Annotated in this window: 51 protein-coding genes and 2 pseudogenes (1 of these 53 only partly in view); 21 read left to right on the top strand and 32 right to left on the bottom strand. The window is 67.7% G+C overall.

All coding sequences use genetic code 11. The annotated features are described in order from the left end of the window. Positions 1 to 1,344, top strand: a 1,344-nt coding sequence (proP, locus tag ACTJKF_RS20895) for a glycine betaine/L-proline transporter ProP (RefSeq protein ID WP_440625700.1), incomplete at its 5' end; no start/stop codon positions are given. 81 nt (positions 1,345 to 1,425) lie between these two features. Here proP and ACTJKF_RS20900 read toward each other — a convergent pair. The 6 genes from ACTJKF_RS20900 to ACTJKF_RS20925 all read right to left on the bottom strand — a co-directional run bounded on the left by ACTJKF_RS20900 (position 1,426) and on the right by ACTJKF_RS20925 (position 8,243). Beyond that, positions 1,426 to 2,250, bottom strand: a complete 825-nt coding sequence (locus ACTJKF_RS20900) for an alpha/beta fold hydrolase (protein ID WP_440625702.1) — start codon at positions 2,248 to 2,250, stop codon at positions 1,426 to 1,428. A 213-nt stretch (positions 2,251 to 2,463) separates the two neighbouring features. After that, on the bottom strand, positions 2,464 to 4,023 hold the full coding sequence (locus ACTJKF_RS20905; RefSeq protein ID WP_440625704.1) for a methyl-accepting chemotaxis protein: 1,560 nt from the start codon (positions 4,021 to 4,023) through the stop codon (positions 2,464 to 2,466). A 117-nt stretch (positions 4,024 to 4,140) separates the two neighbouring features. Then, positions 4,141 to 5,232 carry a lactonase family protein gene (locus tag ACTJKF_RS20910; protein WP_440625706.1) on the bottom strand — a complete coding sequence of 364 codons (1,092 nt, stop codon included), beginning with the start codon at positions 5,230 to 5,232 and terminating at the stop codon, positions 4,141 to 4,143. Positions 5,233 to 5,324: 92 nt separating this feature from the next. Beyond that, positions 5,325 to 6,677, bottom strand: a complete 1,353-nt coding sequence (locus tag ACTJKF_RS20915) for a TRAP transporter large permease (protein WP_440625708.1) — start codon at positions 6,675 to 6,677, stop codon at positions 5,325 to 5,327. Positions 6,678 to 6,681: 4 nt separating this feature from the next. Further along, positions 6,682 to 7,260, bottom strand: a complete 579-nt coding sequence (locus tag ACTJKF_RS20920; protein ID WP_440625710.1) for a TRAP transporter small permease — start codon at positions 7,258 to 7,260, stop codon at positions 6,682 to 6,684. After that, positions 7,257 to 8,243 (bottom strand): TRAP transporter substrate-binding protein, encoded by a 987-nt coding sequence (locus ACTJKF_RS20925; protein ID WP_440625711.1) that lies wholly within the window; start codon positions 8,241 to 8,243, stop codon positions 7,257 to 7,259. The genes ACTJKF_RS20920 and ACTJKF_RS20925 overlap by 4 nt, the downstream gene beginning before the upstream one ends. 485 nt (positions 8,244 to 8,728) lie before the next feature. On the opposite strand from ACTJKF_RS20925, the gene ACTJKF_RS20930 reads away from it, so the two are divergent. Then, entirely contained in the window at positions 8,729 to 8,923 is a 195-nt protein-coding gene (locus ACTJKF_RS20930) for a hypothetical protein (RefSeq protein WP_440625713.1), read from the top strand. Between the two features lie 117 nt (positions 8,924 to 9,040). Here the strand turns inward: ACTJKF_RS20930 and ACTJKF_RS20935 are convergent, their stop codons facing one another. Then, positions 9,041 to 9,721, bottom strand: a complete 681-nt coding sequence (locus ACTJKF_RS20935) for a GntR family transcriptional regulator (RefSeq protein WP_440625715.1) — start codon at positions 9,719 to 9,721, stop codon at positions 9,041 to 9,043. A gap of 327 nt (positions 9,722 to 10,048) precedes the next feature. After that, positions 10,049 to 10,948, bottom strand: a complete 900-nt coding sequence (rarD, locus tag ACTJKF_RS20940; RefSeq protein WP_440625717.1) for an EamA family transporter RarD — start codon at positions 10,946 to 10,948, stop codon at positions 10,049 to 10,051. A 555-nt stretch (positions 10,949 to 11,503) separates the two neighbouring features. Between rarD and ACTJKF_RS20945 the strand changes: the two genes are divergently transcribed. Beyond that, positions 11,504 to 12,445: a dihydrodipicolinate synthase family protein gene (locus tag ACTJKF_RS20945; RefSeq protein WP_440625719.1), complete on the top strand. Its 942-nt coding sequence runs from the start codon at positions 11,504 to 11,506 to the stop codon at positions 12,443 to 12,445. A gap of 126 nt (positions 12,446 to 12,571) precedes the next feature. Here ACTJKF_RS20945 and ACTJKF_RS20950 read toward each other — a convergent pair whose 3' ends face one another. Further along, positions 12,572 to 12,823, bottom strand: a complete 252-nt coding sequence (locus ACTJKF_RS20950; RefSeq protein ID WP_440625720.1) for a hypothetical protein — start codon at positions 12,821 to 12,823, stop codon at positions 12,572 to 12,574. 349 nt (positions 12,824 to 13,172) lie between these two features. Between ACTJKF_RS20950 and ACTJKF_RS20955 the strand changes: the two genes are divergently transcribed. Then, positions 13,173 to 13,766, top strand: a complete 594-nt coding sequence (locus ACTJKF_RS20955) for a helix-turn-helix transcriptional regulator (protein ID WP_440625722.1) — start codon at positions 13,173 to 13,175, stop codon at positions 13,764 to 13,766. Positions 13,767 to 13,772: 6 nt separating this feature from the next. Here ACTJKF_RS20955 and ACTJKF_RS20960 read toward each other — a convergent pair whose 3' ends face one another. Further along, positions 13,773 to 14,495: a TetR/AcrR family transcriptional regulator gene (locus ACTJKF_RS20960; RefSeq protein ID WP_440625724.1), complete on the bottom strand. Its 723-nt coding sequence runs from the start codon at positions 14,493 to 14,495 to the stop codon at positions 13,773 to 13,775. A 52-nt stretch (positions 14,496 to 14,547) separates the two neighbouring features. Between ACTJKF_RS20960 and shc the strand changes: the two genes are divergently transcribed. Next, the gene (gene shc / locus ACTJKF_RS20965) at positions 14,548 to 16,602 is read left to right on the top strand and encodes a squalene--hopene cyclase (protein WP_440625852.1); all 2,055 of its coding nucleotides are present in this window, start codon (positions 14,548 to 14,550) and stop codon (positions 16,600 to 16,602) included. A 38-nt stretch (positions 16,603 to 16,640) separates the two neighbouring features. Here shc and ampC read toward each other — a convergent pair whose 3' ends face one another. Together ampC and ACTJKF_RS20975 are read right to left on the bottom strand one after the other, a co-directional pair. Then, entirely contained in the window at positions 16,641 to 17,810 is a 1,170-nt protein-coding gene (gene ampC, locus ACTJKF_RS20970) for a class C beta-lactamase (RefSeq protein ID WP_440625726.1), read from the bottom strand. Positions 17,811 to 18,103: 293 nt separating this feature from the next. Beyond that, positions 18,104 to 18,571, bottom strand: a complete 468-nt coding sequence (locus ACTJKF_RS20975) for a hypothetical protein (RefSeq protein WP_440625728.1) — start codon at positions 18,569 to 18,571, stop codon at positions 18,104 to 18,106. A 407-nt stretch (positions 18,572 to 18,978) separates the two neighbouring features. On the opposite strand from ACTJKF_RS20975, the gene ACTJKF_RS20980 reads away from it, so the two are divergent. After that, positions 18,979 to 19,113, top strand: a complete 135-nt coding sequence (locus ACTJKF_RS20980) for a hypothetical protein (protein WP_006750603.1) — start codon at positions 18,979 to 18,981, stop codon at positions 19,111 to 19,113. A 4-nt stretch (positions 19,114 to 19,117) separates the two neighbouring features. Here the strand turns inward: ACTJKF_RS20980 and ACTJKF_RS20985 are convergent. From ACTJKF_RS20985 to ACTJKF_RS20995, 3 genes and pseudogenes are all read right to left on the bottom strand, one after another. Next, positions 19,118 to 19,360, bottom strand: a pseudogene (locus ACTJKF_RS20985) (YncE family protein); the annotation flags it as partial. Between the two features lie 64 nt (positions 19,361 to 19,424). Continuing rightward, positions 19,425 to 20,327: a LysR substrate-binding domain-containing protein gene (locus tag ACTJKF_RS20990; protein ID WP_440625731.1), complete on the bottom strand. Its 903-nt coding sequence runs from the start codon at positions 20,325 to 20,327 to the stop codon at positions 19,425 to 19,427. 139 nt (positions 20,328 to 20,466) lie between these two features. After that, a complete protein-coding gene (locus tag ACTJKF_RS20995) occupies positions 20,467 to 21,912 on the bottom strand; it encodes a purine-cytosine permease family protein (RefSeq protein ID WP_440625732.1) in 1,446 nt (481 codons plus the stop codon). A 384-nt stretch (positions 21,913 to 22,296) separates the two neighbouring features. On the opposite strand from ACTJKF_RS20995, the gene ACTJKF_RS21000 reads away from it, so the two are divergent. The 4 genes from ACTJKF_RS21000 (at position 22,297) to ACTJKF_RS21015 (ending at position 27,256) form a co-directional block, all read left to right on the top strand. Then, positions 22,297 to 23,445, top strand: a complete 1,149-nt coding sequence (locus ACTJKF_RS21000) for an aromatic ring-hydroxylating oxygenase subunit alpha (protein WP_440625734.1) — start codon at positions 22,297 to 22,299, stop codon at positions 23,443 to 23,445. Between the two features lie 26 nt (positions 23,446 to 23,471). Continuing rightward, positions 23,472 to 24,932 carry an NAD-dependent succinate-semialdehyde dehydrogenase gene (locus ACTJKF_RS21005; RefSeq protein ID WP_440625736.1) on the top strand — a complete coding sequence of 487 codons (1,461 nt, stop codon included), beginning with the start codon at positions 23,472 to 23,474 and terminating at the stop codon, positions 24,930 to 24,932. Positions 24,933 to 25,057: 125 nt separating this feature from the next. Continuing rightward, entirely contained in the window at positions 25,058 to 26,023 is a 966-nt protein-coding gene (locus tag ACTJKF_RS21010) for a PDR/VanB family oxidoreductase (protein WP_440625738.1), read from the top strand. Between the two features lie 162 nt (positions 26,024 to 26,185). Further along, a complete protein-coding gene (locus ACTJKF_RS21015; protein ID WP_440625740.1) occupies positions 26,186 to 27,256 on the top strand; it encodes a PAS domain-containing protein in 1,071 nt (356 codons plus the stop codon). Positions 27,257 to 27,347: 91 nt separating this feature from the next. Here the strand turns inward: ACTJKF_RS21015 and ACTJKF_RS21020 are convergent, their stop codons facing one another. From ACTJKF_RS21020 to ACTJKF_RS21055, 8 genes are all read right to left on the bottom strand, one after another. After that, entirely contained in the window at positions 27,348 to 28,427 is a 1,080-nt protein-coding gene (locus ACTJKF_RS21020) for a tartrate dehydrogenase (protein ID WP_440625742.1), read from the bottom strand. 374 nt (positions 28,428 to 28,801) lie between these two features. Next, positions 28,802 to 30,049, bottom strand: coding sequence for an MFS transporter (locus ACTJKF_RS21025; protein ID WP_440625744.1), 1,248 nt, complete (start codon positions 30,047 to 30,049; stop codon positions 28,802 to 28,804). A 251-nt stretch (positions 30,050 to 30,300) separates the two neighbouring features. Further along, on the bottom strand, positions 30,301 to 30,630 hold the full coding sequence (locus ACTJKF_RS21030) for an H-NS histone family protein (RefSeq protein ID WP_440625745.1): 330 nt from the start codon (positions 30,628 to 30,630) through the stop codon (positions 30,301 to 30,303). A gap of 4 nt (positions 30,631 to 30,634) precedes the next feature. Further along, complete coding sequence (locus tag ACTJKF_RS21035; protein WP_440625747.1) at positions 30,635 to 31,102, bottom strand: hypothetical protein; 468 nt, start codon at positions 31,100 to 31,102, stop codon at positions 30,635 to 30,637. A gap of 2 nt (positions 31,103 to 31,104) precedes the next feature. Continuing rightward, positions 31,105 to 32,049, bottom strand: a complete 945-nt coding sequence (locus ACTJKF_RS21040; RefSeq protein ID WP_440625749.1) for a dTDP-4-dehydrorhamnose reductase family protein — start codon at positions 32,047 to 32,049, stop codon at positions 31,105 to 31,107. Between the two features lie 163 nt (positions 32,050 to 32,212). Beyond that, positions 32,213 to 32,626: a DoxX family protein gene (locus tag ACTJKF_RS21045; RefSeq protein WP_440625751.1), complete on the bottom strand. Its 414-nt coding sequence runs from the start codon at positions 32,624 to 32,626 to the stop codon at positions 32,213 to 32,215. A gap of 317 nt (positions 32,627 to 32,943) precedes the next feature. After that, positions 32,944 to 34,023: a lysozyme inhibitor LprI family protein gene (locus ACTJKF_RS21050; protein WP_440625753.1), complete on the bottom strand. Its 1,080-nt coding sequence runs from the start codon at positions 34,021 to 34,023 to the stop codon at positions 32,944 to 32,946. Between the two features lie 356 nt (positions 34,024 to 34,379). Continuing rightward, the gene (locus ACTJKF_RS21055; RefSeq protein ID WP_440625755.1) at positions 34,380 to 35,297 is read right to left on the bottom strand and encodes a LysR substrate-binding domain-containing protein; all 918 of its coding nucleotides are present in this window, start codon (positions 35,295 to 35,297) and stop codon (positions 34,380 to 34,382) included. 127 nt (positions 35,298 to 35,424) lie between these two features. On the opposite strand from ACTJKF_RS21055, the gene ACTJKF_RS21060 reads away from it, so the two are divergent. Then, positions 35,425 to 36,150 (top strand): pirin family protein, encoded by a 726-nt coding sequence (locus ACTJKF_RS21060; protein ID WP_440625757.1) that lies wholly within the window; start codon positions 35,425 to 35,427, stop codon positions 36,148 to 36,150. A gap of 61 nt (positions 36,151 to 36,211) precedes the next feature. Next, on the top strand, positions 36,212 to 36,814 hold the full coding sequence (gene wrbA, locus ACTJKF_RS21065) for an NAD(P)H:quinone oxidoreductase (protein ID WP_440625759.1): 603 nt from the start codon (positions 36,212 to 36,214) through the stop codon (positions 36,812 to 36,814). 120 nt (positions 36,815 to 36,934) lie between these two features. Here wrbA and ACTJKF_RS21070 read toward each other — a convergent pair whose 3' ends face one another. From ACTJKF_RS21070 to ACTJKF_RS21080, 3 genes are all read right to left on the bottom strand, one after another. Then, entirely contained in the window at positions 36,935 to 37,252 is a 318-nt protein-coding gene (locus ACTJKF_RS21070; RefSeq protein WP_440625761.1) for a hypothetical protein, read from the bottom strand. Positions 37,253 to 37,516: 264 nt separating this feature from the next. Continuing rightward, on the bottom strand, positions 37,517 to 38,251 hold the full coding sequence (locus ACTJKF_RS21075; RefSeq protein ID WP_166721718.1) for an LrgB family protein: 735 nt from the start codon (positions 38,249 to 38,251) through the stop codon (positions 37,517 to 37,519). Beyond that, positions 38,248 to 38,619, bottom strand: a complete 372-nt coding sequence (locus ACTJKF_RS21080; protein WP_440625763.1) for a CidA/LrgA family protein — start codon at positions 38,617 to 38,619, stop codon at positions 38,248 to 38,250. Before ACTJKF_RS21080 ends, ACTJKF_RS21075 begins: the two co-directional genes overlap by 4 nt. Between ACTJKF_RS21080 and ACTJKF_RS21085 the strand changes: the two genes are divergently transcribed. Both ACTJKF_RS21085 and ACTJKF_RS21090 read left to right on the top strand, forming a co-directional pair. After that, the gene (locus ACTJKF_RS21085) at positions 38,618 to 39,019 is read left to right on the top strand and encodes a DUF4262 domain-containing protein (protein WP_440625764.1); all 402 of its coding nucleotides are present in this window, start codon (positions 38,618 to 38,620) and stop codon (positions 39,017 to 39,019) included. The genes ACTJKF_RS21080 and ACTJKF_RS21085 overlap by 2 nt on opposite strands. A gap of 196 nt (positions 39,020 to 39,215) precedes the next feature. Continuing rightward, a complete protein-coding gene (locus ACTJKF_RS21090) occupies positions 39,216 to 40,388 on the top strand; it encodes a porin (protein ID WP_440625766.1) in 1,173 nt (390 codons plus the stop codon). An 82-nt stretch (positions 40,389 to 40,470) separates the two neighbouring features. Here the strand turns inward: ACTJKF_RS21090 and ACTJKF_RS21095 are convergent, their stop codons facing one another. The 4 genes and pseudogenes from ACTJKF_RS21095 to ACTJKF_RS21110 form a co-directional block, all read right to left on the bottom strand. Beyond that, positions 40,471 to 40,947, bottom strand: coding sequence for a hypothetical protein (locus ACTJKF_RS21095; RefSeq protein WP_440625768.1), 477 nt, complete (start codon positions 40,945 to 40,947; stop codon positions 40,471 to 40,473). A gap of 154 nt (positions 40,948 to 41,101) precedes the next feature. Then, on the bottom strand, positions 41,102 to 41,569 hold the full coding sequence (locus tag ACTJKF_RS21100) for a sodium:proline symporter (RefSeq protein WP_440625770.1): 468 nt from the start codon (positions 41,567 to 41,569) through the stop codon (positions 41,102 to 41,104). 36 nt (positions 41,570 to 41,605) lie between these two features. Then, positions 41,606 to 42,265, bottom strand: a complete 660-nt coding sequence (locus ACTJKF_RS21105; protein ID WP_440625771.1) for a nitroreductase — start codon at positions 42,263 to 42,265, stop codon at positions 41,606 to 41,608. 117 nt (positions 42,266 to 42,382) lie between these two features. After that, positions 42,383 to 42,612 (bottom strand): annotated as a pseudogene (locus ACTJKF_RS21110) (LysR substrate-binding domain-containing protein); the annotation flags it as partial. A gap of 250 nt (positions 42,613 to 42,862) precedes the next feature. On the opposite strand from ACTJKF_RS21110, the gene ACTJKF_RS21115 reads away from it, so the two are divergent. The 6 genes from ACTJKF_RS21115 to ACTJKF_RS21140 all read left to right on the top strand — a co-directional run bounded on the left by ACTJKF_RS21115 (position 42,863) and on the right by ACTJKF_RS21140 (position 51,454). Beyond that, positions 42,863 to 44,020, top strand: coding sequence for an efflux RND transporter periplasmic adaptor subunit (locus ACTJKF_RS21115; RefSeq protein WP_440625773.1), 1,158 nt, complete (start codon positions 42,863 to 42,865; stop codon positions 44,018 to 44,020). Positions 44,021 to 44,039: 19 nt separating this feature from the next. Further along, positions 44,040 to 47,183, top strand: a complete 3,144-nt coding sequence (locus ACTJKF_RS21120; RefSeq protein ID WP_440625775.1) for a multidrug efflux RND transporter permease subunit — start codon at positions 44,040 to 44,042, stop codon at positions 47,181 to 47,183. Positions 47,184 to 47,187: 4 nt separating this feature from the next. Beyond that, entirely contained in the window at positions 47,188 to 48,630 is a 1,443-nt protein-coding gene (locus ACTJKF_RS21125) for an efflux transporter outer membrane subunit (RefSeq protein WP_440625777.1), read from the top strand. A 116-nt stretch (positions 48,631 to 48,746) separates the two neighbouring features. After that, complete coding sequence (locus ACTJKF_RS21130; protein ID WP_440625854.1) at positions 48,747 to 49,436, top strand: response regulator; 690 nt, start codon at positions 48,747 to 48,749, stop codon at positions 49,434 to 49,436. Between the two features lie 463 nt (positions 49,437 to 49,899). After that, positions 49,900 to 51,054, top strand: coding sequence for a branched-chain amino acid ABC transporter substrate-binding protein (locus ACTJKF_RS21135; RefSeq protein ID WP_440625778.1), 1,155 nt, complete (start codon positions 49,900 to 49,902; stop codon positions 51,052 to 51,054). Positions 51,055 to 51,142: 88 nt separating this feature from the next. Then, positions 51,143 to 51,454, top strand: coding sequence for an XRE family transcriptional regulator (locus tag ACTJKF_RS21140; RefSeq protein ID WP_440625780.1), 312 nt, complete (start codon positions 51,143 to 51,145; stop codon positions 51,452 to 51,454). Positions 51,455 to 51,587: 133 nt separating this feature from the next. On the opposite strand, the gene ACTJKF_RS21145 is transcribed toward ACTJKF_RS21140, so the two are convergent. Beyond that, entirely contained in the window at positions 51,588 to 55,184 is a 3,597-nt protein-coding gene (locus ACTJKF_RS21145; RefSeq protein ID WP_440625782.1) for an indolepyruvate ferredoxin oxidoreductase family protein, read from the bottom strand. Between the two features lie 104 nt (positions 55,185 to 55,288). On the opposite strand from ACTJKF_RS21145, the gene ACTJKF_RS21150 reads away from it, so the two are divergent. Further along, positions 55,289 to 56,194 carry a LysR family transcriptional regulator gene (locus tag ACTJKF_RS21150; protein ID WP_440625783.1) on the top strand — a complete coding sequence of 302 codons (906 nt, stop codon included), beginning with the start codon at positions 55,289 to 55,291 and terminating at the stop codon, positions 56,192 to 56,194. Positions 56,195 to 56,281: 87 nt separating this feature from the next. Here ACTJKF_RS21150 and ydiJ read toward each other — a convergent pair whose 3' ends face one another. Beyond that, positions 56,282 to 56,733: the final stretch of a D-2-hydroxyglutarate dehydrogenase YdiJ gene (gene ydiJ, locus ACTJKF_RS21155; protein ID WP_440625786.1), read on the bottom strand. 2,596 nt of this gene lie beyond the right edge of the window; only the last 452 of its 3,048 coding nucleotides appear in the window; its start codon lies beyond the right edge, outside the window; its stop codon occupies positions 56,282 to 56,284.

A 56,733-nucleotide genomic window follows, 5' to 3' on the forward strand; every position in this document is an offset into this window, starting at 1 on the left:
GCGATGGAATGGTTCGACTTCGGCGTCTACAGCTATATCGCCGTCACGCTCGGCAAGGTGTTCTTCCCGTCCAGCAGCCCGTCCGCGCAGCTGCTCGCGACCTTCGGCACGTTCGCGGCCGCGTTCCTCGTGCGCCCGCTCGGCGGCATGGTGTTCGGCCCGCTCGGCGACCGCATCGGCCGCCAGCGCGTGCTCGCCGCCACGATGATCATGATGGCCGTCGGCACCTTCGCGATCGGCCTGATCCCCAGCTACGCGTCGATCGGCATCCTGGCGCCCGTGCTGCTGCTCGTCGCCCGCCTCGTGCAGGGCTTCTCGACCGGCGGCGAATACGGCGGCGCCGCCACCTTCATCGCCGAGTTCTCCACCGACAAGCGCCGCGGCTTCATGGGCAGCTTCCTCGAGTTCGGCACGCTGATCGGCTACACGCTCGGCGCGGCCACCGTAGCGATACTGACGGCGACGCTGTCGCAGGACGCGCTGTTGTCATGGGGCTGGCGCGTGCCGTTCTTCATCGCCGGCCCGCTCGGCCTCGTCGGCCTGTACGTGCGGCTCAAGCTCGAGGAAACGCCCGCGTTCAAGAAGGAGGCCGAGGCGCGCGAAGCGGACGAACGGTCGCGCCCGAAGCAGTCGTTCGGCACGCTGCTCGTCGAACAGTGGCAGCCGCTGCTGCAGTGCGTCGGTCTCGTGCTGATCTTCAACGTGACCGACTACATGGCGCTGTCGTACCTGCCGAACTACCTGTCGGCGACGCTGCACTTCAACGAAACGCACGGCCTCTTCATGGTGCTGCTCGTGATGGTGCTGATGATGCCGATGACGGTTTATGCGGGCCATCTGTCGGACCGGCTCGGCCGCAAGCCGGTGATGATGTTCGGCTGCGTCGGCCTGCTCGTGCTGTCGGTGCCGGCGCTGCTGCTGATCCGCACCGGCGGGATGGCGGCCGTGTTCGGCGGGATGCTGATCTACGGCACGCTGCTGTCGACCTTCACCGGCGTGATGCCGTCCGCGCTGCCCGCGCTGTTCCCGACGCGGATCCGCTACGGCGCGCTCGCGATCGGCTTCAACGTGTCGGTGTCGCTGTTCGGCGGCACGACGCCACTCGTCACCGCGTGGCTCGTCGATCGTACCGGCGACCTGATGATGCCGGCCTACTACCTGATGGGCGCGTCGTTCATCGGCATCGTGTCGGTGCTCGCGCTGCGCGAATCGGCACGGCGGCCGCTGCCCGGCTCCGCGCCGTGCGTGGCAAGCCGCGCGGAAGCGCAGGACCTGATTCGCCGCGGCGCCGACGAGGGCCGCGTGCGCGACCGCAAGTTCACGCCGATCGGCGAACGCGCGTAACGCCAGGCGTTGCGTCGTCATGCATCGTCACGCGATGTCGCGCGGCACACGCCGCCGGCATCGCGCACGTGACTGTCAGTGTCAGCCCGCCGCGAGCGCCTGTTCGTCGAACCAGTCGAGCAGCATCCGCGTGACGAACGCCGGGTTCTCCAGGTTCGAGATATGGCCGGCCTCCGGCACCAGCGCGTGGCGGCAACCGATCACGCTCGCCATCTTCACCGTCTCCGACGGCGGGCGCGCCATGTCGCCCGCGCCGCACATCAGCAGCGTGCGTGCCGCATCCAGTTCGGCAAGCGCCGGGAGCGTATCCGGCCGCCCGAAGATCAGCCGGCCGAGCGGCACGATCGATTCCCGCAGCCGGTCGGCCGGCAGGTTCGCGAGCGCGGCACGAAACGCGCTCGGCACCGGGTCGGCCAGGTTCACGTCCGGCCGGAAGAACAGCGGCACGATCGCATCGAGCAGCGGCGGCACGATGCAGCCGGCGGCCGCGATCGCGTCGAGCATCCCGAAGTAGCGCAGCCGCGTCGCGTCGGGCTCGGCCTCGAGCGACGCATCCATCAGCACCAGCGAGCGCACGCGCTGCGGTTCGCGCAACGCGAGCCGCGCGCCCCACATCCCGCCGACGCTGAGCCCGACGACCGCGCACTGCTCGATCTCCAGCGCGTCGAGCAACGCGCTCGCGTGCGCGGCGAGATCGTCGAGCGTTTGCGTGCCGTCCGGCAGCGGACCCGACGCGCCATGCCCCCACAGATCCGGCACGATCACGCGATAGCGGCTCGACAACGCATCGATCTGCGGCGCCCACATCGCCGCATCCCACAGATAGCTGTGCCCGAGCAGCACCGGAAACCCGGTGCCGTGATCCTGGTAATGCAGCGTATTGCCTTGAACGATTCGAGTGGGCATCGGGCCTCCGGGTATGACGACGAACGGCAGCGGCCCGCAAGCGGGCGCCGGGTCAGCACGCGTTGCGAACAACGCGGCGCCGCGCATCATCGCACAGGTCGGTGACAGCGCGAACGACAAATCGCGGCCGCTTCGCTCCGCAACGCATCCGTTCGCCAGGTCGCCGCCCGGATACCGGCCGATTGCATCGACAAGCCCGGTGTGTCGCCCCGTTCACGCCACCCGCGCGATCCGGAACACCGACATCGCCGTCTGCATCGCGCTCGCCTGCTGCTCGAGCGCCGACGCGGCGGCACTCGCCTGTTCGACGAGCGCCGCGTTCTGCTGCGTCATCCGGTCCATCTGCGTGACCGTCTGGCCAACCTGGTCGATGCCCGCGCTCTGCTCGACGGTGGCCGTCGTGATCTCGGTCATGATCGTCGCCACGCGCCGCACCGACGACACGATTTCGCCCATCGCCTGCCCCGCCTGCGTCACGAGCGCATTGCCGTCGCGCACGTCGTCGATCGACGCGCCGATCAGTTGCCGGATCTCGCGCGCGGCGCTCGCGCTGCGCTGGGCCAGCGTGCGCACCTCGCCCGCGACGACCGCGAAGCCGCGCCCGTGTTCGCCCGCACGCGCCGATTCGACCGCCGCGTTCAGCGCCAGGATATTGGTCTGAAACGCGATGCCGTCGATCATCCCGGTGATTTCCGCGATCTTCTGCGAGCTCGTGTTGATCACGCCCATCATGTCGACCGCGCGGCCGACCAGTTCGCCGCCATGCTGCGCGCGGTCCGCCGCGCTCGCCGCGAGCGAGCTGGCCTGCTGCGCGTTGTCGGCGTTCTGGCGCACCGTCGAGGTCAGCTGCTCCATGCTCGCGGCCGTTTCCTCGAGCGACGCGGATTGCTGCTCCGTGCGGCTCGACAGGTCGAGGTTGCCCGCGGCAATCTCGCGCGCGGCCGTGTGGATCGCGTCGCTGCTGTCGCGCATGCCGGTGACCGTCGTCGCGAGACCCGCCTGCATCCGCTTCATCGCGGCGAACAGCTGACCGATTTCATTGCGGCCGGCATCGGGCACCGTCACGGTCAGGTCGTTCGATGCGATCCGGTCGAGCAGCGCGGCCGCGTTCGCGAGCGGCCGCGCTACGATCGCGCGCAGCGCGACGTGCGTCGCGGCGATCAACGCCAGCGCGAGCGCAACGCCGATCCCGACCATCGCGATGATCCGCGTGTAGGCGGTGTTGTCTGCATCGATCGTGTCTTCCGCCAGCTGGTTCGCCGTGCGCTGGAATGTCTCGACGTTCGCCGAATACACCTGGCCGGCGCGCGTGATCTCCTTGTCGTTGATCTCCGCATACGCGGCGGTGTCGCCGTTGCGCAGCGCATCGGTCGCGCGGGCGAGCACGCTCGCGAGATGCATCGACGATTCGACCAGCGCCTGCTTCAGGCCGGCGCCGAGGCTGCCGATCGGCGCGCCATCCTTGAACGCCTGCGTTTCCTTCGCGGACAAGTCGAACGTCCGCTGCGCGCTTTGCAGCGCTGAATCGCGCTGCGCCGGGTCGTTGTGTTCCTTCAGCGCCGAATACGCGCGCACGAGCGCCGAGCGGGTACGCGTGCTGTCCTTGTATGCGTCGTTGACGAGCGACGTCTGCGCCGCGATGTCGTGCAGGCGCTTCGCGTTCGTGTTCGCGCTGCCGAGCGCAACGATCCCGACGATGCCGCCGACGACGATCATCGCGGCAAACATGGCCAGCACGGCGAGCAAGCTGGTTCCGACCTTCATATCGCGCATGGTGAATCGACTCTCGAAGTTGTCCCTTGTCGGTTAACGACAGCCGCTTCTCCAACTTGAGCCGATCCACCGGGATTTCACTGCGCGATCGTGCAGCCCGTCGCGCAGCAGGCCGAATCAGTTCGTCCCGTCGTACGTGACGATCTCGACCCAGTTCGCGCCCTTGCCGACCGGATACTTGCCGATCGCGTCGAGGCGCCCGGTGCGTGCGTCGATGCGGTACACGGCAAGCGTCGGCGACAACTGCCCCGCCGCGAGCAGAACCTTGCCCGACGGATCGATCGCGAAGCCGCGTGGCTGCCGCTCGGTCGCGAACGTGCCGACTCGCGCGAGCTTGCCCGACGCCGCATCGACACGGTAGGCGGCCAGCGTGCTCGACGTGCGCTCCGACGCATAGAGGAATTTGCCGTCCGGCGTCAGATGCAGGTCCGCGCCCCATGGCTTGTCGCCATGGAAATCCGCCGGCAGGATCGACACCGTCTGGATCGGCCGCGCATCGGCGCCGCCGTGCGACAGCGCAATGACATGCAGCTTGCCGTCGAGTTCGTCGATCAGGTACGCGAACCGCCCGTTCGACGAGAACACGAAATGGCGCGGACCCGACTTCTCCGGCAGCCGATACGCGGGCTCTCCCGTGTCGGTCAGCTTGCCGGTCGACGCATCGAACGGCAACCGCAGCCACGCATCCGCGCCGAGCACCGACGCGAACGCGTAGCGGCCGTCCGGCGACTGGCGAATCGCGTGCGCCATCGGGCCGGTCTTCACCGTCTGCTGCACGTCGCCGGCCACGCCGTTCTCGCCGATCCGGTTGACCGCGAGCAGATTGCCGCCATACGACGCGGAGAACAGGTAGCGGCCCGACGCGTCGGTCGACACGTACGCCATGCTGTCCGCGAGCGGCGAGCGGCCCAGTTCGATCAGCCGCCCGTCGAGCGGATTGATCGCGAAGCTGACGACGCGATACGGCGTCGAGCGCAGCGCCGCATAGAGCCGCAGATGATCCGGCGACAGCGTCATCGGCATCACGGTGCCGTCGACCGGCACGGTTTCGATCGCGCGCAGCGCGCCCGTCGCCGTGTCGACCCCGAACACCGAGATGTCGCGACTGTCGCTGTTCGATACGTACGCATAGGTCGCGGCGTGCGCGAGCGACGTGGCCAGCGCGAAGGCGGCGGCCGCGACGGCGCGCCATGCTGTTTTCTTGTTCATGCAGGTTCGCTGTGTGGGATGGAAAAACGTCGACGTGATGACGGCGCCGGACCACCTCGGTCGTCCGGCGCCGCAATGGGCAACGCAAACGGTCAGAACACCGCGTGCCCGCTGATCAGGCTCGGCAGCCAGGTGGAGAAGAACGGCAGGTACGTGACGATGTTGATCGCACTGAAGATCGCGAGGTAATACGGCCACGCCATCTTCGTCGTCTCGCCGATCGACACGTTGCCGATCGCGCAGCCCACGAACTGCACCGAGCCGATCGGCGGGTGCACGAGGCCGAGCGAGCAGTTCAGGAGCAGCATGATCCCGAACTGCACCGGCCCGACGCCGCACGCCATCGCGATCGGCAGGAACAGCGGCGTCGTGATCAGGATGTGCGCGGCCATGTCGACGAACGTCCCGAGGAACACCTGGATCACGTTGATGTACAGCAGCATCAGCCAAGGCGCCGCGGTCGACTGCTTCAGCAGCCCTTCGATCGCATCCGGAATCTCCAGGTACGACATCTGGAAGCGCAGCATGTTGGACACGGCGATCAGCAGCAGCACGACGCCCGTCGTGCGCGCCGCATGCGACAGCGCGCGGCGCAGCTTCGCGACGGTCAGCGTGCGGTACACGACTGCGGTCAGCACGAGCGAATACACGACGGCGATCGCGGCGGCTTCGGTCGCGGTGGCGATGCCCTTCGCGACGCACACGAGGATGATCGCGATCACCATCAGGCCCGGCACCGCGCCGACGAAGCTGCGCAGCACCGCATACCAGCCCGGGAACGACGGCAGCGCGGACGAACCGTCTTCGCGGCGCGGATAGCCGTGACGCACGGCCTGCCAGTACGCGGCGGCGAGCACGAAGCCCATCACCCACAGCACCGGCAGGAGGCCGGAGAACAGCAGGTCGCCGATCGACACGCCGCTCACCTGCTGGCCATGCAGCATCCCCGTGATCCCCTGCGCGGCGAACGCGTAGATGATCATGTTGGTCGACGTCGGCATCAGTGCGCCGGCGAGCGACGCGTGGGTCGTCACGTTCACCGCATACGCCGCGCTGTAGCCTTCGCGCTTCATCAGCGGAATCACCACACCGCCCATCGCCGACGTATCGGCCGTCGGCGAGCCCGACACGCCGCCGAACAGCGTGCACGCGACGACGTTGGCCATCCCGAGGCCGCCGCGGAAGTGCCCGACGGTGGCCTGCGCGAAGCGCAGGATGCGATCGGCGATACCGCCGTGCAGCATCAGCTCGCCGGAGAAGATGAAGAACGGCACCGCGAGGAACGAGAACGCGTTCATCCCCGAGATCATCGACTGCATCGCGGTTGCGATCGGCAGCCCTTCGACCAGGTAGGTCAGCACGCAGGCAAGCCCGAGCCCGAATGAAACGGGTACACCCAGCACGAGGAATATCAGAAAACTGACGGACAGGATCGCGAGTTCCATGGCGTTATTGTCCCGACGAAGAACGACGAAGCGCGAGCAGGTGCTCGAGCGAGAAGAGGATGATGGCGATCGCCGCGGGAATCGTGATCAGGTAGCGCACGCCTTCGGGCAGCCCGATGATCGGGATGCGGTCGCCCATCGTCTCGGCGGCCATGCTGCCGCAGCCGACCATGATCGCGATCGCGAACGCGATCAGGCTCAGGTGCTGGATCGCGATCACCGCCATGCGCGGGCCCGCCGACAGACGCCGCACGAGCGAGTCGAGACCGATGTGGCCGCCGTCGCGCACCTTCATCGCCGCGCCGAACATCGCGATCACGATCACCAGCAGCAGCGCGATCGGCTCGACGAAATCCGGCGCGTTCTCGAACACGTAACGCATCACGACCGCGTAGAACACCAGCAGCGTGAGCGCCGCGAGACACAGCGACGCGACCACCGCCAGCGCGCGGAACAGCAGGTCGTTCACGCAGCGCAGCAGGGGCGCCGCCGCGCGCGGCCGGCACGGTGCCGCCGCGTCCGCGGTGGCGCCGTCCGGCGCGCCCACCGCCGCCGCGCCGTTCAGGGAAGTGCGACGGGTCACTTGGTGGCCTCGATCTCGTCGACGATCTGCTTCATCTGCGGCGTCTTTTCATACTTGGTCCACAGCGGCTGCATCGCCTTCACGAACGCCGCGCGATCGATCTGCGCGGCCGGCAGGATCTTCGCGCCGCCCTTCGTCACCGTCTGCTGCGCCGAGGCCTCGCGCGCGGTCCACAGCTTCTGGTAGTACGGCACCGAATCGGCCGCGGCCTTCCTGATCGCGGCCTGTTCCTGCGGCGACAGCGTGTCCCAGATCTTCTTCGAGAACACCAGCACTTCCGGCGTCATCGCGTGCTGCGTTTCCGAGTAGTCGGGCGCCACTTCGAAGTGCTTGGTTTCCTCGTACGACGGCAGGTTGTTTTCCGCCGCGTCGACGAGGCCCGTCTTCAGGCCCGTGTAGACCTCCGCGAACGGCATCGGCGTCGGCGTGCCGCCCATCGCCTTGATCTCGTCCACCATCAGGTCCGATGGTTGCACGCGCACCTTCAGCCCCTTCATGTCGGCCGGCGTGCGCACCGGGCGCTTCGCGTAGATCGAGCGCGCGCCGCTCTCGTAGAACGTCAGCGCGACCATCCCCTTCGCCGAGAACGCGTCGAGAATCTTCTGGCCGGCCGGGCCGTACATCGCCTTGCGGAAATGGTCGACATCGCGGAACAGGAACGGGAACGACGGGATCAGCGATTCCGGCACGATCTCGTTGAACGACGCGCCGTTCACGCGCGCCATGTCGATCGCGCCGATCCGCACCTGGTCGACCGTGTCCTTCTCCGAACCGAGCGCGCTGTTGCCGAACACCTTGATCGAGTCCTTGCCGCCCGTCAGCTTCGACAGCTCGTCGCCCATGTACTTGACCGCCATGTTGGTCGGGAAGCTGTCGCCGTGCACGTCCGCCGAGCGGAACACGCGGGCCTGCGCAGACACCGCGAAGCCGGCCATCAGCGCGACGGCCAGTGCGGTACGGGAGCGGGTGAATCGGTGCTTCATCGTCAGTCTCCTTGCGGGTTGCTCGTTGTTTGGCGGCGATCCGGCGGCATCCGCCTGCGTCGATGCACGGCGTTCGCCCGGTCGCAGTCATACGTTGTATGACGTGTTGGGGCGAATGTACGTCGGTTAATCGTTTAACTCACTTGGTGCATACCCCTATAAGCGCCTCTGTAGCGGGGTTTCGGCTGGAACAAGGAAAAAGCCTTCTCTGTTTGGCGGATGCTCGGCGAAACGTTTTCCGGAAAGCGGCCCGCATTTGAATCGGCACGCGGGTGCGTCGTTTTCCCCGTACCGAGCGCCATCTTTCACCTCCATTCCCCTAGTTGTAGGATGACTGACTGCGAAGTCACCATGGGGGAAAGGGCACGGCGCGCCTGTTTGTGCGCGCTTCCGGCATGCGCGTCGGCGACGGCTCGCATGTCATCGCAGCGGGCACGTGCGATGCGTGCTCGCTGCGACATTGGAAACGCGACAGGAGGTGTGCGATGCAGACGAGCAAAACGTCAGCGGGACAGCGTCAGGACACGCCGTTGAACCCGGGCGACGAAGGACCGCCCGATGCGCCGGGCGTCGGTGAGGATCTGTGTGGTGTTTGCCGCGGTACCGGGATGGTGGAAGGACAGCCGTGTATGGTGTGCGGCGGGACGGGGAAGGTGTTGCAGGGGATTGGTGGCGGTTAGGCGCACGTGATGCATGCAGGCGGGATCGGCGATGCGGGACGGCCCGCGCATTGCATGCGCCCCCGCTTCCGCGCTAGACGCTAGTGCCGCCACGGCGCCTGAACGATCTCGACGCGCTCAACGACCCAGCCGCCGGTCGCGCAGGAACGCATTCAACTCCCCGCCCGCATGCTCGATATGACGCTTGAGGAGCGACGCCGCCGAGCGCGTGTCGCCCTTGCGGCACAACGCGACCAGCTCCGCGTGTTCGGATTCCGCCACATCGCGCGCGGCCTCCGACAACGACAGCTGCACGCGCGTGTAGCGGTCGGTCTGTTGCAGCAGCGACGCGACGATCGCCGCCGTCTTCGGCTGCTCGGCGCGCGACAGCAGCAGATGATGCAGTTCGGTGTTCAGTTCGCCCCAGCGTCCGGACTGGCTCGCGTGCAGCACCGCACTGTATTCCGCGAGGATCGCGTCGAGCCGCGCGAAATCCTCGGCGGTCAGTTTCGGAATCGACTTTTTCAGCAGCACGGGTTCCAGCAGCGCACGCAATTCGAACAGTTCGGTGATGTCCTCCGGGGACAGCTCCGAGACGATCGCGCCCTTGTGCGGCAGGATCTTGACGAGCCCTTCGCTCTCGAGCTGCACGAGCGCTTCGCGCAGCGGGATGCGGCTGATGCCGAGCTCGGTGGCCAATGCATCCTGGCGAAGCTGATAGCCGTCGACGTACTCCCCCGTCAGGATGCGGCGGCGCAGTTCATTCGCCGCGGCTTCGGCGCGCGTGGCGTAGACAAGAGCAGGGCGTTTCTCGTTCATGTTGCGGTTCGGACGGGGGGATGGCGGTCAGGCTGGCGCCGGTGTGGCGCCGGATATTGCATATTTTCTACAATATTAGCAGAGGGGTCGTGCAGTCGAGCGTTGTCGGCCGCCTATCGTCGCGCCGCCGCGCCATTCTTGCGGCCAGCAAAAAAGGGGCTTCGTGGATTTCCGCGCATGTCGCTTGCCGACCCAAAGCGGCGGCCTTACGTAGAGTCGCATTGACAAGACGTCTGTCTCCGGACCTCGGCGGTCGTTCGCGCCTGCGGGGTCGCCCCGACAGGTTGATTCAACTTGGGCGCCCCCCCTCGGGTTTTGACACAGCCGCTACCGACCTCCACTCAAGCTGCCCTGCCGCGCAGCTGCCAGCGTACCGCGCAGCCCTTCGAACGAGTAGAGCGCGAGCGCTACCCAGATTGCGCCGTAGCCGATTGCGCGCACCGACCCGAAAGGCTCGCCGTAGATCAGCACGCCGACGAGGAGCTGGAGCGTGGGCGTCACATATTGGATCAGGCCGAGCATCGAGAGCGGGATCCGTCGAGCGGCAGCCGCGAAGAGTAGCAGCGGCACGGCCGTGATAGGCCCGGCGGCAGCCAGCAGCAGTTGCAGGCCGAGCGGCGCATGTGTGAAATGGCTCGCGCCGGCCATGCCGATCGTCATCAGATAGACGATCGCCACGGGAAATAACAGCACCGTTTCGAGCGCGAGGCCTTCGAGCGCGCCAAGCGTCGCAGTCTTGCGCAAGAGGCCATAGCCGCCGAACGTCAGCGCGAGCGCGAGGCTGATCCACGGCGGCGCGCCGTTTTGCCAGGTGAGCCACGCCACGCCGAGCGCCGCAAGCGCCACCGCGCACCATTGCAGCGGGCGCATCCGCTCGTGCAGGAAGACGAAACCGAACAACACGTTGATAAGCGGGTTGATGAAGTAGCCGAGGCTCGCCTCGACGATATGCCCCGCGTTCACGGCCCAGATGTAGATGCCCCAGTTGGCCGAGAGCAGCATGGCACTCGCGGCGAAGCGGGCGATCAGGCGCCTGTCGCGCAGCGCGGGACGCAGCCACGCCCAGTGGTGGCGCACGACAAGCACGGCGAGGATGAACACGAGCGACCATGCCATGCGGTGGGCGAGTATTTCGAGCGCGGGAATCTGGTGGAGCGTCTTGAAGTAGACGGGAAAGAGCCCCCAGATGACGAACGCGGAAAAAGCGTAGACGATGCCGGAATTCATGGTTGGTTGTAGTTGGCGCGGTGCGCGTGGTTGGTGCGAAGCGGCGTTGGTGGCAAAAAATTTCGTGCAGATTTCACCCGGCCCGGTGCCGATCAGCCGGTTTTGCGACGATAGCCGATTTTGTCCGCCAGCCTTCGCCGCTGTCTAGCCTGGCGCGACGGACGCGTGCCTACCGAACGCCGGCCGAACGCGGAAGGCCGCCAAACGGAGGCAGTAAACGCCGCAAGAAACATTGCGCCACATCATCGGGATGCGCCCGCGATCCCCGTCGGAGGCCGCTGCAACACGGTTCCCCGCCGTCCCTGACACCCCCAAAGAACCCCCTCCGTCACGCCCCTTTTATTTTATATTGTATAAAATATGCGATCTAGCTAGAATGACTTCCGTCGATGGCTGACTCTCGGGCGGAACCGGAGGCAACGTTTCGGCACCGAGGCAAACAAGAGGTGGCCAGCCGCCGTCCGGATCGCAAGAAGCACGAACGAGACGGCGCGCGCGCATGCAGCCCACGTTGCCAGCAATGGCAGTGACCCTATCTGAATGTGAGGAAACGAGATGAGCGACAACATTTTTACCGGCACCATTCCGGCCCTGATGACTCCGTGCACCGCTGACCGTCAGCCGGATTTCGACGCGCTGGTCAAGAAGGGCAAGGAGCTGGTGGCACTTGGCATGCGCGCCGTGGTGTACTGCGGCTCGATGGGCGACTGGCCGCTCCTGACCGAAGCGCAGCGCCAGGAAGGCGTCGCGCGCCTGGTCGAAGCCGGCGTGCCGACGATCGTCGGCACGGGCGCGGTCAACTCGAAGGAAGCCGTGTCGCACGCCGCGCATGCCGCGAAGGTCGGCGCACATGGCCTGATGGTGATTCCGCGCGTGCTGTCGCGCGGCGCATCGCCGGCCGCACAGAAGGCGCACTTCGCCGCGATCCTGAACGCCGCGCCGAACCTGCCGGCCGTGATCTACAACAGCCCGTACTACGGCTTCGCGACCCGCGCCGACCTGTTCTTCGAACTGCGTCGCGCACACCCGAACCTGATCGGCTTCAAGGAATTCGGCGGCGCCGCCGACATGCGCTATGCAGCGGAGAACATCACGTCGCAGGACGACAGCGTCACGCTGATGGCCGGTGTCGACACGCAAGTGTTCCACGGCTTCGTGAACTGCGGCGCAGCCGGCGCGATCACCGGTATCGGCAACGCGCTGCCGCGCGAGGTGCTGCAACTGGTCGACCTGTGCAAGAAGGCCGCGCAAGGCGACGCAGTGGCGCGCGTGCGTGCGAAGGAACTCGAAGCGGCGCTGGCCGTGCTGTCGTCGTTCGACGAAGGCTGCGATCTGGTCCTGTTCTACAAGCACCTGATGGTGCTGAACGGCGACAAGGAATACACGCTGCACTTCAACGAAACCGATGCGCTGAGCGACGCGCAACGCAACTATGCGGAAGCGCAGTACACGCTGTTCCGCAACTGGTACGCGAACTGGTCGAAGACGATCGCGTAAGCGGCATCAGCGGTATCGCGCGATGCGGTCGTGCAACGGCCGCATGATCGAAAGGGAATGCCACGGATCGTTCCGTGGCTTTTTTCTGAGTGCGCGTTCGCGATCGCATCGACGCAAACGTCCGCCCTACTTCCCCTCCCTGCGCCGCGACTCTATCTCGTCGATCTTCGCGAGCAGCGCGTTGCCGAGTTTCGTCAAGTTGCGCGGCATGGCGGGGATCGCCAGCAGCGCTTCGATCCGCTCGCGCCAGTAACTCGGACGACTCACGCGCATCGCATCCGGCATCGCCACGACGCCGGTATCGGCATCGCTTTCCAGCAGCGCGACCATTTTTTCAATATGACAGAGCTCGCGCTCCACATAGTCTCTTGTCAGCATGTGCTTGCACCCCCGAGTCACGAAGTTCGCCTGATCTGTGGCCGGCGCGTTGCCGCAAGGTCTGTGCCCGGCTTGCCGTGCACGCATCCCGTCACGGTACGCGCGCACCGTGTCAGAACATCGCCTGTCGCGCGATGACTTCGTTCATACATCGGATCAATGCCCTCCCGATATTCCGTTGCCGATCGTAGACACTGCGCCTCGCGCCGACATCCCCAAAATTGAGGACGCTTGCTAGAATCGATCGCACCGCATCCGCGCGATACGCTGGCGTGCACGGCCCGGCGAACGCGATGCGACGCACGCGCGGCACGCACGAGCCGGCACGTGCGGCAACCGGGGAACGGGGATGTCCAGGATACGCACGGCCGACGAGTCGATCGCGGCGCTCGACGCGCTGCCGCGTGCGGTGATCGTCGTCGACGACACGCTGCACGTGCGTTATCTGAATGTCGCCGCGATCGCGCTGCTCGAGGAATCGACGGACATCCGCATGCACGCCGATCGGCTCGTGCCGTGGGCGCCGCAGGTCGCGACACGGCTCGCGCAGCGCGTGAGAGAGGCATGTTCGCCGCAGCCGAGCGTCGATCCGTTGCCGCTCCACGCGCTCGACCGCGAGCAGCGCCCGACGCTCGAAACCCATGTCGTGCCGCTGCAGCCGCACTTGACCGTGCCGCTCGATCGCGACGCGCGACCGCTCGCGATGCTGCTGTTGCGGCGGCCGTTCCAGCGCATCGCGCGGCCGGATGCGGACGCGCGTCCGTTCGCGCTCACGCGCGCGGAAATGGCCGTCGCGACCAGCCTCGCCAGCGGGCTGACACCGGCCGAGTACGCGGCATGCAACTGCGTGCGGATCAGCACGGTGCGCATTCAGATCAAGGCGATCTTCGCGAAGACGGGCGTGAGGCGGATCGCCGATCTCGTCGCGTTGTTCGGCGCTTGAACACGCTCAGGTGCGCCGGGCGCGCGCACCCTTGATCTTGCCCGTGCCCGCCGGCATCTCGCCGGCGGTCATCCGGTCCAGCAGCCGGACGATCTCCGCGCGCAGCTCGGCGGAAATCTCCACGCTATCGAGCAATTCCGAAATCCACAGCCCGTCGGCCGCGAGCCGGCAGATCATCAGCATCGCCGCCTGCTCGAGCGGCACCGGGTCCGGCCGCGTCCACTCGCGCATCGGCACCGACCAGCGCGCACGCGTGTCCTGCTCGGTGATCATCGACGCGACCAGCACGCGCAGCACATCGGTGCTCGCGGCCGGCTGCGTGGTGTCGAGCACCGCATGCAGGTACGCGCGCGCCGCGGCGCCGTCGCCGTGCGGATCGGCCGCGCGGCGCGCGTCCATCTGCGTCGCGAAGCGCTCGGTCGCCCGCCCGAACAGCGCATCGAGCAAGCCCTGCTTGTTCGCGAAGTGATACTGCAGCGCGCCTTTCGTCACGCCCGCGCGCTCGGCCACCGCGTCGAGCGTCAACGCAGCCACGCCGTGACGGGTCGCGATTTCCGCTGCGGCTTCCAGCAACTGCGCGCGCACCTGCTCGGGCGCCTTTTTTCGCCGCACGCCGGCGACGGGCGCGGGCGCCACGTCTGTCGCGCCGAAGGCCCGCACGTCGGCCGGGTCGGCCGGGTCGGCGGGCGTGGAAAGGTCGCGCGGAGCGGGTTCGAGGCGTTTTTTCATGACGGCGATGTTAGCACCCGCGGTCTCCGGATAAACATTCCATCCGGATGGTATTATCCGCCGCATGAACAAACCCGCCCCTTCTCCCTGGTCCGCGCTCGACACCGCGATCGCTCGTGGACGCGACGCGCTGATGCGTCTTCAGCAGCCTGACGGCAGCTGGTGTTTCGAACTCGAATCCGACGCGACGATCACCGCGGAATACATCCTGATGATGCATTTCATGGACAAGATCGACGACGCGCGCCAGGAGAAGATGGCGCGCTACCTGCGTGCGATCCAGCGGCTCGACACGCACGGCGGGTGGGACCTGTACGTCGACGGAGACCCGGACGTGTCGTGCAGCGTGAAGGCGTACTTCGCGCTGAAGGCCGCCGGCGACAGCGCGCAGGCACCGCACATGATCCGCGCGCGCGACGCGATCCTGAAGCTCGGCGGTGCGGCGCGCGCGAACGTGTTCACGCGGATCCTGCTCGCGACGTTCGGCCAGGTGCCGTGGCGCGCGGCGCCGTTCATGCCGATCGAATTCGTGCTGTTCCCGAAGTGGGTGCCGATCTCGATGTACAAGGTCGCGTACTGGGCGCGCACGACGATGGTGCCGCTGCTCGTGCTGTGCTCGCTGAAGGCGCGTGCGCGCAACCCGCGCAACGTCGCGATTCCCGAGCTGTTCGTCACGCCGCCCGATCAGGAGCGCCACTACTTTCCGCCCGCGCGCGGGATGCGCCGCGCGTTTCTCGCGCTCGATCGCGTCGTGCGTCACGTGGAGCCGCTGCTGCCGAAACGCCTGCGGCAACGCGCGATCCGGCATGCGCAAGCGTGGTGTGCGGAACGCATGAACGGCGAGGACGGGCTCGGCGGGATCTTTCCGCCGATCGTGTACAGCTACCAGATGATGGACGTGCTCGGCTACCCGGACGATCATCCGCTGCGCCGCGATTGCGAGCACGCACTGGAGAAGCTGCTGGTCACGCGGCCTGACGGCAGCATGTACTGCCAGCCGTGCCTGTCGCCGGTCTGGGACACCGCGTGGAGCACGATGGCGCTCGAACAGGCGCGCGGCGTGGCCGTGCCGGACGCCGGCGCGCCTGAGCGGGCGGATGCGCGGCAAGAACTCGACGCGCGCATCACCCGCGCCTACGACTGGCTCGCCGAGCGCCAGGTGAACGACCTGCGCGGCGACTGGATCGAGAACGCGCCCGCCGACACGCAACCGGGCGGCTGGGCGTTTCAATACGCGAATCCGTACTACCCCGACATCGACGACACGGCAGTCGTCACCGCGATGCTCGATCGGCGCGGCCGCACGCATCGCAACGCGGACGGCTCGCATCCGTATGCGGCCCGCGTCGCGCGCGCGCTCGACTGGATGCGCGGGCTGCAGTCGCGCAACGGCGGCTTCGCGGCCTTCGATGCCGACTGCGACCGCCTGTACCTGAACGCGATCCCGTTCGCCGATCACGGGGCGCTGCTCGATCCGCCAACCGAGGACGTGTCGGGCCGCGTGCTGCTGTGCTTCGGCGTCACGAAGCGCGCGGCCGACCGCGCGTCGCTCGCGCGCGCGATCGACTACGTGAAGCGCACGCAGCAGCCCGACGGCAGCTGGTGGGGGCGCTGGGGCACGAACTACATCTACGGCACGTGGAGCGTGCTGGCCGGGCTCGCGCTCGCGGGCGAGGATCCGTCGCAACCGTACATCGCCCGCGCGCTCGACTGGCTGCGCGCACGGCAGCACGCGGACGGCGGCTGGGGCGAGACGAACGACAGCTACCTCGACCCGGCGCTCGCCGGCACCAACGCCGGCGAAAGCACGTCGAACTTCACGGCATGGGCACTGCTCGCGCAGATGGCGTTCGGCGACTGCGAATCCGACTCGGTGACGCGCGGCATCGCGTATCTGCAATCGGTTCAGCAGGACGACGGGTTCTGGTGGCACCGCTCGCACAATGCGCCGGGCTTTCCGCGCATCTTCTATCTGAAGTATCACGGCTATACCGCGTACTTCCCGCTGTGGGCGCTCGCGCGTTATCGGCGTCTGGCGGGCGGCGCGGCATCGGCCGGCGCGCGCGCCGCATCTGCGTCGACGGCAGCGGACGCCGCGCTCGCCTGAGCCGCGATGACGCGCCGCACGCGCGGCCACGGCGCGCGTTACGGCTTGCCGTTCAGCGCCTCGACGATTCGGTACGCGGCCTTCACGCGATCCTCGATCGGGAAGCTGCGGTTCGCGAGCATCACGATCGCGAGCCGCTTCGCCGGGACGAACGCGACATAGGTGCTGAAGCCGTTGGTCGAGCCCGTCTTGTTGATCCACGTGTCCGCGCGCGGCGCGAGCGGCGGCTTCAGTTCGGTCGCGGGCGTCGCGTCGTGAAGCATGCGCGGCCCGTTCCCTTCGAGCAGGGTCGGCAGCGCGACCGGATACGGATACTGTTCCCAGATCAGGTCCTGCGTGAACGCGCCTGCACGGAAATAGCCGGTGTGCGTGCGTTCGAGCGCGCGCTGCAGACGCGGCGCCGTTTCGACGAGCCCCATGTTCGCCTGCACGAAGCGCAACAGGTCGGCCGCCGTCGTCCTGACGCCGTACGCCGGCTGCCACAGCATGCCGCCCGTCATCCGGATCGGCTTGCCGTCCTGCGTATAGCCCTGCGCATAGTCGGCCTGACGCGCGGCGGGCACGTCGATGTAGGTATGCGTCATCCCGAGCGCGGGGAACAGCCGCTGTTCCATCAGCGTCGCGAAGTCGCGGTTCATCGCCTTCGCGGTGAGCTGCCCGAGCATTCCGATCGCGACGTTCGAGTACGTGCGGCGCGTGCCCGGCGCGTACGCGGGCTGCCACGCGTCGAGATAACGCGTCAAGGCCGCATCGTCGCGGATGCTGTCGGGCACCTGCAACGGCATCCCGCCCGGCGTGTGCGTGCCGAGCTCGAGCAGCGTCACGCCGCCGAACGGCTTGCCCTGCAGCGCGGGCAGGTACTTCCCTGCCGGATCCGACAGCGACAGCTCGCCGCTCTCCTGCGCGTCGGAGGCGAGCGTCGCGGTCAGCGTCTTGCTGACGGAACCGATCTCGAACAGCGTGTCGCCGGTCACGGGCCGGCCGGTTTGCGTCGACATCACGCCGTAGTCGAACACGTAGGGCTTGCCGTCGGCGACGATGCCGATCGCCATGCCGGGAATCGCGAACTGCTTCATCAAGGGCGCGACGTGGCGCGTCACGGTGTCGTGAATCTCGTCCTGCGTGGCGGCGGCCGCGCGGCCGGCCGTGGCGGCGGCGCACGCGGCGACGCACAGGGTCGCGGCGATGCGGATCGCGTTGAAGCGCATGGGTACGGTTCCTTCGATTTCCGGATGGTTGCGTGAACAACGGCTGTCGGCGCGCCGCGTGCAGGGCGCGGCAGCCGGCCTGCCGAAGCAGGACTATCCGCCGCCAGCCGCTCGCGAACAATCGACGATATGTTGCACGAGCCTAAAGAAAATCTTATGCGGACACGAACCGGCCACGCGGATATCCGTCCGGCAACCGGTCGAGAAACGCGAGCATCGCGACCCCTTCGATCGAGACGAGCCCGCGCTCGCAATGCGCGGGGTGACGCCGCGACGCGGCGTCGTGCGGACCATCAGGCCCGCGTCGACACCAGCCCGCCGGACGTCGAGCCGCCCGCCTTCTCGATGGCCTGCGCGAGCTGCGCGATCGCCATCGACAACGCGGCGGAAATCGAGCTGGCTTCCGCGCTCAGCGACTGCTGCTCGATCGCGGCGGCCGGATCGTTCTTCGCGTGCTGCGCGGCTGCCGCCATCTGCTGCTGCAGCTGCGCGAGCTGTTTCTGCAAGCGCTCGATGAGTTGCTTCAACTGCGCGACCGCGGGATCCGCGGCCGAGGATCCCGATGCGCCGAGCGTCTGCCCCGTGTCGCCTGCCGGCGCGGCGCCGCGCGCCGACGTCCTGGTTGCGCCGCCGGTCGGCGACGACCCGGCGGCCGAGCCCGTTGAAGCGGCCCCGACGCCGACGCCGGCGCCGGACGGGTTCGCGGTCGCATTGCCGGTCGCAAGCGGGGTTGGGGCGGCGGAATTGAGATCGATCTGCATCGTGTCGGTCCGTAATGAAGGAGCCATTCGGGTCGGTTGAACGGGGAAATACCTTGCAACTCGTTTACGGTATTTGTCCGATAAAACTTTAGCCCGGCCTTGCACGCGGCACGTGCGCGCCCGCGCAGCGCTTGCCGCACGGCATCTCGCGGGCAGGGCACTGATTGTCACGAAGGGGCCAGAATGACTCCCGCTCCACGCTGGTAAAATCGCCGGCTGGCCGGCTGCGGCGCACGCCGCCTGCTGCCGGCAAGACCTCGCGGACACCCCCGCCCCGGCACACGCCCGGTCGCGCGCGACACGCGATGCCGTCCGGCGCCGCGGTCGCGCGTGCCTCGCACCCGCATCGACACGGCGCGCGACAACTTCGGCGCACGCCCTTCACCCCGCATTTCGAGGAATTCACGATGGCCCGCATCGGCGCCTTCTGCCTGACCACGTGGCTCGCGGCCGCGATTCTCTATTTCGGCCAGCATTCGGTCGCGATGATCGCGCTCAGCGGTGTGGTCGTGTTCGGCGGTTTCGACCTGCTGCGTCCGTAACGACGGCGGGCGGCGACGCGAGATAGATGTCGTGCCCGTCGACGCGCTGGTACTTGCCGTCGTTGCCGGACGCGATCCAGTCGGCCGCGTGCGCGGCGACGGCGGTGGTGACGAGCGTCAGCGCGGCGAGCAGGCGGGCGTGACGCAGACGAAAGGGATTCGAACGCTTGGGGGGCGGTTCTCCGGATCGGTGGCAGGCGCAAGGCCTGGCACGACCCTGCTGCTCGACGGGCCGGTGCAAGCGCATGATGCCCGAAAGCGCCCCAAACCGGCGTCTCGCGCTCGCCGCCCAGGCCGTGCGCGAGCCGGCCTCACCCGCCGAGCTTCTCCTTCAGGAAATTGACGCACGCGCGCACCTTCGCGGATTGCGCGAGCCGCGCCGGATACACGGCCCATACGTTGGCCGGCTGCGTGACGCCCGGCAGCACGCGCTGCAGCCGGCCCGCGTCGATCAGCGGCTGCACGTCCCAGATCGAGCGCAGCACGATCCCGCGCCCGGCCAGCGCCCATTGCACGGCCACCTCGCCGTGATTGCTCGACAACGGCCCGCTCACCTGCACGGACACCGTCTCGCCGCGCGCGTCGAGCCGCCACACGCCGAACGGATGGTCGCGCTCCTTGATCGCGAGACACGCGTGCGACGCGAGATCGCCGACCTGCTTCGGCGTGCCATGCCGCGCCAGATAGTCCGGCGACGCGCACAGCACGCGATGGTTGGTCGCGAGCTGCTTCGCGATCAGGTGACCGGCGATCTCGTCGCCGATCCGCACGTCGACGTCGAAGCCCTCGGCCGCGACGTCGACGAGCCGGTCGAACAGTTCGAGCCGCACGTTGAGCTGCGGATACTGATCCGACAGCTCGGCAATGGCCGGCGCGACGACGTTGCGGCCGAAGCCGAAGCTGCTCGACACGCGCAGCGTGCCGCGCGGCACGCGACGCGTCGTCGAGACGTCCTCGACCAGATGCTCGACGTCGTCGAGAATCTTCTCGGCCCACACGACCACGCGCTCGCCGGCATCCGTCACCGACACGCGGCGCGTCGACCGGTGCAGCAGGCGGATGCCAAGGCTCGACTCGAGCATCCCGACCCGCTTGCTCACATACGACGACGACATCGCCAGCGCATCGGCCGCCGCGCTGAAGCTCGCCTTGCGCGCGACCATGCAGAACACGCGCAGGTCGCCGAGCTCCGGCATCGCACTCGTCTCGTTCATCGAGTGGCTCCGGCCGAAGCGGGCTGGCCGACACCGTCGCAGCGCTGCATGCAACGGCGCACCGCCGCGATCGACCTTGGCGCCCGTCTCAACGACTCACGCAGCGCTTCGTCGACACATCGCTCAGCATGGCTCACGATCAGTTCAACCCGCGATCGGCCGCTTCGACGAGCTTGCGTTCCGCTTCGGTATCGAGCGAACGGCACGCCCACAGATAGACGAGCGCGGCGACCGGCAGGCCGATCAGCATCGCGATGTCGGTGCCGCCGAGCGCGCGGGCGACGGGGCCCGAATACATCTCGGTCTTGAAGAACGGGATCATCGCGACGAAACCGACCGCATACGCGGTCAGGCCGCGCCAGTTCCAGCGGCCGTAGATGCCGCGCGGATTGAAGATCTCGCGCACCGAGTAGTGCGTGTGCCGCACGAAGAAGAAGTCGACCAGGTTGATCGCGGTCCACGGCGTGAACAGGTAGCCGAGGATGCCGAGGAAGTCGCCGAACTTGCCCATGAAGTTGTCCGACGCCGCGAACGCGAGCGAGGTCGCGACGAACGCGACGATCAGCAGGCTCGCGACGCGCTTGCCCGCGCTCGACTTCAGCGGCCGGAACGAATCGGTGATGCTCAGCAGCGTCAGCGACGCGCCGTAGAAGTTCAGCCCCGTGATCGCGAGCAGCCCGAGCAGCGACAGCAGCAGCGTGACCGACCCGAAGCCCGGATGGATCGCGTCGCCCGCACGCTGCACGGCATCGGCGATCTCGATCTTCGAATTCAGCGCGGCCGCGGCGGTGCCGACCAGCATCATCCACGCGCCGCCGATCAGCGCGCCCGTGAAGGTCCACCAGAAGGTTGCGCGCACACCGGTCGTCGGCGGCAGGTAGCGCGAGTAGTCCGACACGTAGATCGACCACGACAGCTGATACGCGGCGGCCGCGAACAGCTGCACGAGGAACGGCGTCGCCTTGAAGCCCGCGAACGACAGTTGCTCGGCCGGGAACGGCACTTTCACGCAAATGCCGACGCTGAACACCGTCAACGCGATCAGCAGCGCGATCGCGAGCCAGCGCTGCGCCTTGTGGATCAGGTCGTAGCCGAACACCGCGAGGCCCACGGCGATCGCGGTGAACACGATATAGCTGACGTGCGGCTCGGTGCCGAGCAGGTGGTGCGCGGTCTGGCCGGCCATCAGCTGGTTGAACGAGTTGTAGCCGATGTACGTGACGAGCGCGACGACCCACACGAGCAGCGCCCCCATGTAGCCGAACTGCGGGCGCGACTGGATCATCTGCGGCAGGCCGAGCTGCGGGCCCTGGCTCGAATGGAACGCCATGAAGAACGTGCCGAGCAGGTTGCCGATCAACACCGCGATCGCGCTCCACAACAGATTCCCGCCCATGCTGACGCCGATCGCGCCGCACGCGATCGTCGCGAGGTTCGCGTCGCCGGTAAACCAGACCGGCCACAGATGCCATGCCTTGCCGCGCCGCTCCGCGAGCGGCACGTAGTCGATCGAACGCGCCTCGATACGCGATTTGCCCCGCCCCTCGTCCATCGAGATGGCGTCGGCCACTGCTTGCTGTCTCATGTCTCCTCCATTGCGTCTGACGGCGGCGGTCACGCGCCGCGCCGCCGCCGGATGCAAGCCCGGCAGCAGCACGACCGATCATCGGACACCGGCAACGTTACTTTCAGTTAACAATGAACTACCAGTTAACAATGGTACGCAGTTCATCGTGTCGCCCGTACTAGCGCATTCGCCTATTGACGCATCTCTAAATTACGCAGATTTGTGATTTTCAGCAACGATCAGACAAATTCCGCCATCGGCATCCGCTGTCTGTTGCGAATATCGGGATAACCCTGATCCCAATCGAGGCGCAGATCTCCTATATTGTGTTAACTGTTAGTTTTAACGTAACCATCAGTTAATTTCAATACACCGTAACCGCGATCCAATCGCCCCGACGCCATGACCTACCTGCCGATCGAATTCCATCAGAAGCCCAAGCTGCCGAACCTGCCGGCCGATTTCTGCTCGAACCCGGAACTCGCCTGGACGATCCCGAAGACCTATTACACGTCGCAGGAAGTGTTCAAGGCCGAGGAGGAGAAGATCTTCGCCGACACGTGGATCTGCGTCGCGCACCGCAGCGAGCTGGCCGAGGCCAATCAATATGTGACGCGCGAAGTGATCGGCGAGAACATCCTGATCGTGCGCGGCAAGGACAAGGTGCTGCGCGCGTTCTACAACGTATGCCCGCACCGTGGCCACCAGCTGCTCGAAGGCAGCGGCAAGGCGAAGAACGTGATTACGTGCCCGTACCACGCGTGGGCGTTCAAGCTCGACGGCGCGCTCGCGCATGCGAACAACTGCGATCACGTGCAGGCGTTCGACAAGGAAAATTCGAGCCTCGTGCCGGTCAAGGTCGAGGAATACGCGGGCTTCATCTTCATCAACCTGAACCCGGACGCCGGCACCGTCGAGGCGCAACTGCCCGGCATGCAGGACCGCCTGCGCGCCGCGTGCCCGGTGATCGACGACCTGAAGCTCGCCGCGCGCTTCGTGTCCGACACGCCCGCGAACTGGAAGTCGATCGTCGACAACTACCTCGAGTGCTATCACTGCGGCCCCGCGCATCCCGGCTTCTCCGACTCGGTGAAGATCGACCAGTACGACCACACGCTGCACGGCAACTGGACGGTGCAGTTCGGCCACGCGCGCTCGTCCGAGCGCTCGTTCAAGCTCGATCCGTCCGTGAAGGACCCGAGCTTCCAGGGCTTCTGGGCGTGGCCGTGCACGATGTTCAACGTGCCGCCGGGCGCCGACTTCATGACCGTGATCTATGAATTCCCGGTCAACGCGGAAGTCACGCTGCAGCACTACGACATCTACTTCCTGAACGAAGAGCTGACCGACTACCAGAAGAACCTGATCGAGTGGTACCGCAACGTGTTCCGCCCGGAAGACCTGCGCCTCGTCGAGAGCGTGCAGAAGGGGCTGAAGTCGCGCGGCTATCGCGGCCAGGGCCGGATCATGGTCGACCAGCGCCGCAGCGGCATCAGCGAGCACGGCATCGCACACTTCCACCACCTGCTCGCGCAGAAGTATCAGGACTGACCTTTCGCTCCAGGACGACACCGAACATGACTTCCCTTCAACAACCGGGCCTGCTGCGTGAGCAGGCAACCATCGCCGGCGCGTGGCGCGGGGCCGACGACGGCGCCGTGCTCGACGTCACCAACCCGTCGACGGGCGAACTGATCGCGCGCGTGCCGAACATGGGCGCGGCCGAGACGCGCGCCGCCATCGACGCCGCGCACACCGCGTTCGCGAGTTGGCGCAAGACCACCGCGAAGGAGCGCGCGCGCCTGTTGCGCAACTGGTTCGAGCTGATCATGGCGCGCCAGGAAGACCTCGCGGTGCTGATGACGCGCGAACAGGGCAAGCCGCTCGCGGAAGCGCGCGGCGAGATCGCGTACGCCGCGTCGTTCGTCGAATGGTTCGCCGAGCAGGCCAAGCGGATCGACGGCGACGTGATCCCGAGCCCGAATCCCGATCAGCGCCTCGTCGTGACGAAGGAACCGGTCGGCGTGTGCGCGGCGATCACGCCGTGGAATTTCCCGGCGGCGATGATCACCCGCAAGGCCGCGCCCGCGCTCGCCGCCGGCTGCACGATCGTGATCAAGCCGGCCAACGAGACGCCGCTGTCCGCGTTCGCGCTCGCGGCGCTCGCCGAGCAAGCGGGCATTCCGCCCGGCGTCGTCAACGTCGTGACCGGCAAGTCGCGCGAGATCGGCGCGGAAATGACGTCGAGCCCGCTCGTGAAGAAGCTCACGTTCACCGGGTCGACCGAGGTCGGCCGGCTGCTGATGCGCCAGTGCTCGGACACCGTCAAGAAGATGTCGCTCGAGCTCGGCGGCAACGCGCCGTTCATCGTGTTCGACGATGCCGATCTCGATCGCGCGGTCGAAGGCGCGCTGCAGTCGAAGTACCGCAACGCGGGCCAGACCTGCGTGTGCGCGAACCGCTTCTTCGTGCACGACTCGGTGTACGACGAGTTCTGCCGCCGCTTCGCGGCGCGCGTGGCGGCGTTCAAGGTCGGCGACGGCTTCGACGCCGACGTCAACATCGGGCCGCTGATCAACGAGGCCGCGCGCGACAAGGTCGACGGCCTCGTGCGCGACGCGGTCGCGGGCGGCGCGCGCGTGCTGGTCGGCGGCACGCCGCATGCACGCGGCGGCAACTTCTACGCGCCGACCGTGCTCGCCGATGCGAAGCCTGGGATGGCCGTGCTGACCGAGGAAATCTTCGGGCCCGTCGCGCCGGTCGTGCGCTTCACGAGCGACGACGAAGTCGTGCGCCTCGCGAACGATTCGATCTACGGGCTCGCCGCGTATTTCTACAGCCGCGACATCGGCCGCGTGTGGCGCGTCGCCGAGCAGCTCGAATACGGGATCGTCGGCATCAACAGCGGCCTGATCTCGAACGAAGTGGCGCCGTTCGGCGGCGTCAAGCAGTCCGGCATCGGACGCGAAGGATCCAAGTACGGGATCGACGATTTCCTGTCGATCAAATACCTGTGCATGGGCGGCCTGAGCGCCTGATTCCGTTTCGCGCGCGCGGCGGGCTGCGGCCCGCGCGCCGCGGTTTGCCAACGACCGAACGACCCCAGCGATACCCGCCGCGCCGCGCGCTTGTCGACCTGCGCGCCGCCGGCAAAGGAAGCCCCATGAACGCCCGTGAATCGATCACCGTCGACGTCGTCGCCGTCGACACCCTGACCCCGCTGATCAAGCGCTTCACGCTCGCGCTGCCCGACGGCGCGCCATTGCCGCCGTTCAGCGGCGGCGCGCACGTGCTCGTGTCGATGCAGCACGGCGAGCAGTGGCACCACAATGCGTATTCGCTGCTCGGCTCGCCGCGCGATACGCGCCAGTACCAGATCGCGGTGCGCCGCGAGGAAGCGTCGCGCGGCGGCTCGGCGTTCATGCACGACCACGTCGGCGTCGGCACGCGGCTCGCGATCGGCTCCCCCGCGAACCTGTTCGCGCTCGCGCACGGCGCGCGCCGCCACGTGTTCATCGCGGGCGGCATCGGCATCACGCCGTTCCTCGCGCAGCTCGCCGAGCATGCGCCTGGCGGCGACGTCGAGCTCGAACTGCATTACGCGTACCGCAGCCCCGAGCACGGCGCGTTCGTCGACGAGCTGCACGCCGGCCCGCATGCGGCCAATGTGCATACGTACGTCGACAGCCTCGGCCAGCGCCTCGACCTGCTGCGCCTGTTCAAGTCGCTGCCGGCCGACGCGCACGTCTACGTGTGCGGGCCGCAGGGCCTGAACGACGCCGTCTATGCGAACGCCGCGCTGCTCGGCTGGCCGAAGGCGCAGCTTCACGCCGAACAGTTCGCCGCGACCGACACCGCCGGCCAGGCCTTCACGGTCGTGCTCGCGCGCTCGGGGATCGAGCTCGAGGTGCCCGAGGACATGACGATCCTGCAGGCGATCGAGCGCGCCGGCGTGCAGATCGAATCGTTGTGTCGCGAAGGCGTGTGCGGCACCTGCGAGGTCGCGATTCTCGAAGGCGAGGCCGATCACCGCGACCAGTATCTCGACGACGACGAAAAGGCCGCGCAGAACACCATCCTGCTGTGCGTGTCCCGTGCGCGCACGCCGCGGCTCGTGATCGACCTGTAAATTTTCCTCGCGCCGTATCCGTTAAACTACGGCGGATACAGGGAACCCCCGGCGCGCCTCTGTCCCGACGCGGCGGCAGCGCCCGCGGCCCGCACCACGCGCGCCGTGGGCGCTGCCGCCCTTGTTCGTTTGGCCGCGCGCCGTCGTCAGAAAGAGGAATGGATGTCCGAGGATACGTTCGCGTTCCGTCTCAAGGTGCTGCTCGAGCACAAGAAGCTGAGCCTGCAACAGGTCGCCGACGTCGTCGGCATCTCGCGGCCGGCCGTGCACAAGTGGACGCGCGGCGGCGAGATCGACTATTCGAACCTGCGCAAGCTGGCCGCGTTCCTCGACGTCAACTGGGTGTGGCTGCGCTACGGCGACGACGCAGTCAAGGATCTCGGCCTCGGCGCGCAGACGGAACTGCCGATGACCGACCTGCGCCGCCGCTATACGGCCGAGATCGTGTCGAGCGAAGCGCGGATGAAGCATGCGCAGGAAGTGGCCGGCATCGTCACGTGGGAATGGAATCTCGTCTCCGACGAGCTGATCTATTCCGACAACTGCGTGAACCTGTACGGCCGCGAAATCCACAGCAACGAGGAATTCTGGGAAATCCTGCACCCCGACGAGCGCAGCTGGCTCAACAGCCGTGCGCTGCGCGAAGCGGTCGATGCGCGCGAGCCGTATGTGTGGGAATTCCGGATCGTGCTGCCCGACGGCCGGGTGCGCTGGATCGAGTCGCGCACCGCGACGCTCGTCGACGACGCGGGCCGGCCGACGCGGATGATCGGCACGACGATCGACATCAGCGCGCGCAAGGCGGTGGAACAGGAACTGCGCGCGCGCATCGCGCTGCTGGCCGACGCCGAGCGCCTGGCCGGACGCGGCGCGTGGCAGTGGCGGCATGAAGCGGATGAGGTGAGCGTGTCCGACGAATGGTGCCGGCTGTTCGGGATCGCGGTCGCCGATGCGCCGCGCCATCATGCGGACCTGCAGGCCCGCGTGCATCCGGACGACCGCGCGGCGCGCGACGCCACGCTGCAGGAAGCGATCGCGCGCCGCGGCGAATATCGCGCGCTGTACCGCGCGCTGCTGCCGGACGGGATGGTCCGGCTGCTGCTCGAACAAGGGCATGCGCGCGCCGACGAAGCAGGCGGCGGCGTGCGCGTCACGGCCGTGTGCCGCGCGGCGGAGCCGGCCGATGCGATGGCGTTCGCCGCGCAGCCGTCCGCCGCGGTCACGCCGCACTGACGACGCGCGGCGGTCCGGCTGCCTGGCTGCCCGACCGCGCGCCTCGTGCTGCTTGCGCGCGGCGGGCGGGCGCAGCGTCAACCCCGCGACATCAAAGCGCCGCGGCCACCGCCTGGCCGACCGCCGTCGTATCGGCCGTGCCGCCCATGTCCGGCGTGCGCGGCCCATTCACCAGCACCGTCTCGATCGCGCGCATGATCGCGTCGTGCGCGTCGTTGAAGCGCGCATCGCCGTCGCCGAGGAAATCCAGCATCATCGCGCCGGACCAGATCATCGCGATCGGGTTCGCGATGTTCTTGCCGAAGATGTCGGGCGCCGAGCCATGCACCGGTTCGAACAGCGACGGGAACGTGCGTTCCGGATTCAGGTTCGCCGACGCGGCCAGGCCGATCGTGCCCGTGCAGGCGGGGCCGAGATCCGACAGGATGTCGCCGAACAGGTTCGACGCGACGACCACGTCGAAGCGGTCCGGCTGCAGCACGAAACGCGCGGACAGGATGTCGATGTGCTGCTTGTCCCACGCGATATCGGGATAGCCGGCCGCAACCGCCGCGACGCGCTCGTCCCAGTACGGCATGCTGACCGCGATCCCGTTCGACTTGGTCGCCGCCGTCAGCTTCTTGCGCGGCCGCGTGTTCGCGAGCTCGAATGCGTACTTGAGGATGCGGTCGACGCCGTGGCGCGTGAACACCGATTCCTGCAGCACGAATTCGCGCTCGGTGCCTTCGAACATCTTGCCGCCGACCGACGTGTATTCGCCTTCGGTGTTCTCGCGCACCACGTAGAAATCGATGTCACCGGGCTTGCGGTTCGCGAGCGGGCACGGCACGCCCGGCAGCAGCCGCACCGGCCGCAGGTTCACGTACTGGTCGAATTCGCGGCGGAACTTCAGCAGCGAGCCCCACAGCGAGATGTGATCGGGCACCTTGTCGGGCCAGCCGACCGCGCCGAAGTAGATCGCGTCGTAGCCGCGCAGCGTGTCGAACCAGTCGTCCGGCATCATCTTGCCGTGCTGCAGGTAGTAGTCGCAGCTCGCCCATTCGAAGTGCGTGAACTCGAGGTTCAGGCCGAACTTCGCGCACGCGGCCTGCAGCACGCGCACGCCTTCCGGCATCACTTCCTGGCCGATGCCGTCGCCCGCGATCGCGGCGATCCTGAATGTCCTGCTCATGGTTGGTTCTCCGTTTCGTTGCATCCGTGGGTTCGATCGTCGCGCGGGGCCGGCCTGGGCAAGCCCGCACGCAACGCATGGACGACAGGATGCCGGAAAGCCGGCCGCGGATAATCCGCCCGATCATGGATGCGTTCCGCACGGATCGTGGACAATCGCGATACGCACGCCGCGCCTGCGCCGCGCGCCAGGCTCACGCATCCGGCAGCCGTTCGAACCGCAACCCCGCGTGCCGCACGCGACGCTCGACGAAGCGCGCCATCAGGCCGCGATGCTGATCGGGAATCTCGGGATTCGGGTCGCGTGACGACCGGACGCGCCTTTCCGCACGACGCGCGCCGACCTCCGCGACGCCGGCCGGGCACCGCGCCGCGTCATTCGAGTTCGACGCCCTTGAGCTCGGGGATCAGGAACAGCGTCGCGATCATGTCGAGCACATAGAGACCGGCGAGCAGCGCGATCGCCGTCTGGAACGAGTCGTGCGCGGCCACCGCGCCGACCACCACCGGCCCGAAGCCGCCGACCGCGCGGCCGATGTTCCACAGCACGTTCTGCGCGGTCGCGCGCGCGGCCGTCGGATAACCTTCGGACATCAGCGTCCCGTAGCCGCCCACCATCCCGTTGACGAACATCCCCATCAGCGCGCCGGCCCACAGCATCGCCATCGGGTCCGACAGGCGCGCATAGGCGGTGACCGTCGCGACCGCGCCGAGCTGGTACAGCAGGAACGTCGGCTTGCGGCCGATGCGATCGGCGAGCTGCCCGAACACCCACACGCCGATCATCATCCCGACGACGGTCGCCGCCGTCCACAGCCCCGACTTCGTCAGCGAAAAGCCCATCTGTTTCGACAGGAAGGTCGGCAGCCAGATCATGATCCCGTAGTAGCCGAAGTTCTGGACCGAGCACAGGATCACGATGCCGAGACTCGTGCGCGCGGTGCGGGCATCGGCAACGAGCATCCGGAACGCATTGGCCCGCGGCTGCGCCGCGCGCTGCACGAACACTTCCGGCTCGTGCAGCCGGTTGCGCAGCACCCACGCGAGCAGCGCGGGCAGCACGCCGACCAGGAACATCCCGCGCCAGCCGACATGGCGCAACAGGAGCGGCGTCAGCAGCGCGGCGAGCAGCACGCCGGCCTGCCAGCCGAGCGCGACGTAGCACGACACCCGCGCCCGCTTGCTCGCCGGCCATGCTTCGGCCGCGAGCGCCATGCCGATCCCGAACTCGCCACCGAGACCGATGCCCGCGATGGTCCGGTACACGAGCAGATCCCGGAAGCCCTGCGCGAACGCGCACAGGCCGGTGAAGACCGCGAACAGCATGATCGTCCAGGTCAGCACGCGCACGCGGCCGTAGCGGTCGCTCAGCGCACCGAACAGAATGCCGCCCGCGACGGCGCCGATCAGCGTCCATGTGACGAGCGCGCCGCCCTGCCCGGGCGTCAGCTGCAAGGCCGCGGTGATCGCCGGCAGCATGAAGCCGAGAATCAGCAGGTCGAAGCCGTCCATCGCATAGCCGATCGCCGAGCCGGCCAGCGCCTTCCACGCGTACGGCCCGACCTGCTCGATGCGCGGCGCCGCCGGATCGCCGAGTGCCGAAGATTTCAAGTGTGCTGCCATGGTGCCCTGCCGGAAATGTCCGGGCGACATTCTAAGGCCTGTTCCCTGTTCCCGCGCCCGACGGGCCGGCCAATGTGCGCAGGCGAAAAGCGCCGCGNCAGCGCGCGGTAATGGACTTGAAAGAATCTGAAGCCGGCGATCCCGCCATCAGGCGGGACACCGAAAGAACGGATTGAAGCGGACGTTGCGTGGCCGGCCTTGCCGCCGGCGCGGATCGAACGGCACCGGAGCGGTTCCGGCGCGGTGCGGCATCAGCCCTGATCGTCGCCGGGCCACCAGGTTTTGGCTTCGCGGTCGACGAGCAGCGTATCGAGATCCTTGCCTTCGAGCCATTTCGGTCGCGGGCCGCGGCCCGACCATGAGCGGCCGGTAGTCGGATCGTAATACTTGGCAGGCGCCTTGCGTTTGCGCTGGACGATATAGCCGAGGGCGCTCAGCACTTCCTGCTGCGTGATGCCCAGCAGTTCGACCTGCTCCTTGAATGCCGCGAGTGCGGCCTGCTTCTCCTTCTGCTTCGCTTCCGACAGCTTGATGTTCAGGTCCCGAAGTTGTACTTCGAGTTCCTGCAGGGCCTGGGTCATGTATTCATCCTCTTTTGGGCATGTTTTTATTCAAACAACCTCCGATGGCTGAACCTATCACGAAGTTCCGCCAATCTGTGTTGCGATCCGTGAATCGTTTTCCCGGACCAGCCCGGTTTTCGAATCCTGCCGAAGGCAGCACGATCGTCGAAAACCGGACGGCATCGGCACGCAACGCGTGGCGCGCCGCGCTCGAATGCGCGACGAGCCGTCGGCGGCGACCGCCTCGCCGCCGGGCGCCGCCCCCTGGTGCGGGCGCGGCATGGCGCGAATGATAGCAGTGCGCAACCGTGTCCGGCGGCTCGCGCATGTCGACGCCGGCGCGGATGCAGTGGCTCAGGATGGCCTTCAGGACATCGAACTCATCGCGCGCCGGATTCGGATGACGATTGACGACCACGCCGGCCAGTTGCTGTTGCGATGCCCGGACGATGACTGCCGCCGCGCGATGCGGCAACACGGCGGGCGCCACGTTTACGGCATCCGCGGCGCATCGCGCAACACGGCTTGCAGCCCCGTCGCGAACGGCGTCGCATGATCGATCCCGAGCGCGCGCACGCGCGCCGCATCCAGATGGCAGTCGTACGGACGCGGCGTCGCATCGGTCGGCGTGTCGATCCGCGCGAGCGCGGCATCGATGCCGAACGCGGCCGCGATTCGCTGCGCGATGTCGTACTTCGTCATCGGTTCCTCGCCTGACCAATGGCAGACACCCGTGACGGTCGAGCCGGCCAGATGACGCAGCGTCAGGTCGCGGATGACGTCCGCGACGTCGGGGGTGTAGGTCGGATAGCGGATCGCCCACGCGTCCATCCCGACCGCGTCGGCACCCGGCCGCGTCGACGCGACGACTGCCGGCACGAGGCTCGTGACGGCCGACTCGTGCCAGTCGACGATCGGGCCGTAGAGCAACGGCAGGCGCAGCACGCAGGCAAGCGGCGACGCGGCGAGCAATGCCGCCTCGCCTTCCAGCTTGGACCGGCCGTAGACGTTCAGCGGGTTCGGCGCGGCGTCCTCGCGGTACGGTGCGGCCTTGCCGTCGAACACGTAGTCGGTGGAGATGCCGAGCGTCCACGCGCCGTAACGCGCGGCGAGCGCGCCGATGCGGGCCGGTGCGTCAACGTTGATCGCGCGCGCGGCCGCGGGATCGCGTTCGCAGACATCCGGGCGGCGCTCGGCCGCGCACATGATCACGGCGGCCGGCCGGCGGGTGTCGAAGAGCCGTTCGAGCGCCGGCTGATCGAGCGCGTCGAGTCGCGCGACGTTTTCGGGCGACAACGCGAGTTGCCGTGCGCCGGCGGTGTCGGGGTTCCGGATGGTCGCGACCAGCGTCAGCGACGCTTCGCGGGACAGCGATGCGGCAACCGCACGGCCGAGCAGGCCGGACGCGCCGATAAGGAGGATGGTCGGGTGCGACACGGTAGCCAACGATGAAAGGGATGAGGGGCCCCAATCTAACCGAGAACCGGCAGCCGATGTCGATTTCGCGCGCACGTCGACGACGCGCACCCGATACGACAAGGCCCGGTGCGCCATCCAGCGCACCGGGCCCGTCGTGCAACACTCAGTGAGTCGTGCTCGCTTACTTCCGGTCGAACGAATACCGGCCCGGCCCGGTGACCGCGAGCAACAGCAGCCCGCCGATGATGCTGATGTTCTTGTAGAAGTTGATCATCGCGAGGTACTGGTCCATGCCCTGCAGCGCCCAGTAGCGATGGCCGATCAACGCCGTCGCCAACGTGTAGACCGCGAACACCAGCGCGAGCGGACGCGTATAGAACCCGACTGCGATCAGCGCGCCGCCAACCAGCTCGACCGCCACCGCGATCACCGCCGACAGCTCCGGCGCCGGTGCGCCCGTCGACGCCATGTACGCGACCGTGCCCGAGAAACCGCCCAGCTTCTGCCAGCCGAACAGCACGAACAGGGCCATCATCAGCACCCGAGCGGCCAGCAGCAGCTCGTCCTTCTTCGACTCAAACGAAACGTAACGCATGGCAAACCCCTTTTTAACGATTTGATGCGTTCGGTGCCGACGTCCGCCGCAACGCGAACTCACGAATCGACAACGAACACTCCTCGCACGTTCGAACCGCAGGCCGGTCGGCCCGCTGCCGAAGAATCCGTCCAGTCGCACCTGCGTGGCACGCTGCGGAACGGTTCTGGCGAAGCACGTGTGCAGTCTACTGTCTCACCGTAAATCATCAATCCGTCAAAACAAGATTCGCTGTCTCGAAATAGTGGACAATTGTCACGTAACAAACGCGTCCCGGCAGCGGGCACGCCGGGGCGGCGGCGCGCCGGTTCGCTCGGTCACATCAGGTCAACCGGATAGGTCTTGTCGAGATTGTCGTGCCATGCGCGAATGGTCTTCGGCAGGGTCTTTTTCCACGCCGGCACGTTCGAGTAATAGCGCATCCGCACCTTGTCATGCGCATCGAACACGAGCAGCCCGATCCACAGATCGGTACCCCGGCGCATCACGATCGCGGCGTTCGTCGTCGCGATGCCGCGCACCCAGTACGACGTCACGCCGGCGTTCAGGCCGTCGAGATCCTTCTCGTCCGCGCGGGTGTTGATCGTGTCGACGAGCGTCTGATAGTCGGCGCCGAGCAGCGTGTGCGCGATCGCGTTCTGTCGCGCGTCGGTCAGCACCTTCAGCGTCACGAGGTCCGCCGCCGGACTCGCCTGCGCGCTCGATGCCGTCACGTAGGCGCCCGAATACGTCACGCCCGCACCGGCGCCGCAATCGGCATCGCTGCCCTGCTGCGCAACCTGCACACGTCCGGCCCTGCGGCTGAAGTCGAGCCGGCACTGGTCCTGGCGAAACGTGCCGCGGTCGCCGTGCAGTTCGATATCGCCGTCGAGCCCGCCGGTATTCGCGCCGTTGTTGCCGCTCAATTCGAAATGAAGACGCGGTGCCGTGCCGGTGAAGGTCAGCACGCCGCCGAACGACGGGTTGTCGCTGTCGCGATACCACGTCTGCTGCCAGCGGTCGGCGGCCAGCGGCGCGCCGTTCAGGCTCGCGAGCCGCTCGCGATAGCGATCGCCGACGCACGGGGCATCGTTGCCGCAGCGGTCGCGCTGCTTGAGCCACTTCAGTTGCGCGGCCTTCAGCGCGGCCGTATCGCCACCCTTCGCCAACGCCTTCTGCCACGCCGCCGCCAACTGGCCGTCGAGCGTCGACAGTCCGGTGTCCGCGCAGATCGTCTTTTCGGTCGGCGATGCGGCCTTCGCGCAGTCGAAGCCGGCCGCGTGCGCGGCCATCGGCAACGCCGCCAGCAATGCGGCCGCCGCGAGGATTTGCGGCTTCGAGCGCCGTGCACCGCGTGCGGGCGTCGCGGCCTGCCGTCGCTCGCCGGCGCGAACATTCGGTCGGTTCTGGATTGTCATGGCCTGGATGTCGCTGGGCGCGGGCCCGCGGAAACGCCGTGCCCGCAACGTTCGAGGGAGAAATGCCCGGTGCGGCATGCACGCATGCCGCACCCGCCGAAGCGTAACCCGAAGCGACCGCGCCATCCACACCGATCACGCGCACGATGCGTTCGCGTCGCCCGGCCACACGGCTTCTGCACCGTAACGGCGACGCTCGCGAACGCCGGCGGCGCGCGCGGGCGTCAGCCGTCGAGCCGCACCCGTTCGTCACGCGTGCTCCGGCCGCCGGACCATGCCACGCGTGCGCCGCGTGACTCAACCCTCTCCGCAAGACTTGTGGCGATGACGCCGCCATTCACCGCACACCCGCTTGGCTATCGCCGTCGAGCCGCGCCGCCCTTCGACGCCGGCACGGCGCCGCCCAGCCGCTCCGCCAGAAACCCGATGAACGTGCGCAGCGTGACGAACCCTTCCCGATGTTGCGGAAACACCGCGTTCAGCGCGAGCGGCGACGGCGCATACGCGTCGAGCACCGGCACGAGCGCGCCGCTTTCGAGCGCCGCGCCGACGATGAAATACGGCAGCAGCGCGATGCCGAGCCCGGCGATCGCCGCGTCGCGCACGACTTCGCCGTTGTTCGCGACGAGCGGGCCCTGCACGTCGACCATGCGCGGCGTGCCGTCGATCCGGAATTCCCAGCCGAGCCGCCGCTCGCGCCCGTACATCAGGCAGGTATGCCCGGCCAGATCGGCCGGGGTCTCGGGCCGGCCCTGCCGCTTCAGGTACGCAGGGCTCGCGCACGCGACCATCCGCCACGCGCCGAGCGGGCGCGCGATCAGCGTCGAATCCTCGAGCGCGCCGATCCGCAGCACCAGATCGAAGCCCTCGCCGATCAGGTCGACGCGCCGGTCGGTCAGGTCGAGGTTCAGCCGCACGGCCGGATGCGCGGCCAGGAATTCGGCGATCAGCGGCGACACGTGCGTGATCCCGAACGACAGCGGCGCGCTGATCTTCAGCGAGCCGTGCAGCTCGGTGCTGCGCACCGACATCGCCTGTTCGGCGTCGGCCACCTCCGCCAGGATCCGCTGCGCGCGCGCATAGAACTCCAGCCCCGACTCCGTGACCGCGAGATTGCGCGTGTTCCGGTGCAGGAGGCGCACGCCCAGCGACGCCTCGAGCGCCATCGTGCGCCGGCTCACGAACTGCTTGGACAGCATCAGCTGGTCGGCCGCGGCCGTGAAGCTGCCCGCATCGACGGTCGCGACGAAGATCCTCAGGTCGTTGAGTTCCATATTGTCCACCTTGGAGTGACAGTCATTATCTATACAGCCATTTATTTGTCAAATAGATTGACCTAAGATTCCTCTCAACGAACGGCCGGGCCCACTTTCGAGGTCCGGCGACATCAAGGACAACATCATGATCGAGACTCGTGCAGCAAACCAACGTGGCCGTGCCGAGCATGGCTGGCTCAGCTCCCGTCATACGTTTTCTTTCGCGAACTACTATGACCCGAAGCAAGTCGGCTTCTCCGACCTGCTGGTGATCAACGACGACCGCGTCGCGCCGGGCGGTGGCTTCGGCACGCACCCGCACCGCGACATGGAAATCCTGTCGTACGTGCTCGAAGGTGCGCTGGAGCACAAGGATTCGATGGGCACCGGTTCGGTGATCGTGCCGGGCGACGTCCAGCTGATGAGCGCGGGCACCGGCGTGCGTCACAGCGAGTTCAACCACTCGCAACAGGCGCCCGTCCACTTCCTGCAGATCTGGGTCGGGCCGGCCGAGAAGGGTGCGCCGCCGCGCTATCAGCAGACCAATATCACGGCAGCCGACAAGCGCGGCAAGTTCGCGCCGATCGTGTCGCCCGACGGTAACGGCGGTTCGCTGACGATCCGGCAGGACACGCGCATCTACGCAGGCCTGTTCGACGGCGACGAGCGCGCCACGCTCGAACTGGCCGCGAACCGCTTCGCCTACGTGCATGTCGCACGCGGCAGCGTGACGGTCAACGGCGTGGCGTTCGGCGAAGGCGACGGCGCGCGCATCCGCGGCGAGCAGGCGCTGACCTTCGCAGATGGCAAGGATGCCGAAGTGTTGGTATTCGACCTGCGTCCGGTCGAAGTGACTGCCGAGTGGGCATAACGTCCGTTCGGAAAATCCGGCCCCGCTGAATGCGGGGCCTTCTTAATCGGAGATTCGCAACATGGCCAAGGTACTCGTCCTTTACTACTCGTCCTACGGGCACGTCGAAACGATGGCGCAGCACGTCGCCGAAGGCGCGCAATCGGTGCCCGGCGTCGAGGTCACGCTCAAGCGCGTGCCGGAAACCATCCCCGTCGACCAGGCCAAGGCCGTCGGCGTCAAGGTCGACCAGGCCGCGCCCGTCGCCACCGTGGACGAACTCGCGGGCTACGACGCGATCATCTTCGGCACGCCGACCCGCTTCGGCAACATGGCCGGCCAGATGCGCACGTTCCTCGACCAGACCGGCGGCCTGTGGATGAAGGGCGCGCTCGTCGGCAAGATCGGCAGCGTGTTCGCGTCGACCGGCACGCAACACGGCGGCCAGGAAACGACCATCACGTCGTTCCACACCACGCTGCTGCACCACGGGATGGTGATCGTCGGCGTGCCCTATGCATGCAGCGGGCTCGTCAACATGAATGAAATCACGGGCGGCACGCCGTACGGCGCGACCACCCTCGCGGGCGCGGACGGCAGCCGTCAGCCGAGCGCGAACGAACTCGACATCGCACGCTACCAGGGCAAGCACGTCGCGGAGCTGGCCGCGAAGCTCGCGTCGTAACGCGGGTGCCGCGCGTCCCGTGAAGCCGGGGCCGCGGCGCGTGCCGCCTGCGCGGGACGCATCAAGACAAACGGCGCCGGGTCGACCCGGCGCCGTTTGTCATGGCGCGAACGCCGGCCGTTACTGGCCCGATGCCGGTGCGGCGGGCGCGGGCGCCGGTGCCGCCTTCGTCGCGGGCGGCTTCTGCGCCGCGTTCTGCGGATAGTTGCTCTGGTCGTTGGTCAGCCGGTAGCCGGTGCCCGTGCCGATCGCCTTCAGGTCCTTCGCGTGGCGCGCACGGGCGGCCTTGCGGGCGGCCTTCTTCTGCGCCTTGTCGAGCTGCTTCTGCGTCGGTGCGGACGCCGGATCCTGCGCGTATGCCGCCGGCGCGGCGGTCAACAGCAGACCGAACGACGCCGTTACTGCCACTGCCACCGAAACCACGCGAGACTTCGTCATGGCCGGATCTCCTTGTCGATTGTTGGTTGTGGGTCGAACGCCGGCGCGCACGCGACGGACGTCGGCGTGCGAAGACGGCGCCGATGCAACGTTAGCCCATCGCTGCACAAATGTCCGTGCCGGTTCCTGAATTCTCCCGATAACGGCAGCGATACGTACACGGCCGGCGCCCGGCCGGACAGCGCGCGCCACGCGGCCATCAGGGAAACCGATAGCATCGCGCGCCGCCCGCGCCCGCGCCCGGTTCGCGGTGCGCGGCGCCATTCAGATCCAGCGCGACAGCACCGGCAGCAGGATCGGCACGACGAATGCGGTCAGCACGCCGTTCAGCCCCATCCCGAGGCCCGCGAACGCACCGGCCTCCTCGCTGACCTGGAACGCGCGCGCGGTGCCGATCCCGTGCGACGCGACACCGAGCGCGAAGCCGCGCACGGCCGGCTCCTCGATCCGCAGCGCGTTCAGGATTCCGCGCGCGCACACGGCACCGAAAATCCCGGTCGAGATCACCAGCACCGCCGTCAGCGACGGAATCCCGCCGATCGCCTGCGCGACGGCCATCGCGATCGGCGTGGTCGCGGATTTCGGCGCGAGCGACGCGATCGTCTGGTGCGACGCGCCGAACAGCGCGGCGATGCCGACCGCCGACACGATCGCGGTCAGCGACCCGGCCAGCAGCCCGACGAGCAGCGGCACCGCGGTGCGCCGCAGCTTCGACCACTGGCGATACAGCGGCAGCGCCAGCGCGACGGTCGCCGGGCCGAGCAGGAAGTGGACGAACTGCGCGCCCTCGAAATACGTCGGATACGGCGTATGCGTGATCGTCAGCAGGACGACGATCAGCGCGACCGCGATCAGCACCGGGTTCGCGAGCGGGTTGAAGCGCGCCCGCGCGTAGACGGCCTGCGCGATCAGGTACGCGATCAGCGTGATCGTCAGGCCGAGCAGCGGGGTCGCGGCGAGATAGACCCAGATCGCGCCGAGTTTCGGGAAGGCCGTCATTGCGTGCCCTCCGCCGCGCCGTCCGCGCGCCGCTGGCGCCGCAGCAACGCGCGCGTGACGAGCGCCGTCACCGCGATCGCGAGCGTCGTGCTCACCGCCAGCGCGACGACGACCGCGAGCGCATCGCCGCGCACGCGGTCGGCCGACACCATGATGCCGACGCCGGCCGGCACGAACAGCAGCGACAGATGGCGCAGCAGTTCGAGCGCGGTCGGCTCGATCGCGTCGGCCACCTGCGGACGCAGCATCACGAAGCCGAACAGCAGCAGCATGCCGATCACCGGGCCCGGCACCGGCAGGCCGAACAGATAGGACACCCCTTCGCCGAGACACTGGAAGGTCAGCAAGACCGCGAACGCCTGCAACATGAACCGCTTCTCCCGAAGATGGCCGCGCCGGCGGCCAGACGCCGGCGTGGACGATACGACGATACGCGCGATCGTACCAACAACGGGTGCGAGGCGGGCGCCGCAGGCAATCGCGGGATCGAAATTCGGCCGTTTCAATCCGGTCGCCGCTGTCGCATTTCATCACGAATTGCGCCGAGAAACCCCGCCAGTTCCGGATGCGGCAGGCGTGGCACTGGCGAAAGCTCACGACGAAGTTCATCTCGGCTGGAACCGCCGGTTCTACGGCAACGACGACTCCCCGTGCGTCCCGCTGCCGTGGCCCGGCCGGGACGGGATTTTTCCGTGGCCGCCGGAAGCGGACGATGCGTTGAACGCTGCGCAGCCGCGGCTGCACCTGTCGGGCGACGATCGCCACTGACCTGTGGGCGCCGGATCGCGCGACGCGCGTGCCACGATGCGCGGGTTAGCCGCGCGCCGGCCGTCAATCCGTTGCGCGCGCATCCATCGCCGCGCCGCCTCATAACGATTCGACAATTTATTGGTTCCCTCGACGATGCGCCATCCGTATCGTTCACCGACTCGTCAGACCTATCGACCAACGGGGAAATCCAACAATGCAACGAATCCGGTCATTCGCACTGCTCGCCGTTCCGGCCTCGCTCTATGCCGCCGGCGCGCACGCGCAAAGCAGCGTCACGCTGTACGGCATCGCCGATGCGGGCATCGCGTACGTGCACAACGTGCAGAACGCCAACGGCAGCAACGCGTCGAACCTCGTCAAGTTCAGCAGCGGCAACCTGTCGGGCAGCCGCTGGGGGCTGCGCGGCATCGAGGATCTCGGCAGCGGGCTGTCCGCGCTGTTCCAGCTCGAGAACGGCTTCAACCTCGGCACCGGCGCGCTCGGCCAGGGCCAGCGCGAATTCGGCCGCAAGGCCGTCGTCGGCCTCGCGAGCAGCACCTACGGCACCGTGACGCTCGGCCGCCAGTACGATCCGGTCGTCGATCTCGTGCAGGGCCTCACCGAGGACAACTACTTCGGCGGCGTGTTCGCGACGCCGGGCGACCTCGACAACTACGACAACAGCCTGCGCGTCAGCAATTCGGTGAAATACACGAGCCCGCTGATCTCCGGCTTCCAGTTCGCCGCGCTGTACGGCTTCGGCGGCGTCGCCGGCGCGACCGGCAGCGGCCGCACCTACAGCGTCGGCCTGAGCTACGCGAACGGCCCGCTGTCGCTCGGCGCCGGGTACTTCTTCGCGAACGGCGGCTCGACGGTCGCAAGCGGCGTGCGCGCGTGGTCGAGCAGCTCGGACACGCTGTTCAACACCGTGATCAACCAGGGCTTCTCGAGCGCGAAGTCGATCCAGATCGTGCGCGTGGCCGGCCAGTACGTGGCCGGGCCGGCGACCTTCGGCCTCGCGTATTCGAACACGCAGTACGGCGCGGACACGCTGTCGGCCTTCACGCAGAACGCGAAGTTCAACAACGGCTCGGCGTTCTTCAACTGGCAGTTCACGCCGGCGCTGCGCGCGGGCGTCGGCTACAACTACACGTCGCTGACGGGCCCGGCCTCCGCGCACTACAACCAGGTGAACCTCGGCGCCGACTACGCGCTGTCGAAACGCACCGACCTGTATGCGCTGTTCGGCTACCAGAAGGCGAGCGGCAATACGCTGAACGCGAGCGGCGCGATCGTGAAGGCCGCGGCGTCGGTCGGCTCGTATGGCGCGAACTCGGGCACCGATACGCAGGAACTCGCGATCGTCGGGATTCGCCACAAGTTCTGACGGCGTTCGTCACATCGCGATGCCCCGGCGGACGCGCACTGCGGTGTGCGTCCGCCGCGCCGTGTGCACCGTATGCGCCGGCTTAATGCCGTCGCATGCCGCCGCCGACGCCGTGCTCCCCGCCGACGAAGGTCGGGCCATGGTGAAAGCCCCCGCCCATCGGCACGCCGATGCCGCCATGCACGACGCCGTTGAAGTGACCGAAGTGACCGAAGTGGTCGAAGTGATGGTGATGATGGAAACGGTCGATGAAGACGAAACTCGCGCCCGTGCCGACGAACACCGCCGGCCCCCAATACCACGGGTCGTCGTACGGATACCCGGTGTCCGGATACCACACGATGCTGCCGTCCGGGCTTTGCTCCATCTGCCAGGAGCCGTCGCTCCGACGGCACGCGCGTCCGACGATCTGTTGTTCCGTGCCGTCGATTTCCGCCTGCGCGACGACCGCCCGGCAACGCGCGCCTTCGTCCATCGAGTCGTCATACGTTTGCGCCAGGACGGACACTGCCCACCCGAGACAGACGGCGCCGACGCCGAACCGAAACAAGTTGCCCATGATCGGCTCCTGCAAGTTTGCCCCCGATCATTCGACCCTTCGCGCCGCTGGGGGCGCCCGCTTCGTATAGGGTCACCCGACCATTAAACGATAGTGCACGCCGGGTTATTCCAGGGGTCGGGATGCGCATGGGCGACGCGGAAACCGCCGGCGCTCAGGCACGCGGCGCGCGCCGGACGAGACCGTAGACGCCCGCCGCGCTCACGCCGAAGACCAGATGGGCCACCAGCGTGATCGCGCCGCGCACCGGCACGAACCACGGAAAGATCGCGGTGAACGCGTGCAGGTTGACGCCGTAGAGAAAGAGTCCGAACGCGCCGCCCGCGAGCAGCGCGGCAGCGCGGGACAGGTTGCGGATCAGCTTCGCCAGCACGGCCGCATAGACGAGCGACAGCGCCGCATGCACCAGCGTCGCCACCCCCATGATCGCCGGATCGAAACCTGCGGACGAGTCGAGCACGGATCGCCCCATCACGATGGCGGCCGTCAGGCGCGCGTCGCGCAGCAGGTTGTGAATCGCGTCTTCACCGGCGAGCGGCCAGAGCATCAGCTCGATGACGGTCGAGCCGACCGCCGCGCCGAACGCCGCCCAGAGAATCGCGACCGGACCGTTGTGCTTCAAGTGCCAACCTCCGCGATGGCAGCGTGCCGTGCGGACTTACAACGGACGTTCGCAGTCCGTCCAGTACGCGAACGGATCGCGATGCCTCGGGTAGTGCTCGTCGAGCCATTTCAGCAACGTCGCACGCGCGTTGTCCATGTCGGCCTTCAACGACGACGTCGTCAGCTCGTGCACTTCGACGGACTTCTCCCGGTCCATCACGTAGCAGTTCCAGTCGGGACCGTCGAGATCCGGATCGTCGGACGTCTTCGACGACTTGCGCCAGCCGAACCCCTTGCGCGCATCGATGTAATAGCGCGGATGCACTTTCAGATACGACATCTCGCCGCCCTGCAGGCTGCTTTCCGCGCGCAGCACGTCGCGCTCGTCGACGATCTGCGTGACTTCCGGCAACCGGCGCGAGCGCCAGCCGGGCGGCAGCGTCGCCGTCGCCCGCACGGCGTCGTACGGGCCCCACGTGAGGCCCCAGGCTTCGGCCATGCGCTTCATGAACGCATCCGCGCCCGGATAGCCGCGCAACTGGATTCGCGTCGACAGCGTGACTTCGACCCGGCCGTCGGCGCCGGCGGGGTCGCCTGCCGCTTCGAACGGATTGCCCGGACGCGACGCGCGCTGCTGCGCGTCCGCGGGCGCCATGCCCGAAAACAGCTGGTCGAGCGCCGCACGCGCTTTCGACGACTTGTCTGGTCTATTCATTCCTTCATTCCCTTTGCATTCGAACGGCTGCAAACCGTCGATTTTCGCTTATCTGCCGGATCTCGTGATTTTCCGCGGACGCATTGTCGACGATCCGCCATCCCAGGTCGAGCACGCGCGGCGCTCGAGCGGACGCCCGTTGCCGCGCCCGTACCGGATCGACGGATCCGCTTCGCGGCCGGTGACATTCACGTTGCGAAGCGCGATGCCGAGCTCGATGCGCAACGCGGGCGTTTCGTGTTCCAGCCAGCCCTGCCGCGCGAACAGCCGCAGCTGCGCGAATGCGCCGGCACCCCGCTCATCCCGACGCGGTGCGGCGTGCGCCACGGGTTGGCCGAAACATCGATGTTAACATCTCGCGACGCCGCACCCTCTCCACGTGAACATCCGTTCGTCGTCATCGTCGCGGCGGCGCGGCCGGCACCCATTCGCCAACGCGGCCGGATTTGACCGTTAGTTGCATGAATCGGATGACGCGCCGTTCCTTTCACCGCTCCATCGAACCTCCATCTTTCCGCACAAATAACTCCATCGGACGCCCCCAGACTGCGCACCGAACATGCGGGCCATCGAGTGCCTGCGTCCCAAGGAGTCAACATGAAGAATCAGAAACGATGCGGCTACGGCGCCGTCGCAGCGCTGGCGGCGGCCGTGCTGGCGGGTTGCGGGCCCGCCGAACAGCAGGCCGCCGCACCGGCCACGCCGGTGGCGGCGATGACCGTGGCCGGATCGCGCCTCGACCTGACCGAAGACCTGCCGGGCCGCGTCGCGGCCGTCCGGATCGCCGAGATCCGGCCGCAGGTCAGCGGCATCGTGCAACGGCGGCTGTTCGAGCAAGGCACGGAGGTCCGCGCGGGCCAGCCGCTGTTCCAGATCAATCCGGCGCCGTTCAAGGCCGACATGGACACGTCCGCCGCGTCGCTGCAGCGCGCGCAGGCCGCGCTCGAGCGCGCGAAGGTGCAGACCGCGCGTCTCAAGCCGCTGGTCGAGGCCGACGCGATCAGCCGGCAGGTCTACGACGACTCGGTGTCGCAACGCGACCAGGCCGCCGCCGACGTCGCGCAGGCCCGCGCGACGCTTGCCCGCCGCCAGCTCGACCTGAAGTTCGCGACCGTCGAGGCGCCGATCACCGGCCGCATCGATCAGGCGCTCGTGACCGAGGGCGCGCTGGTGGCGAGCGGCGACAGCCAGCCGATGGCGCGCATCCAGCAGATCGACCAGGTCTACGTGGACGTGCGCCAGCCGGCCGCGTCGCTCGACTCGCTGCGCGGCGCACTTGCCGCACGGCCCGACACCGCGGGTAACGGGCTGCCGGTCGACGTGCTGCGCGACGACGATTCGCGCTACGACGTGCGCGGCCGCATGCTGTTCTCGGGCGTCAACGTCGATCCGGGCACCGGCGACGTGCTGGTGCGCGTGCTGGTCGACAACCCGAAGCGCGAGCTGCTGCCGGGCATGTACGTGCGCGCCCGCATCCCGCGCGCGCACTACGACAACGCGCTCACGGTGCCGCAACAGGCGATCGTGCGCGCGGGCGGCAAGCCGCAGGTCTGGGTGCTCGACGCGAACAGCCATGCGCACCTGAAGGCCGTCGAGGTGGGCGAGCTGACGAACCGCCACTACCGCATCAAGTCGGGCCTGCAGGCCGGCCAGAAGATCGTCGTCGAAGGGATGGAGCGCCTGAGCGACGGCGCGGCCGTCACGGCGACTGCATGGAAGGCGCCCGACGCGGTCACGACCGCTTCGTCGCGCTGAGTCACGGGAGCCTCCAGCCATGTCCCAATTCTTCATCCGGCGCCCGGTCTTCGCGTGGGTGATCGCCCTCTTCATCATCCTGCTGGGCCTGATCGCCATCCCAGAACTGCCGGTCGCGCGCTATCCGTCGGTCGCGCCGCCCACCGTCACCATCACCGCGACCTACCCCGGCGCCACGCCGCAGACGATGAGCGACAGCGTGCTGAGCCTCATCGAGCGTGAGCTGTCGGGCGTACGGAACCTGCTGTATTTCGAATCGTCGGCGGATACCTCCGGCCAGGCACAGATCACCGCCACCTTCAAGCCCGGTACCGATTCGGCGATGGCGCAGGTCGAAGTGCAGAACAAGCTCAAGTCGGTCGAACCGCGCCTGCCGCCCGTCGTACGGCAAAACGGCGTGATCGTGCAGTCGGCCGCAACGGGCTTCCTGCTGTTCGTCGGCCTCAAGTCCGACAGCGGCCGCTACGACGAAAACGCACTCGCCGACTACATGGCGCGCAACGTCGTCGAGGACCTGCGACGCGTCGAAGGCGTCGGCAAGGTGCAGCTGTTCGGCTCCGAACAGGCGATGCGCATCTGGGTCGATCCGCGGAAACTGATCACCTACGGCCTGTCGATGAACGACCTGACGACGGCCGTCAGCCAGCAGAACGTGCAGATCGCGCCGGGCAGTCTCGGCGCGGCGCCCGCGCTGCCGGGCCAGCGCGTGACGGTGCCGCTCACCGCGCAAGGCCAGCTCACGACGCCGGAGCAGTTCGCGAAGATCGTGCTGCGCGCGAATGCGAACGGCTCGAAGGTCGTGCTCGGCGATGTCGCGCGGGTCGCACTGGGCCCGCAGGCGTTCACCTTCGTCAACAGCGAGAACGGCAAGCCCGCCACCTTCGCCGGCGTGCAGCTGGCGCCGGGCGCCAACGCGGTGAAGACCGCGGAGGCCGTGCGCGCGCAACTGGACATGATCGCCAGGACCATGCCGGCCGGCATGACCTACTCGATCCCGTTCGATACCGCGCCGCTCGTGAAGATCTCGATCGAGAAGGTGATTCACACGCTGCTCGAAGCGATGGTGCTCGTGTTCCTCGTGATGTACCTGTTCCTGCAGAACGTGCGCTACACGCTGATCCCCGCGATCGTCGCGCCGGTCGCGATGCTCGGGACCTTCACGGTCATGCTGATGACGGGCTTCTCGATCAACGTGCTGACGATGTTCGGCATGGTGCTCGCGATCGGCATCATCGTCGACGATGCGATCGTCGTCGTCGAGAACGTCGAACGCCTGATGGTGGAAGAAGGCCTGTCGCCGAAGGACGCGACGATCAAGGCAATGAAGGAAATCACCGGCGCGATCGTCGGCATCACGCTGGTGCTGACCGCCGTGTTCCTCCCGATGGCGATGTCGAGCGGCTCGGTCGGCGTGATCTATCAGCAGTTCACATTGTCGATGGCCGTGTCGATCATGTTCTCGGCCCTGCTCGCGCTGACGCTGACGCCGGCCCTGTGCGCGACGATGCTCAAGCCGGTCGAGCACGGGCACCACGAGAAGCGCGGCTTCTTCGGCTGGTTCAATCGCCGCTTCGATCGCCTGACGGCATGGTACGAGACCCGCGTCGGCCGGCTGGTCGGCCGCACCGGCCGCGTGATGCTGGTGTTCGTCGCGATTTCGGCCGCACTGGTATTCGGCTTCCGCGTGCTGCCGTCGTCGTTCCTGCCCGAGGAGGACCAGGGTTACTTCATGACCGGCTTCCTGCTGCCGGCGGATGCCACCGTCGAGCGCACCGGCGACGTGGTCAGGGCCCTCGAGAAGCAGCTCGCGTCGCGTCCGGCGATCGAGTCGAGCATCTCCATCATCGGCTACGGCTTCTCCGGCCTCGGCTCCAACGCGGCACTGAACTACGCGGTGCTCAAGGACTGGGACAAGCGCGGAGGGTCGTCCACGCTGGAAGAAGCGACGCGCGCGCAGGCAGCGATGGGCGGTGTGACCGAAGGCACGGTCATGAGCCTGTTGCCGCCGGCGATCGACGGGCTGGGCACCAGTTCCGGCTTCACGATGCGCCTGCAGGATCGCGCGAACCAGGGCGACGCAGCGCTGCAGGCGGCGGAGGCGAAACTGCTCGAACTGGCCGCGCACAGCAAGGTGGTGACCGGTGTCTATCCGGACAGCCTGCCGGCCGGCACGAGCGTGAAGCTGGACATCGACCGCGAGAAGGCCGAAGCGCTCGGCGTGTCGTTCACGACCATCAGCGACACGCTGTCGGCCGCGATGGGTTCGACCTACGTGAACGACTTCCCGAACGCGGGCCGCATGCAGCAGGTGATCATCCAGGCCGACGCGCCGGCACGCATGCAGATCGACAACGTGATGAAGCTCTACGTGCGCAACGCGGCCGGCGGCATGGTGCCGTTGTCCGAAGTGGTGCGGCCGGTCTGGTCGGAAACGCCGCTGCAGATGGTGCGCTTCCAGGGCTATCCGTCCGCGCGTATCTCCGGCGGTTCGGCACCCGGCTACTCCAGCGGCGCGGCGATGGCCGAGATGGAGCGCCTCGCCGCGCAGCTGCCGCCAGGCTTCACGGTGGCGTGGACCGGCCAGTCGCTGCAGGAGCGTGAGTCGGCGTCGCAGGCGCCGATGCTGATGGCGCTGTCGATGGTCGTCGTGTTCCTGGTGCTGGCGGCGCTCTACGAGAGCTGGTCGATTCCGCTGTCGGTGATGCTGGTGGTGCCGCTCGGCCTGGTCGGCGCGCTCGGCGCGGTGATCTTGCGCGGCTTGCCGAACGACGTGTTCTTCAAGGTCGGGATGATCACCGTGATCGGCCTGTCGGCGAAGAACGCGATCCTGATCGTGGAATTCGCGAAGCAGCTGCGCGAGGAAGGCAAGGGGCTGATCGAGGCCGCCGTGCAAGCGGCGAAGCTGCGCCTGCGGCCGATCCTGATGACGTCGCTCGCGTTCGGGCTCGGCGTGGTGCCGCTCGTGATCGCGACCGGCGCCAGCGCCGAAACCCAGCACGCGATCGGCACCGGCGTGTTCGGTGGCATGGTGACCGCCACCGTGCTGGCCATTTTCTTCGTCCCGGTGTTCTTCGTGTTCGTGATGAGCATCCAGGAACGCCTTGCGGCATGGCGCGCATCCGGCACGAAGCCCGCCCCGCTGACCCACGAACAAGAAGGTTGATGCCATGCGATTGCCGATTCTTTCCGTGGCGGTTTCCGCCGCCCTCGCGCTGTCGGCCTGTTCGATGGCGCCGACGCTGGTCCGGCCCGCCATGCCGGTGCCGACCGCCTACACGACCGCGGCCGCGGCCGACCTGCGCGCGAACGCGGCGGATCTCGGCTGGCGCACGATGTTCGGCGACCGCCGGCTGCAGCGCCTGATCGAGCTCGCGCTCGACAACAACCGCGACCTGCGCGTGGCCGCGCTGAACGTCCAGGCCGCCGAAGCGCAGTACGGCATCCAGCGTTCCGCGCGCCTGCCGTCGATCGGCGCCGGCGCGAGCTTCACGCGCCAGCGCACGCCGGCCAACGCCGACATGAACCCGCCGGTGCCCGAGTCGATGCAGACGCAGTACGGCGTCAACGTCGGCATCAGCGCGTTCGAGATCGACCTGTTCGGCCGCGTGAAGTCGCTGTCCGATGCGGCGTTCGCCCGCTATCTCGCGACCGATCACGGCCGCCGCGCGGTGCAGATCTCGCTCGTCGGCGCGGTCGCCAACGCGTACTTCGCCGAGCGGCTCGCGCAGGAACAGCGCGCGCTGTCGGCACGCACGCTGAACGACTGGCAGCAGTCGCTGGATCTCGCGCGCCGGCTCAAGCTCGCGGACCAGGCAAGCGGCGTGGACATCGCGCAGGCCGAAGGCCAGGTCGCGAGCGCCACCGCCGATCTGGAGGCGCGCTCGCGCGCCGTCGAGCAGGCGCGCAACGCGTTGCGGCGGCTGGTCGGCACCGAACTGCCGAAGGATCTGCCCGAGCCGCTGTCGCTGGAGCGCCAGCCGGTGCTGACGCAACTGCCGGCCGGCCTGCCGTCCGAATTGCTGTACCGCCGGCCGGACATCCAGCAGGCCGAGCAGAATCTCGCCGCCGCCAACGCCGACATCGGCGCGGCGCGCGCGGCGTTCTTCCCGCGCCTGTCGCTGACCTCGACGATCGGCTTCCTCAGCCCGGGGCTCGGCAACCTGTTCGCCGGCGATCATCGGACCTGGGCCTTCGCGCCGCAAGTCACCGTGCCGATCTTCGAGGGCGGGCGGCTGCGCGCCGAGTTGCGCGTGGCCGAGGTGCGCAAGTCGAGTGCCGTCGCCGAGTACGAGCGCGCGATCCAGGCCGCGTTCCGCGAAGTGGCCGACGGTCTCGCCGGGCGCGAAACCTTCAGCCGCCAGCTCGACGCGCAGGCGCAGGTCGTCAGGAGCGCGGAGCGCCGCACCGACCTGGTGAACCTGCGCTATCGCGCCGGCATCGAGGATCGGCTGGAACTGCTCGACTCGCAGCGCCAGCTGTATGCGTCGCGCCAGGCGTTGCTGGATCTGCGCAACGCCGAACTGGGCAACGCGGTCGCGCTCTACAAGGCGCTCGGCGGCGGGCTGGTCGACACCGACGTGGCACCCACCGACGGCGTGGCGAACCGCTGAGCCGTGCGCCGTCGCGGGGATCCGCTCGCGACGCTCGAACGGCGCGGCGCATGCCGGCGGCGCACGTGCCGCGCCGCCGGCCCTCCGACAGGTCACGCTCACTTCTCGCGAAACCGATGAACCCCTTGATACTCATTGCCGAAGACGACCCGGAAATCGCCGAGATACTCGACGCCTATCTCGCTCACGACGGCTTTCGCACCTACCGGGTCGGTCACGGTCAAGCCGTACTCGACGTGCAACCCGTGCTGAAACCCGACCTGGTCCTGCTCGACATCAGGATGCCGCGCAAGGACGGTTGGGCCGTGCTGGTCGAACTGCGACGCCGGTGCGACACGCCCGTCGTCGTCGTCACCGCGCTCGACCGCGAGATCGATCGCTTGCAGGGGCTGCGTTTCGGCGCGGACGACTACATCGCGAAGCCGTTCAATCCGGCCGAGGTGGTCGCGCGCATCCGGGCGATCCTGCGCCGCTTCGAAACGGCCGCGCCGGGCCGCTTCATCAAGGTCGGCAACCTTGAAATCGACACGCAAAGCTATCTGGCCAGGGTCCGCACGGACACCGGGGCAACCAGCGTCTCGCTGACGCTGACCGAGTTCCGGCTGCTCGCCCACCTGGCCGGCTCGCCGAGCCGCGTGTTCACGCGCAGCGAATTGATCGACGCGTGCCTCGCCGACATCGATGCGCTGGAGCGCACCGTCGACAGCCATGTCAGCCGGCTGCGCAAGAAGCTCGAATGCGCCGGCGCGTCCGGGATGCCGGAGGTGATGCGCGGCGTCGGCTACCGGCTGCGGGGCACCCGGTGACGTGTGCGGCATCGGCCGCGCGCGCCAGTTCGCGGAGGCCGGCGAACTCGACCGTTAGTTGCGCGGTCGACACCGAAGCCGATCCGGCGCGTCGCCCATCCAACGCCGCGAGGTCGAACGCCGCCAAAAAGTGTGCAGACAAATCGACCGAACAGTTCGCGATTGATTGCACCGCACTGTCCATGGCCATCGGTAGCGGGCCGGTCGAATAATCGGAGCAATATCGCCTCACATTTTTGCGCAAGGTTACGCAATTCGCCGCAGCGGGCGCACACGCGTTCGGATATATTCATACGAATTGCGTGTCGTCAGACGAAAGCGCCCGCTCGCCCTGGGCACGGCCCGGCGACATGCAAGCCGAACCCTTCAAGGGTCGTGAAGACTCGTCCGGCACGCCCACCGCCTCACAAGGGCGCGCGGCCCACCGGACGGCACTAGAACTATCAATCAACGGAGATGGCAGATGGAACGAAGCACTGTCGGCATGCGCTGCAAACCCCTGATCACCGTCGCACTGGCCGCCGCCGCCTTCACGGCCGCGTCGGGCGCGATGGCCGACCAGGTCGTGAAGATCGGCAGCGTCGAACCGACGACGGGCGGCATTTCGCACCTGGGCAAGGACAACGAGAACGGTGCGCGCCTCGCGGTCGAGGAAATCAATGCGAAGGGCCTGACGATCGGCGGCAAGAAGATCACGCTGCAGCTCGACGCGCAGGATGACGCGGCCGACCCGCGCCAGGCCACGCAGGTCGCGCAGAAGCTGGTCGACGACAAGGTCGTCGCCGTCATCGGCCACCTGAACTCGGGCACGTCGATTCCGGCCTCGAAGATCTACAGCGACGCCGGCATCGTGCAGATCTCGCCGTCGGCGACGAACCCGACCTATACGCAGCAGGGCTTCAAGACCACCTACCGCGTGGTCGCGACCGACGCGCAGCAAGGTCCGGCACTCGCGAGCTACGCGCAGTCGAAGGGCGTGAAAAGCGTCGCGGTGATCGACGATTCGACCGTGTACGGCCAGGGCCTCGCGAACGAGTTCGAGAAGAAGGCAAAGGCGCTCGGCCTGAAGGTGCTGTCGCACGACGCGACCAACGACAAGGCGGTCGACTTCCGCGCGATTCTCACGAAGGTCAAGGGCGAGAACCCGGACGCGATCATGTACGGCGGCATGGATGCCACCGGCGGCCCGCTCGCGAAGCAGGCGAAGCAGCTCGGCCTGCGCGCGAAGATCCTGTCCGGCGACGGCGTGTGCACCGACTCGCTGGCCGAGCTGGCCGGCCCGGCGGCCGACAACGTGCTGTGCTCGCAGGCAGGCGCTGCGCTCGAGAAGATGCCGGGCGGCGCGGCGTTCCTCGCCAAGTACCAGAAGCGCTTCAACCAGGGCATCAAGTTCGATGCGCCGTTCGCGTACGACGCGGTCTACATCGCGGTCGACGCGATGAAGCGCGCGAACTCGACGGACCCGGCGAAGATCCTCGCCGCGATGCCGTCGACGAAGTATGAAGGCGTGATCGGCACGACGACCTTCGACGCGAAGGGCGACCTGACGCACGGGATCATCTCGATCTACGGCTACAAGAGCGGCAAGAAGACCTTCCTCGACCAGGTGAAGATGTAACGCCTCGCGACGCCGGCCCGACGGGAACGCCACCCGTCGGCACCGGCGCCGCGCGGAGCCGATTCAAGTTTTGCGGAGACGAAGCGACATGTGTGCGATGGCGTATGCGGAATTTCAACAGGAGTTGAAGAAAGCGCAGTTGACGGCGCGGGAATTCGCCCGGCTGATCCGGATGAACGAAAGCTCCATCACGAACTATTCGAGCAAGGGCACCGTCCCGTCCCACCTCGCGGTCATCGCGACCCTCATCGGCGCGCTCGCCGCGCACGAGATCGATTTCCGGCACGTGATCGGCAATACGGCGATCGAGCCGAAACGGCCGCGCGGCGTCGGCGCGTTTCCGGCGGCGGCGGCCAAGCCGCGGCCGCGTGTCCCGAAGCGCCGCAACGGCGATTCGTGAACCGCCGCGGCCGACCGGCCGACCGGCCGCGCTGCCGCGCTGCGATCGCGCACCACGCGTCGCGCCCATCCGCCCGCATTGCCACTGACGGCGAGCCCGGCCTGAAACGAAGCCGCACGCGCCGCCACGCACGTCACGCGACGGCGGCCGATCGCATCGGCGTCCGATACGTTTGCAGCAACCGCGCCCGTTTCTGCTCCGCAGCCGCCATGTTGCGCGCCTTCACGTGGCCGAAGCCCCGAATATCGTCGGGCAGGCCGGCGAGTTGCAGCGCGACCGGCAGACGCTCCGCATCGAGCGTCGCGCAGAACTCGTCGACGAGCGCGATGTAGTCGGCAATCAGCCGGCGTTCGTCGCGCCGTTCGGCCGTGTGCCCGAATACGTCGAACGCCGTGCCGCGCAGCCCCTTCAGTTTCGCCAGCACCCGGAAGGCCGGCAGGATCCACGGGCCGAAGCGCTTCTTCTGCAGGTGCCCGTGTTCATCGCGCTTCGCCAGCAGCGGCGGCGCAAGATAGAAGTTCAGCGTGTAGTCGCGCCCCGGCACGCCGTCGAACTGCTGACGCAGCTTCTCCAGGTAAGCCGGATCGGCATACAGGCGCGCGACTTCGTATTCGTCCTTGTACGCCATGAGCTTCGCCAGGTTGGCGGCAACCGCGCGCGTGAGCGGGAGCGCCGCATCGCCCGTGATCACGGCCTCCTTCGCCCGGATGCGCTCGATCACGTCGCGATAGCGCCGCGCATACGCGTCGTTCTGGTACGCGGCCAGCAACGCCTGCCGCGCGCCGATCAGCGTGTCGAGCGATTCGGGCATCCGCACCACGGTTTGCCGCGGCGCGGCGACGGGCTCGATCGCCGGCTGGACCGCGGCCGCGCCGTGATGCGCGATGTAGCGCCCCAGCGCGAACGCTTGCCGATTCTTCTCGACCGACACGCCATTGAGTTCGATCGCGCGCAGCAGGCTCGTCAGTTCGAGCGGCAGCCAGCCCTTCTGCCACGCGAAGCCGAGCAGCAGCGGATTGCTGTAGATCGAGTCGCCCAGCAGCGCGAGCGCGAGCTTGTTCGCGTCGATGAACGCGCACCCGTCGCCGATGCTGTCGCGCAGTTCGTTCTCGGTCTGCGTGCCAGGGAACGTCCATTTCGGATTCTTGACGAATTCCGCGGTCGGCGTCGCGCCGCTGTTGATCGCGGCGACCGTCACGCCATGCCGGGTGCGCGACAGCACGTCGTTCGATGCCGACACGATCGCGTCGCACCCGATCACGAGCCGCGCTTCGCCGGTCGCGATGCGCGTCGCGTGCAGCGCATCGGGCGTCGCCGCGATCTGCACATGGCTCAGGACCGCGCCGCCCTTCTGCGCGAGACCGGCCATGTCGAGCACCGTGACGCCCTTGCGTTCGAGATGCGCGGCCATGCCGATCAGGCCGCCGATCGTCACGACGCCCGTGCCGCCGACGCCCGTCACGAGTATCCCGTACGCACCCGCGAGCGCCGGCAACGCCGGCATCGGCAACGCATCGAAGTCGAACGCGGCCGCGCTGCCGCCGCGCGCCGCCGCGGGCTTGCGCAACTGCGCGCCCTCGGCCATCACGAAGCTGGGGCAAAAGCCCTTCACGCAGGAGAAATCCTTGTTGCACGACGACTGGTTGATCTTGCGCTTCGTGCCGAGCAGCGTGTCGAGCGGTTCGACCGACAGGCAGTTCGACTGCACCGAACAGTCGCCGCAGCCTTCGCACACGGCGTCGTTGATGAACGCGCGGCGGGCCGGATCGGGGTACGCGCCGCGCTTGCGGCGGCGGCGCTTTTCGGTCGCGCAGGTCTGGTCGTAGATCAGCACCGTCGTGCCCGCGACGTCGCGCAGCATCCGCTGAACCGAATCCAGCCTGTCGCGATGATGCACGTCGACGCCCGCGGGCAGTGCGACACCCGCGTCGTACTTTTCCGGCTCGTCCGTCACGATCACGATGCGCTGCGCGCCTTCCGCGCTGACCTGGTGCGCGATCTGCGGCACGGTCAGCACGCCGTCGACCGGCTGGCCGCCCGTCATCGCGACCGCATCGTTGTAGAGGATCTTGTACGTGATGTTCGCGTTCGACGCGATCGCCGCGCGGATCGCGAGCAGGCCCGAATGGAAGTAGGTGCCGTCGCCGAGATTCACGAACACGTGCTTGTCGCCGGAAAAGTGCATCTGGCCAAGCCAGGCGACGCCCTCGCCGCCCATCTGGCTGAACGTCTCGGTCTTGCGGTCCATCCACATCGACATGTAGTGGCAACCGATCCCGGCCAGCGCGCGCGAGCCTTCCGGCACGTTCGTCGACGTATTGTGCGGACAGCCCGAGCAGAACCACGGCTTGCGCTCGACGGACACGCGCGGCTTCGCCGCGTCGCGCTCCTTCGCATCGATGATCGCGACGCGCGCGAGCATGCGCGCGCGCACGTCGTCGGGCAGGTCCGCACGCGAGACGCGACGCGCGATCGCCTTCGCGATCAGCGCCGGCGACAGCTCGTAGTGCGCGGGCAGCAGCCAGTCGCCGCGCGGCACCGACCATTCACCGCCTTCGTTGTCGCGTTCGTCGAATTTGCCGTAGATCTTCGGACGCACGTCCTCGCGCCAGTTGTACAGCTCTTCCTTCAGCGCATATTCGAGAATCTGGCGCTTTTCCTCGACGACGAGGATTTCCTCCAGGCCCGTCGCGAACGCGCGCGCGTCCTGCGCGTCGAGCGGCCACACGCAGCCGACCTTGAGCACGCGCAGGCCGATCGTCGCGCAGGTTTCGTCGTCGAGGCCGAGGTCGCTCAGCGCCTGGCGCACGTCGAGATATGCCTTGCCCGCCGTGATGATGCCGATGCGCGGCGTCGGCGAATCGATCACGATGCGGTTCAGCCGGTTCGCGCGCACGTACGCGAGCGCCGCGTACCACTTCTCGTCGAGCAGCCGTGCTTCCTGCGCGAGCGGCGCATCCGGCCAGCGAATATTGAGGCCACCCTGCGGCACCGTGTAATCGGTCGGCGTGACGATCTCCACCCGGTCCGGATCGAGGTCGATCGATGCCGTCGATTCGATCACGTCCGTCACGCACTTCATCGCGACCCACAGGCCCGAGTAGCGGCTCATCGCCCAGCCGTGCAGCCCATAGTCCAGGTATTCCTGCACGTTGGCCGGATAGAGCACCGGAATTCCCGCCGCGATGAACGCATGCTCCGACTGGTGCGCGACCGACGACGACTTCGCCGCGTGGTCGTCGCCCGCGAGCACCAGCACGCCGCCGCGCGCATCGCTGCCGGCGGAGTTCGCGTGCTTGAACACGTCACCGGTGCGGTCGACGCCCGGGCCCTTGCCGTACCACATGCCGAACACGCCGTCGCGCGTCGCGCCCGGCCACAGGTTGATCTGCTGCGTGCCCCACACGGCCGTCGCGGCGAGATCCTCATTCACGCCGGGCTGGAACACGATGTCGTTCGCCTGCAGGTGCCGTTTCGCTTTCCATAGCGACTGATCGAGCGCGCCGAGCGGCGAACCGCGATAGCCGGAGACGAAGCCGGCCGTATTGAGGCCCGCCTTCCGATCGCGCGCCTTCTGCAGCATCGGCAGACGCACCAGGGCCTGCGTGCCGCTGATGTAGACGCGGCCCTTTTCGAGCGTGTACTTGTCGTCGAGCGAAACCGGCTCGGCGGGCGGGACGGCCGTGTCGGCCGGGGAAAGGGACGCAACAGCGGGGTCTGGCGCGTTCATGGCAGGACGTGTCTCCGGGGGAATCGTGATTTTTCAGCGCAGTATAGGAAGCCGAATTGCTATCGTAAAATCACAAATAGACAATCCTGGTATCCGAAAATCAGATGGCATTCGATCTCACGCTCCGGCAATTGCGCTACTTCGCGGCGGCCGCCCAGACCGGCCAGTTTTCGATGGCGGCGGCCAACGAACACGTGTCGCAATCGGCGATCACCAACGCGGTGCTGGCGCTCGAACACGGGCTCGGCACACGGCTCTTCGAACGGTTGCCGCAGGGCGTCGCGCTCACGCCCGACGGCCAGGATTTCTACAACCATGCGCGCCGCGTGCTCGACGCCGCGCGCGATGCCGCGCACAAGCCGCCGTTCCGCTCGCACGACATGCGCGGCACCGTGCGCATCGCCGCGTCGTACACGGTGCTCGGCTATTTCCTGCCGGAACTGCTCGCGCGCTTTCGTGCGACCTATCCGTTCATCGAGTTCGACCTGCGCGACATGGAGCGGGCCGACAGCGAACGGGCGGTGCTCGACGGCGACGTCGACATCGGCGTGGTGCTGCTGTCGAACGTCGACAAGCTGAGCCGGTTCGGCAGCCAGGTGCTGATCCGCTCTCGGCGCCAGCTGTGGGTCGCGCCGACGCATCCGCTCGCGCAGCTCGACGCGCCGTCGCTGAAGGACATCGCCGCGCATCCGTACATCCTGATCACGGTGGACGAGGGCGAGCAGTCGACGCTGCGCTACTGGAAAAAGAAGGGAATCGCGCCGAACATCGCGTTTCGCACCCGTTCGATGGAAGCGTTGCGCGGGCTGGTGGCGCACGGGTTCGGCGTGACCGTGTTGTCCGACATGGTGTTCCGGCCGTGGTCGCTCGAGGGCAAGCGGATCGAAGCGCGGCCGATCCTGGACACGGTGCCGCAGATGGACGCCGGGATGATCTGGGCGAAGGGCGCGCAGTTGAGCGCGCCGGCCGCCGCGCTGCAGCAGTTCTTGATTCACGCGTGCGGGACGTGAATTGCATCGCGGATGCGGCCGGTGGCGACGTCCCCGTCGCGGCAGGCCGGGCACGACCCCCCCACGCCGCGCCGGGCTAATCGGCGCTCACCCCGCCGCCCGCACATGATCGAGCAGCGCTTGCAGCGGATGACGCACCTGCCGTGCCGACATGCGCTTCACCTGGCTGCGGCACGAATACCCGGTCGCGAGCGCTTCGCCTGCGTCTTGCGGCGCATCGACGTGCGCGGCCCACGACTGCGCATAGATCGTCCGCGACGTGTCCAGATTGCGGGCCTCGTGGCCGTACGTCCCCGACATCCCGCAGCACCCGGTCGCCTGAACCGAGAGGCGCAAGCCGCGACGCGCGAATACCTGTCCCCACTGCTTGCCGCTGTCCGGCGCGTTGGTTTTCTCGGTGCAGTGCGGCAGCAGCCGGTACGAGCCGGACACGTCACCCGGCGCCGCTTCCGGCAGCGCGTGCAGCAGCCACTCCTGCGGCAGCGCGACCTTCGGCACGTCGGCGAGCCCCGTCACCTTCAGATACTCCTGACGATACG

The sequence above is a fragment of the Burkholderia sp. 22313 genome (genome assembly GCF_052045245.1).
Classification (GTDB): domain Bacteria; phylum Pseudomonadota; class Gammaproteobacteria; order Burkholderiales; family Burkholderiaceae; genus Burkholderia.

Bases quoted from the DNA above. Each gene is read 5' to 3' on its own strand.
- ACTJKF_RS20900 (WP_440625702.1), bottom strand. From the start codon at position 2,250: ATGCCCACTCGAATCGTTCAAGGCAATACGCTGCATTACCAGGATCAC.
- ACTJKF_RS20905 (WP_440625704.1), bottom strand. From the start codon at position 4,023: ATGCGCGATATGAAGGTCGGAACCAGCTTGCTCGCCGTGCTGGCCATG.
- ACTJKF_RS20910 (WP_440625706.1), bottom strand. From the start codon at position 5,232: ATGAACAAGAAAACAGCATGGCGCGCCGTCGCGGCCGCCGCCTTCGCG.
- ACTJKF_RS20915 (WP_440625708.1), bottom strand. From the start codon at position 6,677: ATGGAACTCGCGATCCTGTCCGTCAGTTTTCTGATATTCCTCGTGCTG.
- ACTJKF_RS20925 (WP_440625711.1), bottom strand. From the start codon at position 8,243: ATGAAGCACCGATTCACCCGCTCCCGTACCGCACTGGCCGTCGCGCTG.
- ACTJKF_RS20930 (WP_440625713.1), top strand. From the start codon at position 8,729: ATGCAGACGAGCAAAACGTCAGCGGGACAGCGTCAGGACACGCCGTTG.
- ACTJKF_RS20935 (WP_440625715.1), bottom strand. From the start codon at position 9,721: ATGAACGAGAAACGCCCTGCTCTTGTCTACGCCACGCGCGCCGAAGCC.
- rarD (WP_440625717.1), bottom strand. From the start codon at position 10,948: ATGAATTCCGGCATCGTCTACGCTTTTTCCGCGTTCGTCATCTGGGGG.
- ACTJKF_RS20945 (WP_440625719.1), top strand. From the start codon at position 11,504: ATGAGCGACAACATTTTTACCGGCACCATTCCGGCCCTGATGACTCCG.
- ACTJKF_RS20950 (WP_440625720.1), bottom strand. From the start codon at position 12,823: ATGCTGACAAGAGACTATGTGGAGCGCGAGCTCTGTCATATTGAAAAA.
- ACTJKF_RS20955 (WP_440625722.1), top strand. From the start codon at position 13,173: ATGTCCAGGATACGCACGGCCGACGAGTCGATCGCGGCGCTCGACGCG.
- ACTJKF_RS20960 (WP_440625724.1), bottom strand. From the start codon at position 14,495: ATGAAAAAACGCCTCGAACCCGCTCCGCGCGACCTTTCCACGCCCGCC.
- ampC (WP_440625726.1), bottom strand. From the start codon at position 17,810: ATGCGCTTCAACGCGATCCGCATCGCCGCGACCCTGTGCGTCGCCGCG.
- ACTJKF_RS20975 (WP_440625728.1), bottom strand. From the start codon at position 18,571: ATGCAGATCGATCTCAATTCCGCCGCCCCAACCCCGCTTGCGACCGGC.
- ACTJKF_RS20980 (WP_006750603.1), top strand. From the start codon at position 18,979: ATGGCCCGCATCGGCGCCTTCTGCCTGACCACGTGGCTCGCGGCCGCG.
- ACTJKF_RS20990 (WP_440625731.1), bottom strand. From the start codon at position 20,327: ATGAACGAGACGAGTGCGATGCCGGAGCTCGGCGACCTGCGCGTGTTC.
- ACTJKF_RS20995 (WP_440625732.1), bottom strand. From the start codon at position 21,912: ATGAGACAGCAAGCAGTGGCCGACGCCATCTCGATGGACGAGGGGCGG.
- ACTJKF_RS21000 (WP_440625734.1), top strand. From the start codon at position 22,297: ATGACCTACCTGCCGATCGAATTCCATCAGAAGCCCAAGCTGCCGAAC.
- ACTJKF_RS21005 (WP_440625736.1), top strand. From the start codon at position 23,472: ATGACTTCCCTTCAACAACCGGGCCTGCTGCGTGAGCAGGCAACCATC.
- ACTJKF_RS21010 (WP_440625738.1), top strand. From the start codon at position 25,058: ATGAACGCCCGTGAATCGATCACCGTCGACGTCGTCGCCGTCGACACC.
- ACTJKF_RS21015 (WP_440625740.1), top strand. From the start codon at position 26,186: ATGTCCGAGGATACGTTCGCGTTCCGTCTCAAGGTGCTGCTCGAGCAC.
- ACTJKF_RS21020 (WP_440625742.1), bottom strand. From the start codon at position 28,427: ATGAGCAGGACATTCAGGATCGCCGCGATCGCGGGCGACGGCATCGGC.
- ACTJKF_RS21025 (WP_440625744.1), bottom strand. From the start codon at position 30,049: ATGGCAGCACACTTGAAATCTTCGGCACTCGGCGATCCGGCGGCGCCG.
- ACTJKF_RS21030 (WP_440625745.1), bottom strand. From the start codon at position 30,630: ATGACCCAGGCCCTGCAGGAACTCGAAGTACAACTTCGGGACCTGAAC.
- ACTJKF_RS21045 (WP_440625751.1), bottom strand. From the start codon at position 32,626: ATGCGTTACGTTTCGTTTGAGTCGAAGAAGGACGAGCTGCTGCTGGCC.
- ACTJKF_RS21050 (WP_440625753.1), bottom strand. From the start codon at position 34,023: ATGACAATCCAGAACCGACCGAATGTTCGCGCCGGCGAGCGACGGCAG.
- ACTJKF_RS21055 (WP_440625755.1), bottom strand. From the start codon at position 35,297: ATGGAACTCAACGACCTGAGGATCTTCGTCGCGACCGTCGATGCGGGC.
- ACTJKF_RS21060 (WP_440625757.1), top strand. From the start codon at position 35,425: ATGATCGAGACTCGTGCAGCAAACCAACGTGGCCGTGCCGAGCATGGC.
- wrbA (WP_440625759.1), top strand. From the start codon at position 36,212: ATGGCCAAGGTACTCGTCCTTTACTACTCGTCCTACGGGCACGTCGAA.
- ACTJKF_RS21070 (WP_440625761.1), bottom strand. From the start codon at position 37,252: ATGACGAAGTCTCGCGTGGTTTCGGTGGCAGTGGCAGTAACGGCGTCG.
- ACTJKF_RS21075 (WP_166721718.1), bottom strand. From the start codon at position 38,251: ATGACGGCCTTCCCGAAACTCGGCGCGATCTGGGTCTATCTCGCCGCG.
- ACTJKF_RS21085 (WP_440625764.1), top strand. From the start codon at position 38,618: ATGAACCGCTTCTCCCGAAGATGGCCGCGCCGGCGGCCAGACGCCGGC.
- ACTJKF_RS21080 (WP_440625763.1), bottom strand. From the start codon at position 38,619: ATGTTGCAGGCGTTCGCGGTCTTGCTGACCTTCCAGTGTCTCGGCGAA.
- ACTJKF_RS21090 (WP_440625766.1), top strand. From the start codon at position 39,216: ATGCAACGAATCCGGTCATTCGCACTGCTCGCCGTTCCGGCCTCGCTC.
- ACTJKF_RS21095 (WP_440625768.1), bottom strand. From the start codon at position 40,947: ATGGGCAACTTGTTTCGGTTCGGCGTCGGCGCCGTCTGTCTCGGGTGG.
- ACTJKF_RS21105 (WP_440625771.1), bottom strand. From the start codon at position 42,265: ATGAATAGACCAGACAAGTCGTCGAAAGCGCGTGCGGCGCTCGACCAG.
- ACTJKF_RS21115 (WP_440625773.1), top strand. From the start codon at position 42,863: ATGAAGAATCAGAAACGATGCGGCTACGGCGCCGTCGCAGCGCTGGCG.
- ACTJKF_RS21120 (WP_440625775.1), top strand. From the start codon at position 44,040: ATGTCCCAATTCTTCATCCGGCGCCCGGTCTTCGCGTGGGTGATCGCC.
- ACTJKF_RS21125 (WP_440625777.1), top strand. From the start codon at position 47,188: ATGCGATTGCCGATTCTTTCCGTGGCGGTTTCCGCCGCCCTCGCGCTG.
- ACTJKF_RS21130 (WP_440625854.1), top strand. From the start codon at position 48,747: ATGAACCCCTTGATACTCATTGCCGAAGACGACCCGGAAATCGCCGAG.
- ACTJKF_RS21135 (WP_440625778.1), top strand. From the start codon at position 49,900: ATGGAACGAAGCACTGTCGGCATGCGCTGCAAACCCCTGATCACCGTC.
- ACTJKF_RS21140 (WP_440625780.1), top strand. From the start codon at position 51,143: ATGTGTGCGATGGCGTATGCGGAATTTCAACAGGAGTTGAAGAAAGCG.
- ACTJKF_RS21145 (WP_440625782.1), bottom strand. From the start codon at position 55,184: ATGAACGCGCCAGACCCCGCTGTTGCGTCCCTTTCCCCGGCCGACACG.
- ACTJKF_RS21150 (WP_440625783.1), top strand. From the start codon at position 55,289: ATGGCATTCGATCTCACGCTCCGGCAATTGCGCTACTTCGCGGCGGCC.